General features: G+C 67.8%; 56 protein-coding genes, 1 tRNA gene and 2 pseudogenes (2 of these 59 running past the window's edge). 32 read left to right on the top strand and 27 right to left on the bottom strand.

Features of this window, described 5'->3' with window-relative positions; translation table 11 throughout:
• Positions 1-283: the 3' portion of a GntR family transcriptional regulator gene (locus tag AC37TH_RS04345; protein WP_490763115.1), read on the top strand. It extends 455 nt beyond the left edge of the window; the window shows 283 of its 738 coding nt (coding positions 456-738); the start codon falls outside the window, past its left edge; its stop codon occupies positions 281-283.
• 178 nt (positions 284-461) lie between these two features.
• Here the strand turns inward: AC37TH_RS04345 and AC37TH_RS04340 are convergent, their stop codons facing one another.
• The 5 genes from AC37TH_RS04340 to AC37TH_RS04320 all read right to left on the bottom strand — a co-directional run bounded on the left by AC37TH_RS04340 (position 462) and on the right by AC37TH_RS04320 (position 6297).
• Positions 462-1553: a substrate-binding domain-containing protein gene (locus AC37TH_RS04340; RefSeq protein WP_490763114.1), complete on the bottom strand. Its 1092-nt coding sequence runs from the start codon at positions 1551-1553 to the stop codon at positions 462-464.
• A gap of 68 nt (positions 1554-1621) precedes the next feature.
• Complete coding sequence (gene mmsB / locus AC37TH_RS04335; protein ID WP_490763113.1) at positions 1622-2965, bottom strand: multiple monosaccharide ABC transporter permease; 1344 nt, start codon at positions 2963-2965, stop codon at positions 1622-1624.
• A 2-nt stretch (positions 2966-2967) separates the two neighbouring features.
• Positions 2968-4512: a multiple monosaccharide ABC transporter ATP-binding protein gene (gene mmsA, locus AC37TH_RS04330; RefSeq protein WP_490763112.1), complete on the bottom strand. Its 1545-nt coding sequence runs from the start codon at positions 4510-4512 to the stop codon at positions 2968-2970.
• A gap of 166 nt (positions 4513-4678) precedes the next feature.
• Positions 4679-5866, bottom strand: a complete 1188-nt coding sequence (locus tag AC37TH_RS04325) for an ROK family transcriptional regulator (RefSeq protein ID WP_490763111.1) — start codon at positions 5864-5866, stop codon at positions 4679-4681.
• Positions 5867-5949: 83 nt separating this feature from the next.
• Complete coding sequence (locus AC37TH_RS04320; RefSeq protein ID WP_490763110.1) at positions 5950-6297, bottom strand: L-rhamnose mutarotase; 348 nt, start codon at positions 6295-6297, stop codon at positions 5950-5952.
• Between the two features lie 72 nt (positions 6298-6369).
• Here AC37TH_RS04320 and AC37TH_RS04315 point away from each other — a divergent pair, with 72 nt between their 5' ends.
• Both AC37TH_RS04315 and AC37TH_RS04310 read left to right on the top strand, forming a co-directional pair.
• Positions 6370-7236 (top strand): fumarylacetoacetate hydrolase family protein, encoded by an 867-nt coding sequence (locus tag AC37TH_RS04315; RefSeq protein ID WP_490763109.1) that lies wholly within the window; start codon positions 6370-6372, stop codon positions 7234-7236.
• A 17-nt stretch (positions 7237-7253) separates the two neighbouring features.
• Positions 7254-8003, top strand: coding sequence for an SDR family NAD(P)-dependent oxidoreductase (locus tag AC37TH_RS04310; protein ID WP_490763108.1), 750 nt, complete (start codon positions 7254-7256; stop codon positions 8001-8003).
• Positions 8004-8040: 37 nt separating this feature from the next.
• Here the strand turns inward: AC37TH_RS04310 and AC37TH_RS04305 are convergent, their stop codons facing one another.
• Positions 8041-9333, bottom strand: a complete 1293-nt coding sequence (locus tag AC37TH_RS04305; protein ID WP_490763107.1) for an enolase C-terminal domain-like protein — start codon at positions 9331-9333, stop codon at positions 8041-8043.
• A gap of 174 nt (positions 9334-9507) precedes the next feature.
• Between AC37TH_RS04305 and AC37TH_RS04300 the strand changes: the two genes are divergently transcribed.
• Positions 9508-9792: a hypothetical protein gene (locus AC37TH_RS04300; RefSeq protein WP_490763106.1), complete on the top strand. Its 285-nt coding sequence runs from the start codon at positions 9508-9510 to the stop codon at positions 9790-9792.
• A 5-nt stretch (positions 9793-9797) separates the two neighbouring features.
• Complete coding sequence (locus tag AC37TH_RS04295) at positions 9798-10178, top strand: type II toxin-antitoxin system VapC family toxin (RefSeq protein WP_490763105.1); 381 nt, start codon at positions 9798-9800, stop codon at positions 10176-10178.
• Here the strand turns inward: AC37TH_RS04295 and AC37TH_RS04290 are convergent.
• The 7 genes from AC37TH_RS04290 to AC37TH_RS04260 form a co-directional block, all read right to left on the bottom strand.
• Entirely contained in the window at positions 10175-10888 is a 714-nt protein-coding gene (locus AC37TH_RS04290; RefSeq protein ID WP_490763104.1) for a GntR family transcriptional regulator, read from the bottom strand. The genes AC37TH_RS04295 and AC37TH_RS04290 overlap by 4 nt on opposite strands.
• Positions 10889-10943: 55 nt before the next feature.
• Positions 10944-11930 (bottom strand): aldo/keto reductase, encoded by a 987-nt coding sequence (locus tag AC37TH_RS04285; protein WP_490763103.1) that lies wholly within the window; start codon positions 11928-11930, stop codon positions 10944-10946.
• 14 nt (positions 11931-11944) lie between these two features.
• Positions 11945-13069, bottom strand: a complete 1125-nt coding sequence (locus AC37TH_RS04280; RefSeq protein ID WP_490763102.1) for a mandelate racemase/muconate lactonizing enzyme family protein — start codon at positions 13067-13069, stop codon at positions 11945-11947.
• A gap of 37 nt (positions 13070-13106) precedes the next feature.
• A complete protein-coding gene (locus AC37TH_RS04275; RefSeq protein WP_490763101.1) occupies positions 13107-13994 on the bottom strand; it encodes a carbohydrate ABC transporter permease in 888 nt (295 codons plus the stop codon).
• A complete protein-coding gene (locus AC37TH_RS04270) occupies positions 13984-14976 on the bottom strand; it encodes a carbohydrate ABC transporter permease (protein WP_490763100.1) in 993 nt (330 codons plus the stop codon). Before AC37TH_RS04270 ends, AC37TH_RS04275 begins: the two co-directional genes overlap by 11 nt.
• 4 nt (positions 14977-14980) lie before the next feature.
• Positions 14981-16228, bottom strand: a complete 1248-nt coding sequence (locus tag AC37TH_RS04265; protein WP_490763099.1) for an ABC transporter substrate-binding protein — start codon at positions 16226-16228, stop codon at positions 14981-14983.
• Positions 16229-16416: 188 nt separating this feature from the next.
• Complete coding sequence (locus AC37TH_RS04260) at positions 16417-17781, bottom strand: alpha-L-fucosidase (protein WP_490763098.1); 1365 nt, start codon at positions 17779-17781, stop codon at positions 16417-16419.
• Between the two features lie 103 nt (positions 17782-17884).
• Between AC37TH_RS04260 and AC37TH_RS04255 the strand changes: the two genes are divergently transcribed.
• The 6 genes from AC37TH_RS04255 (at position 17885) to AC37TH_RS04230 (ending at position 23783) form a co-directional block, all read left to right on the top strand.
• A complete protein-coding gene (locus AC37TH_RS04255; RefSeq protein ID WP_490763852.1) occupies positions 17885-19237 on the top strand; it encodes an alpha-L-fucosidase in 1353 nt (450 codons plus the stop codon).
• A gap of 2 nt (positions 19238-19239) precedes the next feature.
• Positions 19240-20061: an amidohydrolase family protein gene (locus AC37TH_RS04250; protein WP_490763097.1), complete on the top strand. Its 822-nt coding sequence runs from the start codon at positions 19240-19242 to the stop codon at positions 20059-20061.
• Between the two features lie 25 nt (positions 20062-20086).
• Positions 20087-20902, top strand: a complete 816-nt coding sequence (locus AC37TH_RS04245) for a shikimate 5-dehydrogenase (RefSeq protein ID WP_490763096.1) — start codon at positions 20087-20089, stop codon at positions 20900-20902.
• 119 nt (positions 20903-21021) lie between these two features.
• Complete coding sequence (locus AC37TH_RS04240; protein WP_490763095.1) at positions 21022-21273, top strand: DUF6458 family protein; 252 nt, start codon at positions 21022-21024, stop codon at positions 21271-21273.
• Between the two features lie 45 nt (positions 21274-21318).
• The gene (locus tag AC37TH_RS04235; RefSeq protein ID WP_490763094.1) at positions 21319-23295 is read left to right on the top strand and encodes an MSCRAMM family protein; all 1977 of its coding nucleotides are present in this window, start codon (positions 21319-21321) and stop codon (positions 23293-23295) included.
• A gap of 50 nt (positions 23296-23345) precedes the next feature.
• Positions 23346-23783 carry a MarR family winged helix-turn-helix transcriptional regulator gene (locus AC37TH_RS04230; RefSeq protein WP_490763093.1) on the top strand — a complete coding sequence of 146 codons (438 nt, stop codon included), beginning with the start codon at positions 23346-23348 and terminating at the stop codon, positions 23781-23783.
• A gap of 33 nt (positions 23784-23816) precedes the next feature.
• Here the strand turns inward: AC37TH_RS04230 and AC37TH_RS04225 are convergent, their stop codons facing one another.
• Positions 23817-24026: a hypothetical protein gene (locus AC37TH_RS04225; RefSeq protein WP_490763092.1), complete on the bottom strand. Its 210-nt coding sequence runs from the start codon at positions 24024-24026 to the stop codon at positions 23817-23819.
• 91 nt (positions 24027-24117) lie between these two features.
• Between AC37TH_RS04225 and AC37TH_RS04220 the strand changes: the two genes are divergently transcribed.
• A complete protein-coding gene (locus AC37TH_RS04220; RefSeq protein WP_490763091.1) occupies positions 24118-24489 on the top strand; it encodes a MerR family transcriptional regulator in 372 nt (123 codons plus the stop codon).
• A 41-nt stretch (positions 24490-24530) separates the two neighbouring features.
• On the opposite strand, the gene AC37TH_RS04215 is transcribed toward AC37TH_RS04220, so the two are convergent.
• On the bottom strand, positions 24531-25178 hold the full coding sequence (locus AC37TH_RS04215; protein ID WP_490763090.1) for a TetR/AcrR family transcriptional regulator: 648 nt from the start codon (positions 25176-25178) through the stop codon (positions 24531-24533).
• Positions 25179-25256: 78 nt separating this feature from the next.
• Between AC37TH_RS04215 and AC37TH_RS04210 the strand changes: the two genes are divergently transcribed.
• Positions 25257-26150 carry an SDR family oxidoreductase gene (locus AC37TH_RS04210; protein ID WP_490763089.1) on the top strand — a complete coding sequence of 298 codons (894 nt, stop codon included), beginning with the start codon at positions 25257-25259 and terminating at the stop codon, positions 26148-26150.
• Between the two features lie 52 nt (positions 26151-26202).
• On the opposite strand, the gene AC37TH_RS04205 is transcribed toward AC37TH_RS04210, so the two are convergent.
• Both AC37TH_RS04205 and AC37TH_RS04200 read right to left on the bottom strand, forming a co-directional pair.
• Entirely contained in the window at positions 26203-28029 is a 1827-nt protein-coding gene (locus tag AC37TH_RS04205) for a glycoside hydrolase family 2 protein (RefSeq protein WP_490763088.1), read from the bottom strand.
• Between the two features lie 76 nt (positions 28030-28105).
• Positions 28106-29134 (bottom strand): LacI family DNA-binding transcriptional regulator, encoded by a 1029-nt coding sequence (locus AC37TH_RS04200; RefSeq protein WP_490763087.1) that lies wholly within the window; start codon positions 29132-29134, stop codon positions 28106-28108.
• A 137-nt stretch (positions 29135-29271) separates the two neighbouring features.
• Between AC37TH_RS04200 and AC37TH_RS04195 the strand changes: the two genes are divergently transcribed.
• The 5 genes and pseudogenes from AC37TH_RS04195 (at position 29272) to AC37TH_RS04175 (ending at position 33421) form a co-directional block, all read left to right on the top strand.
• The gene (locus tag AC37TH_RS04195; protein WP_490763086.1) at positions 29272-30582 is read left to right on the top strand and encodes an ABC transporter substrate-binding protein; all 1311 of its coding nucleotides are present in this window, start codon (positions 29272-29274) and stop codon (positions 30580-30582) included.
• Positions 30572-31552, top strand: coding sequence for a carbohydrate ABC transporter permease (locus tag AC37TH_RS04190; RefSeq protein ID WP_490763085.1), 981 nt, complete (start codon positions 30572-30574; stop codon positions 31550-31552). The genes AC37TH_RS04195 and AC37TH_RS04190 overlap by 11 nt, the downstream gene beginning before the upstream one ends.
• The gene (locus AC37TH_RS04185) at positions 31549-32451 is read left to right on the top strand and encodes a carbohydrate ABC transporter permease (RefSeq protein ID WP_490763084.1); all 903 of its coding nucleotides are present in this window, start codon (positions 31549-31551) and stop codon (positions 32449-32451) included. The genes AC37TH_RS04190 and AC37TH_RS04185 overlap by 4 nt, the downstream gene beginning before the upstream one ends.
• A pseudogene (locus AC37TH_RS04180) lies at positions 32448-33086 on the top strand (glycoside hydrolase family 43 protein); the annotation flags it as partial. The gene AC37TH_RS04185 and the pseudogene AC37TH_RS04180, both read left to right, overlap by 4 nt.
• A gap of 59 nt (positions 33087-33145) precedes the next feature.
• The gene (locus AC37TH_RS04175) at positions 33146-33421 is read left to right on the top strand and encodes a hypothetical protein (RefSeq protein ID WP_490763876.1); all 276 of its coding nucleotides are present in this window, start codon (positions 33146-33148) and stop codon (positions 33419-33421) included.
• Between the two features lie 30 nt (positions 33422-33451).
• Here the strand turns inward: AC37TH_RS04175 and AC37TH_RS04170 are convergent, their stop codons facing one another.
• Entirely contained in the window at positions 33452-34537 is a 1086-nt protein-coding gene (locus AC37TH_RS04170; RefSeq protein ID WP_490763083.1) for a hypothetical protein, read from the bottom strand.
• A 148-nt stretch (positions 34538-34685) separates the two neighbouring features.
• Here AC37TH_RS04170 and AC37TH_RS04165 point away from each other — a divergent pair, with 148 nt between their 5' ends.
• Both AC37TH_RS04165 and AC37TH_RS04160 read left to right on the top strand, forming a co-directional pair.
• On the top strand, positions 34686-34928 hold the full coding sequence (locus tag AC37TH_RS04165) for a hypothetical protein (RefSeq protein ID WP_490763082.1): 243 nt from the start codon (positions 34686-34688) through the stop codon (positions 34926-34928).
• Between the two features lie 53 nt (positions 34929-34981).
• Entirely contained in the window at positions 34982-35548 is a 567-nt protein-coding gene (locus AC37TH_RS04160) for a dihydrofolate reductase family protein (RefSeq protein ID WP_490763081.1), read from the top strand.
• On the opposite strand, the gene AC37TH_RS04155 is transcribed toward AC37TH_RS04160, so the two are convergent.
• Both AC37TH_RS04155 and AC37TH_RS04150 read right to left on the bottom strand, forming a co-directional pair.
• Positions 35532-36098 (bottom strand): hypothetical protein, encoded by a 567-nt coding sequence (locus AC37TH_RS04155; protein WP_490763080.1) that lies wholly within the window; start codon positions 36096-36098, stop codon positions 35532-35534. The genes AC37TH_RS04160 and AC37TH_RS04155 overlap by 17 nt on opposite strands.
• Positions 36099-36174: 76 nt before the next feature.
• A complete protein-coding gene (locus AC37TH_RS04150; RefSeq protein ID WP_490763079.1) occupies positions 36175-36423 on the bottom strand; it encodes an SCO4226 family nickel-binding protein in 249 nt (82 codons plus the stop codon).
• Positions 36424-36557: 134 nt separating this feature from the next.
• Between AC37TH_RS04150 and AC37TH_RS04145 the strand changes: the two genes are divergently transcribed.
• The 4 genes from AC37TH_RS04145 to AC37TH_RS04130 all read left to right on the top strand — a co-directional run bounded on the left by AC37TH_RS04145 (position 36558) and on the right by AC37TH_RS04130 (position 42804).
• Positions 36558-38867, top strand: a complete 2310-nt coding sequence (locus AC37TH_RS04145) for an AAA family ATPase (protein ID WP_490763078.1) — start codon at positions 36558-36560, stop codon at positions 38865-38867.
• The gene (locus AC37TH_RS04140) at positions 38837-39427 is read left to right on the top strand and encodes a helix-turn-helix transcriptional regulator (protein ID WP_490763077.1); all 591 of its coding nucleotides are present in this window, start codon (positions 38837-38839) and stop codon (positions 39425-39427) included. Before AC37TH_RS04145 ends, AC37TH_RS04140 begins: the two co-directional genes overlap by 31 nt.
• Complete coding sequence (locus tag AC37TH_RS04135; protein ID WP_490763076.1) at positions 39424-41778, top strand: FUSC family protein; 2355 nt, start codon at positions 39424-39426, stop codon at positions 41776-41778. Before AC37TH_RS04140 ends, AC37TH_RS04135 begins: the two co-directional genes overlap by 4 nt.
• A gap of 255 nt (positions 41779-42033) precedes the next feature.
• Positions 42034-42804 (top strand): hypothetical protein, encoded by a 771-nt coding sequence (locus AC37TH_RS04130; RefSeq protein ID WP_490763075.1) that lies wholly within the window; start codon positions 42034-42036, stop codon positions 42802-42804.
• A gap of 58 nt (positions 42805-42862) precedes the next feature.
• On the opposite strand, the gene AC37TH_RS04125 is transcribed toward AC37TH_RS04130, so the two are convergent.
• Positions 42863-43123 carry a hypothetical protein gene (locus AC37TH_RS04125; protein ID WP_490763074.1) on the bottom strand — a complete coding sequence of 87 codons (261 nt, stop codon included), beginning with the start codon at positions 43121-43123 and terminating at the stop codon, positions 42863-42865.
• A gap of 156 nt (positions 43124-43279) precedes the next feature.
• Positions 43280-43363: transfer RNA gene (locus AC37TH_RS04120), tRNA-Leu, on the bottom strand.
• A 116-nt stretch (positions 43364-43479) separates the two neighbouring features.
• Between AC37TH_RS04120 and AC37TH_RS04115 the strand changes: the two genes are divergently transcribed.
• From AC37TH_RS04115 to pknB, 7 genes and pseudogenes are all read left to right on the top strand, one after another.
• Positions 43480-44226, top strand: a complete 747-nt coding sequence (locus tag AC37TH_RS04115) for an FHA domain-containing protein (RefSeq protein WP_490763073.1) — start codon at positions 43480-43482, stop codon at positions 44224-44226.
• A pseudogene (locus tag AC37TH_RS04110) lies at positions 44223-44790 on the top strand (FHA domain-containing protein FhaB/FipA). The gene AC37TH_RS04115 and the pseudogene AC37TH_RS04110 overlap by 4 nt, the downstream one beginning before the upstream one ends.
• 2 nt (positions 44791-44792) lie before the next feature.
• The gene (locus AC37TH_RS04105; RefSeq protein ID WP_490763072.1) at positions 44793-46043 is read left to right on the top strand and encodes a PP2C family protein-serine/threonine phosphatase; all 1251 of its coding nucleotides are present in this window, start codon (positions 44793-44795) and stop codon (positions 46041-46043) included.
• Complete coding sequence (locus AC37TH_RS04100) at positions 46027-47424, top strand: FtsW/RodA/SpoVE family cell cycle protein (protein ID WP_490763071.1); 1398 nt, start codon at positions 46027-46029, stop codon at positions 47422-47424. The genes AC37TH_RS04105 and AC37TH_RS04100 overlap by 17 nt, the downstream gene beginning before the upstream one ends.
• Positions 47425-48879: a peptidoglycan D,D-transpeptidase FtsI family protein gene (locus tag AC37TH_RS04095; RefSeq protein ID WP_490763070.1), complete on the top strand. Its 1455-nt coding sequence runs from the start codon at positions 47425-47427 to the stop codon at positions 48877-48879.
• Complete coding sequence (locus AC37TH_RS04090; RefSeq protein ID WP_490763069.1) at positions 48876-50627, top strand: serine/threonine protein kinase; 1752 nt, start codon at positions 48876-48878, stop codon at positions 50625-50627. Before AC37TH_RS04095 ends, AC37TH_RS04090 begins: the two co-directional genes overlap by 4 nt.
• 79 nt (positions 50628-50706) lie before the next feature.
• Positions 50707-52398: a Stk1 family PASTA domain-containing Ser/Thr kinase gene (pknB, locus tag AC37TH_RS04085; RefSeq protein ID WP_490763068.1), complete on the top strand. Its 1692-nt coding sequence runs from the start codon at positions 50707-50709 to the stop codon at positions 52396-52398.
• 25 nt (positions 52399-52423) lie between these two features.
• On the opposite strand, the gene AC37TH_RS04080 is transcribed toward pknB, so the two are convergent.
• The 3 genes from AC37TH_RS04080 to AC37TH_RS04070 are packed head-to-tail and all read right to left on the bottom strand — an operon-like array spanning position 52424 to position 54032.
• Positions 52424-53062 carry an anthranilate synthase component II gene (locus AC37TH_RS04080; protein WP_490763067.1) on the bottom strand — a complete coding sequence of 213 codons (639 nt, stop codon included), beginning with the start codon at positions 53060-53062 and terminating at the stop codon, positions 52424-52426.
• Positions 53059-53217, bottom strand: a complete 159-nt coding sequence (locus tag AC37TH_RS04075) for a hypothetical protein (RefSeq protein ID WP_490763066.1) — start codon at positions 53215-53217, stop codon at positions 53059-53061. The genes AC37TH_RS04080 and AC37TH_RS04075 overlap by 4 nt, the downstream gene beginning before the upstream one ends.
• Before the next feature lie 2 nt (positions 53218-53219).
• Entirely contained in the window at positions 53220-54032 is an 813-nt protein-coding gene (locus tag AC37TH_RS04070) for a class E sortase (RefSeq protein ID WP_490763065.1), read from the bottom strand.
• 120 nt (positions 54033-54152) lie between these two features.
• Here AC37TH_RS04070 and AC37TH_RS04065 point away from each other — a divergent pair, with 120 nt between their 5' ends.
• Complete coding sequence (locus AC37TH_RS04065; protein ID WP_490763064.1) at positions 54153-54395, top strand: cell division protein CrgA; 243 nt, start codon at positions 54153-54155, stop codon at positions 54393-54395.
• Between the two features lie 226 nt (positions 54396-54621).
• On the opposite strand, the gene AC37TH_RS04060 is transcribed toward AC37TH_RS04065, so the two are convergent.
• Positions 54622-55272 carry a rhomboid family intramembrane serine protease gene (locus AC37TH_RS04060; protein ID WP_490763063.1) on the bottom strand — a complete coding sequence of 217 codons (651 nt, stop codon included), beginning with the start codon at positions 55270-55272 and terminating at the stop codon, positions 54622-54624.
• Between the two features lie 209 nt (positions 55273-55481).
• Positions 55482-55546 carry the 3' portion of a peptidylprolyl isomerase gene (locus AC37TH_RS04055; RefSeq protein ID WP_490763062.1) on the bottom strand. Its footprint extends 475 nt past the window's final position, so the window shows 65 of its 540 coding nt (coding positions 476-540); its start codon lies off the right edge, out of view; it ends in the stop codon at positions 55482-55484.

Genomic DNA, 55546 nt, shown 5'->3' with positions numbered 1-55546 from the left:
CGCTCTCCAACGTCCTCCCCCAGGTCCGCAGGGTCGCACGCAAGCTCAACAACCAGATAGAGGTGGGCTCTGTGCGCGACTTCGTCGCCAGCCTCTCTGCGGCGACCAGGAGCGGGGACGGCACCGCCGCCGCCGCCCAGGTCAACGCATACCTCGCGCACATCGGCGTCGTTCTCGACAAGCTGCCCGGGTGATGCACCCAGGTCGCCCCGGGCATCCCGTGTCGGCACGGACCGCAAGATCCGTGCCAGCCCGGATGCCGCACGGCCATCACCCCACCTAACCTGATCTCAGACGTTCGACCGGGGGACGAACATCCGGGGGGAACACAGATCGAGGCTGGAGCGGAGAACCGCACCGGCCTCGATCTCTTTCTGCCGGCGGATCGCAACCTCCGCCCGCACAGCACGAAGGCCGGACCCCGAGCGGGGTCCGGCCTCGTGTGCTGCTGGTGCTGATGACTACTTGGTCAGCGGCTCCAGGGTCGGGTCGTTGGCGTACGCCTTCGCCGCGTTCTCCTTGGTGACGACGACCGGGGTGAGCAGGTAGGCCGGGACGACCTTGACGCCGTTGTTGTACGACTTGTCGTCGTTCGTCTCCGGCTTCTTGCCCTGCTGCAGGTCGGAGACCATCGCGATGGCCTGCTTGACCAGCGCGCGGGTGTCCTTGTTGATGGTCGAGTACTGGATGCCGGCCATGATCGACTTGACCGACTCAGCCTCGGAGTCCTGACCGGTGACGATCGGGACCGGCTTGCCTGCGCCCTGCACCGAGGTGATGATGGCGCGGGCCAGGGTGTCGTTCGGCGACAGGACGCCGTCGAGCTCCGCCGAACCGTAGTTGGACGCGAGCAGGGTGTCCATGCGGGTCTGCGCGTTCGCCGGCAGCCAGCCCTGGGTGGACGTCTGCTTGATCTCGGTCTGCTTGGAGACGACCGTGAGCGTTCCGTCATCGATCTTCGGCTGCAGGATCTTCATGGCGCCGTCGAAGAACACCTTCGAGTTGGCGTCGTCCGGCGAACCGGAGAACAGCTCGATGTTGTACTTCGTCTTGCCCGGGTACTTGGCCTTCATGCCGTCGAGCAGGGCCTGGCCCTGGAGCTCGCCGACCTTCTCGTTGTCGTACGCGACGTAGTAGTCGACGTTCGGCGTGTTGAGGATGAGGCGGTCGTACGCGATGACGGTCGCGCCGGCGTCGTGCGCGGCCTTGGCCTGCGCGGCGAGCTGGCCACCGTCGACGGCGCCGATGATGATGACCTTGGCGCCGTTGGTGATCATCGACTGGATCTGCGACTGCTGGTCGGAGACGCCAGAGCCACCGGCGTACTGGACGTCGCCCTTGAAGCCGGCGTCCTTGAGTCCGTTGGTGAACAGGTCACCGGCGAGCACCCAGTTCTCCGACGTCTTAGTCGGGAGGGCGACGCCGATCGTGGCGCCCTTGTCGAAGCCGGCGGCTCCGGTCGAGTCGCCTGACGAGCCGCGGCTCGAGCAGCCCGAGAGGGCCAGCGCGGCAACAGCAGCGACGGCCACTGTCGCGATTGCGATCTTGCGCATGTGTGGTTTCACTTTCTCTTGTTGAAGGTGGTGCAGGGATGGAACAGACGGGTAAGTCTTGGGGTGGGCTACTTGGTCAGGGAGCGCGAGCTGGCTTCGGCCGAGCCGCCATCCGGCATGATCACGGGCTGGTCGGCGCCGATGGCGTCCGCCGCCTGCTTCTTGCCGCCGCCGAACATCCTGCCGATCAACGACGGACCTCCTCGGCGCTTGGAGTAGACGTCGATGCCGACGGCGATCAGGAGGACGAGGCCCTTGATGATCTGGACCTTGTCGGAGGTGACGCCGAGCAGCTGCAGGCCGTTGTTGAGGACGGCGATCACGAGACCACCGACGATGGAGCCTGCGACGGTTCCGATACCACCGGAGACCGCTGCACCACCGATGAAGACGGCGGCGATGGCGTCGAGCTCCCAGCCGAGGCCGTCCTGCGGCCCGGAGGAGACGGAGCGGGCGACCGCGATCATGCCGGCCAGTGCTGCGAGCACCGACATGTTCATCATCACGTAGAAGTTGATCCGCTTGATCTTGACGCCGGACAGTTCCGCCGCGTGCCAGTTGCCGCCGACCGCGTAGATGTGGCGACCGAAGATCGTGCTGCGCGTGACGAACGAGTACACGATCACCAGGACGCCGAGGATGATGCCGGACACCGGGAAGCTGGTACCGATGCGGCCGCCGGCGAACACGAACGCGAAGTAGATCACGACGGCGTCGATCACGACCACCTTGAAGACGCTGACCCAGAGCGGCGCCTTCTCGGAGCCCATCTTCGTCTGGCTGCGGCGGGTGCGGATCTCCATCACGGCGACGACGATCGCGATGATGAGGCCGAGCAGCAGGGTGGAGTTGTTGTAGCCGAAGTCCGGGCCCCAGTCGGGCAGGAAGCCGCCGCCGATGAAGGTGAAGCCGTCCGGCACCGGAATGGTGTTCGCGTTTCCGATGAACTGGTTCAAACCGCGGAAGATGAGCATGCCCGCCAGGGTGACGATGAACGCCGGGACGCCGACGTATGCGACCCACCAGCCCTGCCAGGCGCCGATGACCACACCGATCAGCAGACCCAGGATGATCGCGACCGGCCACGGGAGGTGCCACTCGGTCATCGATTTGGCGACCACGATACCGACCACGGCGGCGACAGAGCCGACCGACAGGTCGATGTGACCGGCGATGATCACCATCACCATGCCGATCGCCAGGATCAGCACATAGGCGTTCTGGTTGACCAGGTTGATCAGGTTGACGGACTCGAGCGTCTTGCCGCCGGTCGCGATCTCGAAGAACACGACGATGACGACCAGGGCGCCGAGGATGCCGAACTGGCGGCCGGCGGACTGACCGTTGCCGAACATCTTGGCGAGGTCGCGGATACCCCCGGACTTCTTCTTTTCGGGAATCTGTGTGGTCATTATCAAGCAACCCTCTTCTTGGCGGATGTCATGCTTTTCAGGAGCGTTTCTGGGGTGGCTTCCGCGATCGGAAGCTCGTTGGTGATCTGGCCCTCGAAGATCGTGTAGATGCGGTCCGAGATGCCGAGAAGTTCTGGCAGCTCGGAGGAGATGACGACGACGCCCTTCCCCTGAGCGGCGAGCTGCTGGATGATGCCGTAGATCTCGAACTTGGCGCCGACGTCGATACCGCGGGTGGGCTCGTCGAGGATGAGCAGGTCAGGGTCGGTGAACATCCACTTGGCCAGGACGACCTTCTGCTGGTTGCCGCCGGAGAGCGTGCTGACGCCGCGCTCCACATCCGGGGTCTTGATGCGCAGGCTCTTGCGGTACTCCTCCGCGATCGCGAACTCCTTCTGGTCGTCGACCACGTTGAGACGCGAGATCTTCTTCAGCTTCGCGGAGACGATCGACTCCTTGATGTCGTCGAGGAGGTTGAGCCCGAGCACCTTTCGGTCCTCGCTGACGTAAGCCATGCCGTTGTCGATGGCCTCGCTGACGTTGCGGACCTCGATCTGCTCGCCGTCCTTGTAGATCTCGCCGGAGATGAAGTTGCCGTACGAGCGGCCGAACACGCTCATCGCGAGCTCGGTGCGCCCGGCGCCCATCAGCCCGGCGAAGCCGACGATCTCGCCGCGGCGGACATGGAACGACGAGTTCTTGACGACGAGGCGGTCGGTGACCTGCGGGTGCTGAACGACCCAGTTCTTCACCTCGAAGAACGTCTCGCCGATGTTCGGCGTGCGCTCGGGGAAGCGGCTTTCGAGCGTGCGGCCGACCATCCCGCGGATGATGCGGTCCTCGTCGACGCCGTCGGCCTTCACGCTGAGGGTCTCGATGGTGCGGCCGTCGCGGATGATCGTGATCTCGTCGGCGACGCGCTCGATCTCGTTGAGCTTGTGCGAGATCATGATCGAGCTGATGCCCTTGCTCTTCAGCCCCAGGATGAGGTCGAGCAGGTGCTGCGACTCCGCCTCGTTGAGCGCGGCGGTCGGCTCGTCGAGGATGAGCAGCTTGACCGATTTATTCAGAGCTTTGGCGATCTCGACCAGTTGCTGCTTGCCGACGCCGATGTTCTTGATCGGGGTGTCCGGATCGTCGCTGAGGCCGACGCGGGCGAGCAGCTCGGTGGCGCGGGTCTTGGCTTCCTGCCAGTTGATGACTCCGCCGCGGCTGGGCTCGTTGCCGAGGAAGATGTTCTCGGTGATCGACAGCTCCGGGATGAGCGCGAGCTCCTGGTGGATGATGACGATGCCCTCGTGCTCACTGGACCTGATGTCCTTGAAGCGCATCTCCTGGCCGTTGTAGACGATGTCTCCGGTGTACGTCCCATACGGGTACACGCCGGAGAGCACCTTCATCAGCGTGGACTTTCCTGCACCGTTCTCGCCGCAGATCGCGTGGATCTCATCGGCCTTGACGGTGAGGGAGACATCCTCGAGCGCCTTCACACCAGGGAACTCCTTGGTGATCGCGCGCATCTCCAGGATGACTGCGTTCGACGGCATCGTCGCTCCTTCGGGTTTGTTGCTCATTCGGGGTGGTGCCGGTTCGGGGTTACTGCTCAACTGCGAACCATCTGCCTAAGTAGTAAACGCTAAACCCAGCCTTGGCGTCAAACAGTGAACACAACAAGTAAATAACGGTCTGGGTGCGCGCGGTGCGTCGCGCGGGTCAGTCCCGCCCTGCGAGAGACGCCTGGATGACCAGCGCCGCGGCCCCGAGAGACTCCGCCCTGTCGCCGAGGGACGACATCCTGACGGTGGTTGTCTCGCCGATCACGGGGATCGCGTTCTGCAGGATCCCGTGCCTGATCGGGTCGAGCAGCGCCTCACCGAGCCCGGCGAGCGGGCCGCCGATCAGCACCAGCTCCGGATTGATGACGTTCGCGATATTGGCGATGGCCTGGCCGATCGCATGGCCGGCGTCGCCGACGACCCGCAGCGTGGCCGGGTCGCGCTCGATGCCCTTGCGGAGGATGTCCTTGGTCGTCACCTGCGTCTCCGAACCACGGCCGAGGGATTCGATCATCACCGTGGTCGAAGCGACCGTCTCCAGACAGCCGCGGTTGCCGCAGCGGCAGATCACGCCGTGCTCGGTGACGGGCGTGTGCCCCAGCTCCCCCGTGATCCCGAGGTAGCCGTAGTACGGCTGGCCGTTCAGAATGAGACCGGCGCCGATGCCGGAGCCGATCTTCACGAAGATGAGGTTGCGCACCCCGCGGTTGGCTCCCCAGGTCACTTCGGCCAGGGCGCCAAGGTTGGCGTCGTTGTCCACGACGACGGGGAACCGGAAGGCGTTCTCGAGGTCGCGCAGGTTGACGCCGACCCACTCGGGGAGATCACCCTGCAGAACGGTGCCCGTCCTGCGGTCGATCGGGCCTGGAATGCCGACCCCGACCGACAGCACGGACTCGCGCTCCCAGCCGTTCTGCGCGAGCATCCGGTCGATGAGATCCGAGGCCGCCTTCAGGCTCTCGTCCACGTCGTAGCCGAGGGGAAGCGCGATGCCCTCCTCCGCCAGCACCTCGTAGCCGAGCGTCGTGAGCACGATGCGGACGTGCCGTCGACCGAAGTCGACCCCGACGGCGATGTCTCCGGTGTCGGTCAGTTGCACGAGCAGGGCTCTTCGCCCTCCGCTGTTGACCGGGGAGGTCGCGACCACACCCTTGGCCGCCATGTCCCGGACGATGTTCGAGACGGTGGCGGTCGACAGTCCCGTTCCGCGCGCAAGCTCCGCCTGGGTCGCGGGGCCGTTGGCGAGGAGGAACTCGAAGAGCCGCTCCTGGTTCAAGTGCCTCAGTGCGCCTTGCGACCCGGGGTTGCGTGCGCCACGTACGAGAGAGCCCGATGTGGCGGTCATGCGATAAGGGTGCAGGAGCGACGTGTTGTAGTCAAGTTGTGAACATAAGCACACGGCTGAGTGACAACCTGACTTCAGGTTTCTCACACGGCAGACGAGCCCCGCGCATCCTGTTGCCGCGACAGGCTCCAGACCTGGCCGACGATCATGCCTTCCGGGCCGTCTCCGGTGGTCTCGAAGTGGTCGACGTACGGGCCGATGAACGCCTGCCAGCGGGCGTTCGCCTCGTCGGTGTCCAGTGCATCCATGGCCGCGGCGAAGTCGTCGCAGTCGACCAGATGGAACAGATTGCGGCCGCTTCGCCAGATGGTCCAGTCGTGGATGCCGACGCGCACGAACGACTCGACGAGGTCGGCCGGGATGGTGGCGTGGGCCTCCTCATAGCCGGCCTCGTGGCCTTCGCGGACGATGGAGTGCAGTGCGACGCGCATCGGTTCTCTCCCTGGGTTGGAATACTATAGGAAATAGTAATAGGGTTTGCGGGACGAGCGAAAGGACCCTCGATGCCCAATCTGCCGACGCGCTTTCAGAGACTCGGCGAGCCAGGTGCGGAAATCCCCGTCGTGAGCGACGGGACGACCACCTGGGATCTGCGCCCCATCACCACGGACATCGACGGCGCCTTCCTCGCCGCCGACGGGCTCGCCAGGGCAGAGGCTGCCGCCGCAGCCGGCGATCTGCCGGCCGTCGACCCGGCCGGGATGCGCGTCGGCGCACCGATCGCCCGGCCGACCGCCGTCATCTGCATCGGGATGAACTACGCTGCCCACGCCCGCGAATCCGGTTCAGAGCCGCCCACCGACATCGTGGTGTTCTACAAGCACCCCAACACCGTGGTCGGGCCGGACGACGCGGTGCTCCTGCCGCCGGGGTCGACCACGACCGACTGGGAGGTCGAGCTGGCCGCCGTGATCGGGAAGCGCGCCCGCTACCTGTCGTCGCCGGAGGAGGCGCTCGCGCACATCGCCGGGTTCACCGTGGCGAACGACGTCTCGGAGCGCGAGTACCAACTGCAGCGGTCGCTCGGCCAGTGGAGCAAAGGCAAGAGCTTCGAGACCTTCAACCCGCTCGGCCCGTGGCTCGTGCCGACCGCGCAGGTCGGAGACGGCTCCGGCCTCGGGATCTGGTCGACGGTCAACGGGGAGCAGCGGCAGCAGTCGAGCACCTCCGACCTGATCTTCGGCGTCGCGGAGATCGTCTACCGGCTCAGCCAGTTCACGGTGCTCGAACCGGGCGACCTGATCAACACCGGAACCCCGGAAGGCGTCGGCCTCTCCGGACGGTTCCCCTACCTCGCCATCGGCGACGTGATCGAGCTGGGAATCGACGGACTCGGACAGCAGCGCACGACCGTGCGCGCGGCCGACTGACAGAGGGAGAGACGACGGTGTCGCAGAACTTCGCAGGACTCGTGGCAGCAGTCACGGGAGGCGCCTCCGGGCTGGGCAAGGCCATCGCGGACGAGCTCGCATCCCAGGGGGCGAGGGTCTTCTGCCTCGACCTCGACGCGTCGGCGGTCAGTGAACCGCATACAGGCATCCGGTGCGACATCGGAGACGACGACAGCGTGCGCGACGCGATCGCCGCGGTGATCGCCGACGCCGGGCGACTCGATGTGGTGGTCGCCAACGCGGGCATCGGCGCGCAGGGCGACGTGCTCGCCAACGACGACGCCGAGTGGATGCGCGTGCTCAACGTCAACGTGATCGGCTCGGCCCGCACCATCCGGCACGCGATGCCGCACCTGCAGGAGTCGCCGGCGGCCGCGGTGGTGCTGACCAGCTCGATCGCCGCCTGGGCCGGGCTCCCCCAGCGTGTGCTGTACTCGGCGTCGAAGGGCGCCGTCTCTGCGATGACGCTCGCCATCGCCGCCGACTGCCTGCCGCTCGGGATCCGCGTGAACGCGGTCGCGCCCGGCACGGCGGACACCCCGTGGGTCGGGCGCCTGCTCGACACCGCCACTGATCCGGATGCGGAGCGCGCCGCGCTGGCAGCGCGCCAGCCGAGCGGTCGCCTCGTGCAGCCGCAGGAGGTGGCAGAGGCGGTCGCCTACCTCGCGTCGCCGAGCTCCGCCTCCACCAACGGCGTCGTCCTCGCCGTCGACGGCGGCATGTACTCCCTCCGCCCGCGCCGCTAGCGCCCCTCCCGCACGCGCCCGTCCGCGCCTGCCGAAGCTAGAAGGCGGCGGGGACGGCGAACGTGTGCGCGGCGAGGGAGGCGTCGTGCATCTGCATGCCGGTGCCGGGGGTGAGGGGGGCGCGGTAGCGGCCTCCGGCGATCTCGACTGGGGCGACGAAGTGCTCGTGCAGGTGCTTCGTGTACTCGATCATGCGGCCGTCCTGGCTGGCCGAGACGGCGACGTAGTCGAACATCGAGAAGTGCTGGACGGCCTCGCAGAGACCGACACCGCCGGCGTGCGGGCAGACCGGGACGCCGAACTTGGCGGCGAGGAGGAGGATCGCGATGTTCTCGTTCACTCCGGCCACGCGGGTGGAGTCGATCTGCACGATCGAGGCCGCGCGCGCCTGGAGCAGCTGCTTGAACAGCACCCTGCTCATCGCGTGCTCCCCCGTCGCGATCGGCACGGGAGCGACCGCTGCGGCGATGGCGGCGTGGGCGAGGATGTCGTCCGGGCTGGTCGGCTCCTCCACCCAGGCGAGGTCGAACGGTTCGAGGGCGTGGATCCACTGGATGGCCTGGTCGCGATCCCAGCGCTGGTTGGCGTCGATGGCGATCCGGATGCCCGGACCGACCGTCTCGCGGGCGATGGCGAGACGCCGGATATCGTCGTCGAGGTTGTCGCCGACCTTGAGCTTGATCTGCTGGAAGCCGTCGTCGACGGCCTCTCGGGCCAGACGGCGCAGCTTGTCGTCCGAGTACCCGAGCCAGCCGGGAGTGGTGGTGTATCCGGGGTAGCCGAGGGCGAGCAGGTCGGCCTCCCGCTCCGCGCGGCCCGGCTGCGCATCCCGGAGGATCGCGAGCGCGTCGTCGCGGGTGAGGGCGTCGCTGAGGTAGCGGAAGTCGACCAGGTCGACCAGCTGCTCCGGGGTCATCCGGGAGAGCAGCTGCCAGAGCGGCAGCCCTGCGCGCTTGGCCTTCAGGTCCCAGAACGCGTTCACGACGGCACCGATCGCCATGTGCATGACGCCCTTCTCCGGGCCGAGCCAGCGCAGCTGCGAGTCGTAGACGAACTCGCGCCAGAAGCCCCCGAGGTCGTCGAGGATCTCGTCGACATCTCTGCCGATCACGCGGTGCGCGACCGCGTCGATGGCCGCGACCTGGACGTCGTTGCCGCGCCCGATGGTGAACACGAATGCGTGGCCCTCGTGGTCGTCCGGAGCGTCGGTGCTGACGCGCAGGTAGGCGGCCGAGTAGTCGGGGTCCGGGTTCATCGCGTCGGAGCCGTCGAGCATGGCCGACGTCTCGAACCGGACGTCCAGCGTTTCAAATCCCGTGACGATGCTCACGCGCACCCCTCTCCTCCGTCGCCGAGCGCACCATCGCGTCGGACCGACTCCAACATCCTATTGGATATAGGTGGGTCGCGCCAGTCGGTTGGCAACGGATGGCTAATTGAATCGAACCTCGAAAACAGCATCGAATGGTGGTAATCTGTACCGATTCGGCGATAAGGAGTCAGAATGCCCGCCCTGCACCAGGTGCCTGATCTTCCGCGGGTTCCCGTCACCACCTTCAAGCGGAATCTGACCGCCTACATCCAGTCGGGAGCCGTCGTGACGAACCACGGTCATCCCCGCGCGGCGCTCCTCCCGATCGACACCGACGCGACAGCGGACGGCAGCCTGGAGGCAGTGAAGGCGCAGCTGCTCCTGCTGACCAGGCTGGTCGACCGCGAAGCGGCAGCGGCCGAGCTCGCCGATCTGGCGGCGTCCCGTGACGCAGAAACGGTCGAGGCCGGCCGGTGAAGGCGATGGTGGACACCAGCGTCCTGGTCGCCGGGATGCCGGAGGACATCATCCGCGAGATCGAGTACTACTGCTCGTCGACGATCTGTCGCGGCGAACTGGCGCACGGGCTCTTCACGTTCCAGCGCGATCCCAAACGAGAACGAGAGGCGAACGCTCGCGCGGAACTCCTCAGACTCCTCGACGCCCTCCCCGCGTTCTGGCAGCCGTTCGACCGAGCCGCCTCCGACGCGTACGGCCGTCTCACGGCGGTACCGCACTCGGCGATCAGGCTGAAAGACGCGCTGATCGCCGGCCACGCGTTCTCACTCGATCTTCCGATCATCACGGTGGACGCCGGATTCAGCCGCTTCCCCGACGTGCGCGTGCTCGACAAGGCGTATTAGCCGGCTTGCTCCGCGCCCTCCAGGCTTGCGGAGATGCGCGTGTACGACTTGGTGACGTGGTCGAGCATCGCTCGCTCCGCCGCGGCGGCGTCGCCGGCGCGCAGTGCTTCCAGCACGGCCTCGTGCTCGCCGGAGGTCTCCTCCACCACGCCGTGCTTGAAGTAGATGCGGTATTGGTGCATGTGCGACCGCAGCCGCGCGATGGCGTCGGACAGCAGCGCGTTGCCGGAGTGCTCGGCGATGATGCGGTGGAAGGCCGCATCCTGGTCGGCGAAGTCTTTGTAGTCGCGGAAGCGGTCGTCGCCGCTCTGTGCTGCCTCGCCGCTCGCATGCATGGCCTCGCAGAGCTCTTCGAGCTCGGCGAGCGTCTCCGTGGTGAGCTCGCCGACCGCGTTGCGCGTGGCGTACGGCTCCATCAGGCGCCGCATCTCGAACAGCTGCCGCAGGCCCTCACTGTCGAGCAGGGGCGCCGCCGTGTATCCCTTGAGCGCCTGCTTGACCACCAGACCCTCGGATTCGAGCCGCGCGAGCGCCTCGCGCACGGGGGTCGGGGAGACGTTGAGCTGCCGCGCGATCCCGTCGATGCTGGCTCGGCTGCCCGGCTCGATCACCTGGTCCATCAGCAGTGCAAGGACCGCGTCGTACACGTCGTCGGCGAGCGCCCGCCTCGCGGGGAGGAAGTGCGCGCCCGGTGCCTGTTCGGTACTCATGCAGTCATCGTAGATGTTCGGCGAACGGAACAAGAGGATAGAGGATGCAGGATTCTCATGGCAGCAGTCCCGCCTCCGTCAGTTCCGCCCACAGCTCGTCCGGGACCTGGACGGCCGCCAGCCCGGCATTGCGCGTGATCTGCTCGGCGGAGTCCGCACCGAGCACGACGGTCGCGACGGCCGGGTGACGCAGCGGGAACTGCACGGCCAGCTGCGGCACGGTCACGCCGTACGGGGCCGCGATGTCCGCGATCCGGTCGGCAGTGGCGAGCAGCGCATCCGGTGCGGCGCCGTAGTTGTATGTCGCGCCCGCGATCGGGCGGTCGGTGGCGAGGATGCCGGAGTTGAACACGGCGGCGACGGCGACGGACACCCCACGCTCGGCGGCGGCTGGCAGCAGATCCTGTTCGGCGGCCTGGTCGAGCAGGGTGTACCTGCCGGCGCACATCACGATGTCGAGGTCCGTCTCCCTGACGAACCTGGTGAGCATCGCCGATTGGTTCATCCCTGCGCCGTAGGAGCGGATCACGCCCTGCGAGCGCAGTTCGTCCAGTGCGGGGAACGCACCGTCGAGCGCCTCCCGCTCGTGGTCGTCCGGGTCGTGCACGAAGACCACGTCGATGCGGTCGAGGCCGAGCCTGGTGAGCGAGTCGTCGATGGAGCGGAGCACGCCGTCGCGCGAGTAGTCGAAGCGGCGGCGGACGGTCGACGGCACGGCGAACAGGTTGTCGATGTCCGTGTCGCCGTCCCGGTAGTCCGGGTTGGGGTCGAGGACGCGGCCGACCTTGGTCGACAGCACGAAGTCGTCGCGGGGGTACTCGCGCAACCCGGCGCCGAGCCGCTGCTCCGCCAGCCCGAGGCCGTAGTGCGGGGCCGTGTCGAAGTACCGGATCCCGGCGTCCCACGCGGCGGGCACGATGCCGGGCCATGCGTCGTCGGCGAGCGGCCGGTAGAGGTTGCCGAGTGCCGCGACGCCGTAGCCGATCGGCCCGACGGTCAGGCCGCCCCTGCCATACGCCCTGGATGCGGTCAGTGTGTTCACGAGGTCCATTCTGCTCAGTTCACCCTCAGGTCGTCGATGGCGTCGAAGTCCCATTCGATGCCGAGGCCGGGCGCGGTCGGAGCGACGCCTGCACCGTCGCTGACCGTCATCTCGCTCCTGGTCACCGCCCGCAACTGCGGGATGTGCTCCAGATAGAGCGCGTTCGGGATCGCGCAGCACAGCGACACGTGCAGCTCCATCAGGAAGTGCGGCGCCACCGACACGTTGAACGCCTCCGCCAGATGCGCGACCTTCAGCCACGGCGTGATCCCGCCGACCCGTGCCACATCCACCTGCACGATCGACGCGGCGCCCGCCTGCAGATACTCGCGGAAGTGCCCGACCGAGTAGATCGACTCCCCCACCGCCACCGGCAGACTGGTCGCCTCCGCCAGCCGGCGGTGCCCGGCGACGTCTTCGGCGGGAAGCGGCTCCTCGAACCAGAAGATGTCCAGCTTCTCGAACAGCGCAGCACGGCGGATCGCCTCCGCGGCCGTCATCGACTGGTTCGCGTCGACCATGATGTCCATGCCTGGACCCACCGCGTCCCTGACAGCGGCGAGACGCTCGAAGTCCTCGTGTCCGCGCGGTTTGCCGACCTTGATCTTCACCCCGTTCATCCCGGCCGCCTTCGACTCCACCGCCTGCGCGACCAGCTCCTCCGTACTGAAGTGCAGCCAGCCGCCCTCGGTGTCGTACAACGGGATGCTCGGCCGCGACCCACCCGCCGCCACCCACAGCGGCAGCCCGGCCGCCTTGCAGCGCGCATCCCAGACGGCGGTGTCCACGGCGGCGAGCGCCAGCGAGGTGATGAGGCCGACCGTCGTCGCCCGCGTGGACGAGAACAATGCCCGCCACACCGCCTCCGGACGATTCGCGTCCATCCCGAGCAGCACCTCCAGCAGTCCGCTGCGCAACAGACTCAGCACCGCACCGCCACCGGTGCCGATCGTGTAGCTGTAGCCGACACCCTCCACACCCCCGGCGGTCCGGATGCGCACGAAGATCGTCTCCTGCTTCACGAACGACTGCACGGCGTCCGTGCGCACGGTCTCCACCTCGAGGTCGCTCAGCCACGCCTCCGCGAAGACGATGGTGCCGTCCACGGCGATCCGGTCGATGGGCGGTGCGAGGGTCATTGGTCCTGCTTTCGTTGAATCGGTGGGCATCGCTCTGTCACCGGCCGCCGAAGCCGCCGAGCGCGACTCCCTTGATGAGCTGCCGTTGCAGCACGGCGACGATGATGAGCGACGGGATGATCGCGAGGGTCGACGCGGCCATCATGAGACTCCACTGGGTGCCGTGCTCCCCGGTGAACATCGAGAGGCCGAGCGGCACGGTCGCGAGCTCCTGGCTGTTGATGATGATCAGCGGCCACAGGTAGGAGTTGTAGTAGCCGACGAACGAGAACACGCCGAGCACCGACAGCGGCGCCGTGAGCTGCGGGAGCAGCACCGACCACAGCGTCCTGAACCGGGAGGCGCCGTCGATCAGCGCCGCCTCCTCGAACTCGATCGGGATGGTCAGGAAGAACTGCCGAAGCAGGAACGTGCCGAACGCGGTGAAGGCGAACGGGATGATCAGCGCCGCATACGTGTCGACCAGTCCGAGCTGGTTCATCATGATGAACAGTGGGACGACCAGCACCTCCTGCGGGAGCACCAGCGTGAACACGTAAAGCAGGAACAGCTTGTCCCGGTACTTGAAGCGCAGCCGGGAGAACGCGTACGCCGACAGCACGGCCACGATCACCGACAGCAGCGCACCCATGATGGCGACGAAGAAGCCGTTGAAGATGAAGCGCCCGAACGGCACCAGAGTCCACGCATCCACGAAGTTGGACCATTTGACCTCGGAGCCGATGAACGACGGCTTCGCCGAGAACACCTCGGACTCCGGCTTGAGGGCCGAGAAGAACATCCAGATGAACGGGAAGGTGAACACCAGCGCCACGATCGCCATGACCAGGGTGTTGAGCCAGGTCTTGGCCGCGGTGACCTTCTGGGCGCGGCGCAGGCGGGGCCTGCGGCGGACAGCGGTCTTGGTCAGAGTCTCACTTGTCATAGTTCACCCACTTCTTCTGCCCGGCGAACTGCAGGGCGGTGATGAGCATCACGACGATGAACAGGACCCAGGCGAGCGCCGACGCGTAGCCGAGGCGGTCGAACACGAAGCCGTTGCGGTAGAGGTAGAGCACGAAGGTGTTCGTCGACTCGCCCGGACCGCCCTGGGTCAGGATCTGCGGCTGCACGAACACCTGGAACGCGCCGATCATCGTCATCGTCATGGTGAAGAACAGCGACGGCGAGATCATCGGCAGGATGATCGACTTCATCCGCTGCCAGGCGCTCGTTCCGTCCATTCTGGACGCCTCCAGAATCTCCTTCGGGATGCTGCCGAGGCCGGCGGAGAGCACGATCACGTTGTAGCCGAACGACTGCCACACCGACATCGCGATCACCGAGAACAGGGCGAACGACGCATCCGACAGCCAGCTCGGACCCTGGATGCCGACAGACGCGAGCGCGGAGTTGACCAGGCCGTTGTCGCTGAGCAGCAACCGCCAGACCAGTGCGTTGGCCACCATCGGCGTGATGGCGGGGAGGAAGAAGATGACCCGCCAGAAGCCGGAGAACTTGATCCTCGTGTTCAGCCACATCGAGACCGCCAGTGCGAGCACCAGGTTGAGCGCGGTGTAGACGAACGCGAAGATCACCGTGTTGATCAGGACCGTGTAGAACGTCGGGTCGGAGAACAGCTTCTGGTAGTTGGCGAACCCGACGAACGTCGGCGTGCCGAACAGTGGCCACTCGAACAGGCTGATCACCAGCGAGCCGAGGAGCGGGATCAGGATGAAGAAGGTGAACCCTACGAGTCCGGGCGACAGGTAGGCGAGCGCGACGAGTCCGTCGCCCTTGCGCTTCTTGTTCGCGCGCGGCGGGGTGGGGTGGGGCACGCCGAAGGGGCGGGTCTGCGTGGTCAGTGGCGCGGCGGGTGCCGTCGTCTCCTTCGAGACGGCGGCACCCGTGATCAGCGGGGAGGCCATGCGACTACTGCCCCACCGAGTTCTGGATCGTGTTCATCACGTCCTTGGCCGACTTGTCACCGCGGTACCCTTCGACTCCGTACTGGGTGAACAGGGTCTCCACCTGGTTCCAGGTGGGGGTGGTGAGCTGCGCGGTGGCGTTTCCGAGGAGCGCCTGGACTGCTGCGGCAGCCTCCGGGGTCTTTCCGTCCGCCCACGCCGACTGCGCGTCCGCCCTGGAGGGGACGATGCCGCGCTTCTCCGCCTGGATCTTCAGCACGCTGGTGTCTGTCATCGCCTGGATGGCCTTGAACGCGCCATCCGGGTCCTTGCAGTTCTTCGCGATGCCGAAGCCGGAGCCTGCGGTCATACCGTGCGCCTTGCCCGAGGTGGATGGGACGATGGTCACGCCCATCTGGAACTTGGCGGCGCTGGCGAAGGTTCCGTACATCCACGGGCCCTCGATCAGCATGTCGGACGTGCCGCCGGTGAACGCCGCCTGCGCGACATCCGAGCCGTCAGCCGCGTTCGGCGCTGCCGCGATGCCCTCCTTGCTGACCAGGTCGAAGTACGACTGCACCTGGTCGACCAGCTTGGAGTTGGTCAGGTCAAGCTTGCCGCCCTTGACCGCCTCTGCGCCGTCGGCGATGGCCCACGCGTTCGGGATGAAGAAGCCGGGCTCGATGGCGAGCGCCTTGTGGTCGCCGGTGGTGAGCTTCTTCGCGTCCGAGAGGAACTGCTCACGCGTGTACGTCGTGCTCGGGAGGGCCAGGCCGGCTTTCTTGAACGCATCCACGTTGTAGTAGAGGACGATCGGTTCTGCGTCGTACGGGATGGCGCGGATGGTGCCGTCGACCGTCATGCCCTTGAGCATCGAGGAGTCGAAGGCCGAGGTGTCGAGCTTGTACTTCTTGATCAGGTCGTCGAGCGGCATGAGCAGTCCGCCGAGTTCCTGGGCGCGCGCGGCCTGCGTGGTGAGCAGGCAGGGCGGGTTGGAGCCGCTGAGCCGGGTCTTGACCTTGGTCCAGTAGTCGTTGAAGCTCGGTCCGTCGATGGTGACGTCGAGCTTGGGGTCGACCTTCTTGCCCGCGTCGATGAAGCCCTGCCACTGATCGCGGTCGCTCTGACTGCTGACCCAGGTGTACATCGAAATGGGTCCACCGGATGCGTTCCCGCTTCCGCCTCCCGCACATCCGGCGAGCGCCGTGAGCGCTCCTGCGAGTACGATTGCGGTTCCGATGCGGCCCGCTGCGCGCTTGCTTCGTGGTGTCACTTGCTGTGCCTCCTCCATTGGATTCATCAAATGTGATCGCCTACTGAGCCTGCTGTTTCGTGGTCCTCATCTGAGGGGGAAGATCCACGATCCTATAGGGTCTTTGATATAGGTTATGGGGAGCATAAGCTGATTCTCCCCGGCTGGTCAAGTAGTCGACCGGGTCTGCGCCTCGCGGCGCGAGCGGGTCAGGCGAAGTCGATCGCGATCACGTCGACGACCGCACCGGATGCGGTGGGCGCCGGGATCAGCAGTTCGCCGAGCGGCTCCTCGTCCTTGACCGCCTGCTCGTGCACCTCGTAGTTGACCTCGTACGGCAGCTGCTCGCCCGTCGCCAGCAACCGGATGCCCGTGACGCGGCCCACAGGGATGCCCCGCACGATCACCTGCTCGATCGGCCGCATCACCAGGTGCAGGTAGATCGTGCCCGGACGTGCCGTAGACGGGCCGTAGTAGTCGACGCCGACCGTCGGGGAGACGCCGACGACGCTCTCGGCATGGGCGTCCATCCACTCGCCGATCTCGTCGAGGGTCTGCACCTGCGACTCGTTGAGGCTGCCGTCGCCCTTCGCGCCGATGTTGAGCAGCAGGTTGCCTCCACGGCTCGCGACCTCGATCAGGGTCGTCACCAAGGAGGTCGTGCTCTTGCTTTTGGTGTCGCCCGGACGCCACGCCCACATCTGGCCGATGGTGAGGCAGAGCTCCCAGGGGCCGGTCGGCGCGGTGACGGGGAAGCCCTGCTCCGGCGTCTGGTAATCGCCCTGGCCGAGCAGGCGGTCGTTGATGACCACATCCGGTTGCAGCGACTTGATCAGCGCGCGCAGTCCCGCGCTGTCCCACTCCTCCTCCGAGCGCTCCCACTCGCCGTCGAACCAGAGCAGGTCGATGGTGCCGTAGTCGGTGAGGAGCTCGGTGAGCTGGCCGCGCAGGTAGTCCTGGTAGCGCGCCCACGCCTCCGGGGACGACCGGCGGTGCTTGTCGTCGGCGACCGGGGTTGCGGCGTTCGCGGGATCTGCGGCGGACGGCCAGTGCTCCAGCGGATATGGCCGGTCGCTGTTCTGGAAGGCCGGGTAGTCCGGGTGGTTCCAGTCGGGGAGGCTGTAGTAGATGCCGACCCGGATTCCTTCCGCGCGGATCGCCTCGACGAACTCGCGGGTGATATCCCTGCCGAACGTCGAGTGCTCGATGCCGAAGTCGGAGTGCTCGGTGTGGAACATGGAGTATCCGGCGTGGTGGCGGGCGGTGAACACGACGTAGCGTGCGCCGGCGCGCTTGGCCAGCGTGGCGAGGGCGACCGCATCCCATTCGATCGGGTCGAAGGTGGCGGCGGTGGACTGGTACTGCTCGACGCTGACGGTGTCTTCGACGGCGTCGGAGCCGGGGATGATGGATCGGCCGACGAGCGGCCAGGAGATCTCGATACCTTGCTGGCTGGCGTGATCCCAGTGCACGAACAGGCCGAATCCGGCGCCGATGAACCATTCCCCGCCTGGCAGCTGGAAGTCGTTCGGACGAACGAACGAATCGGGTAGAGCGGTAAGGGTCGATTCCACGGGACGAACTCTCCTTTGAGTAGGGATGCTATTGCCTATAGGATATGGAATCGGGACGCGTCCCACAATCCGTTCAGCGAAGAAGGAGAATCTCAGCGTGGCCATGTTCAAAGACGACCCCGTCCGCCCCGAGAACTACCAGCGGTTCGAGCGCGAGCTCCCTTCCTGGTACAGCGACGCGAAGCTCGGCATCTTCGTGCACTGGGGCCCATACTCCGTACCCGCCTGGGCCGAGCCGATCGGCGAGCTCGGCACCATCGAGAAGCAGTACTGGTTCACGCACAATCCTTATGCAGAGTGGTACTTCAACACCATCCGCATCGAGGACAGCCCGGCCGCGCAGCACCAGCGGGACGCGTTCGGCGGCGCCCCGTACGACGACTTCATCGACGCCTGGAACCCCGACGAGTTCGACCCGGACGAGTTCATCGCCCTCGTGAAGCGCACGGGCGCCGGATACTTCGTCCCGACCACCAAGCACCACGACGGCGTCACCCTCTGGGACGCACCGGGCACCGACGGCCGCAACACGGTCGCCCGCGGTCCGAAGCGCGACCTGATCGGCGCGTTCGAGAAGGCGACACGGGATGCGGGCCTGAAGTTCGGCGTCTACTACTCCGGTGGCCTCGACTGGCACTTCTCCCAGCTGCCCCCGATCACCGACGACGGCCAGGAGTTCGGCCGTCCGGTCGACGCCGCATACGCCGAGTACGCGTACAAGCACGTCGAAGACCTGATCGCGCGCTACTCCCCCGACGTGCTCTGGGGCGACATCGAGTGGCCGGACGCCGGCAAGCCCTCCGGCCCGTTCTCGATGGAGAAGCTGTTCGAGCAGTTCTACGCCGCGGCTCCGGATGGGGTCGCCAACGACCGCTGGGGCGAGACGCACTGGGACTTCCGCACCAGCGAATACCAGAACGGCCTGAGCGTGGAAGGCGACGGCGGCTGGGAGAACTGCCGCGGCATCGGTTACTCCTTCGGCCACAACACGCTCGAAGACGAGACCCACCTGCTGAGCGGCCCGGATGCGGTGAAGACGTTCGTCGACATCGTCTCGCGCGGCGGCAACCTGCTGCTCAACGTCGGCCTCACCGCACGCGGCACCGTGCCCGACCTGCAGCGCCGCACGCTGGAGCATCTGGCGGCGTGGAACGCGGTCAACGGGGAGGCGGTGTTCGGCTCGTCGACACTGGATGCGTCGATCGCTGCGCCATCCGGAGCGGACGACCAGCCGTGGGTGCGCTGGACCCGCACCGGCGACGTCGCGAACGCGTTCGTGGACGCCTCCGGCGCGGTCTCGCTCGGCGGCGTCTCCCCCGCGGTCGACGCCGCGTCCGCGCGCCTCGCCGACGGCACACCCGTCTCGGCGACGCGCGACGGCGACACCGTCACGGTGACCCTGCCGGAGCCGGCCATCGCGGGCCCCACCCTGATCCGCTTCGACCTGGCGGCCTGAGCATGACCGTCGACGCCCACCTGCACCTCTGGGATCTCGACCGGGTCGCGTACCCGTGGCTGACCGAGGCGCTCGCCCCGATCAACCGCACGTTCGCGTTCGCCGAGATCGAACCGCAACTGGTGCAGGAGGGCGTCGACGGCGCCGTGCTCGTGCAGGCGGCGAACTCGCTGGAGGACTCGGAGGCGATGTTCGCCGTCGCAGCCTCCTCCCCTCTTATCGCCGGGGTCGTCGCCTGGGTCGACCTGCTCGACCCGGCGGCGGCCGAGGCCCAGGTGGATGCGTGGGCCGAGCATCCATCGTTCGCCGGTGTCCGTCACCTCATCCACGACGAGCCCGACGCCGACTGGCTGGGCCGGGATGCCGTGCGCCGGTCCCTCGCACTGCTCGCCGGGCGGGGTCTCGCGTTCGACGTGATCGGCGTGCTCCCCCGGCACCTGGAGCACGCGCTCGCCATCGCGGAGTCGCTGCCGGACCTCCGGCTGGTCATCGACCACCTCGGAACGCCGCCGGTCGGTTCGACCGACCCGTCCGCCGAGCCGTGGTGGTCACTCATGTCTGCGCTGTCCGCGCACCAGAACGTCTTCGCGAAGCTCTCCGGGCTCACGACCATCGGGGTCGACCTCCAGCCATACGTCGATCACGCGCTCGACGCGTTCGGCGCCTCCCGGGTGCTGTTCGGCGGCGACTGGCCGGTGTCCACCCTCGCCGGCAGCTACGCGGAGACGACGAGCGTCGCACGCTCGCTCACAGCGGGGCTCAGCGAGCAGGAGCGCGCGGACGTGTTCGCGGGCACCGCTGCCAGGGCATACGGGCTGAACTGAGCCGCCCAACTGAGACAATGGGCCCATGCCCATCCTGAACAAGGACATGCAGGTCTGCATGTCGCTCGCCGCCCGGCCGAGCAACATCGGCACCCGGTTCCACAACTTCCTCTACGACGAGCTCGGACTGAACTTCATCTACAAGGCGTTCACGACCACCGACCTGGAGGGCGCCGTGCGCGGCATCCGGGCGCTCGGTATCCGCGGCTGCTCGGTGTCGATGCCGTTCAAGGAGGCGATCATCCCCCTGGTCGACGTGATGGAGCCGTCCGCCCTCGCGATCGAGTCGGTGAATACGGTGGTCAACGACGACGGCGTGCTGACCGCGTCCAACACCGACTACGAAGCCGTCGCCGCACTGCTCGCCGAGCACGAGGTCGACCCTGCACAGCGCGTGCTGCTGCGCGGCTCCGGCGGCATGGCCAAGGCGGTCGTCGCGGCGTTCCGCGGTGCGGGCTTCGACGAGCTCACCATCGTCGCCCGCAACGAGGCAGCAGGCTCCGCCCTCGCCGACAAGTACGACTACGCCTGGGTCGCCTCCGACCCGCAGCCCGGCTTCGACGTGATCGTCAACGTCACCCCGCTCGGGATGCGCGGGGAGAGCGAGCAAGTGATGGCATTCGGCGACGAGCACATCGCCGCAGCCTCCACGGTCTTCGACGTCGTCGCGTTCCCCTCCGAGACGCCGCTGATCACGGCGGGCCGCGCATCCGGTGCGAAGGTCATCACGGGCGCCGAGGTGATCGCGTTGCAGGCGGCCCGGCAGTTCGAGAGGTACACCGGAGTGGCGCTGACCGCCGACCAGGTGGCACGGGCGTCGGAGTTCTCCCGGGCGGAGTGAACCGGGCCGGGTGGACCGCACCGGATGATCCGGCGGAATGATCCGCACGGCAGCTGGTGAGGTGCGCCGGACGACCGCCCGGAGTAACGTGTGCCCCAGGTGACCGAAGGGACGTCCAGATGGGCATCGGCAGCGGGATCTTCTTGGTGGTGATCGGCGCCATCCTCGCGTTCGCTCTGAACGTGCAGGTGTCGTGGATCGACGTGCAACTGGTCGGCTACATCCTGATGGGAGCCGGTGTCCTGGTGTTCGTCCTGTCGCTGATCTTCATGCTGCGACGGCGGCGGACGACCACGGTGAGCCGCGGGGGCATCGACCCGGCGACCGGTGAGCGGGTGCAGGAGAAGCGCACGCGCTCCGACGACTTCTGAATTTGACCCTTTATCTCTGACGGCACGCGGGTTTAGCCTTCCACCATGCGCCTCCGGCTCCGCGTCGTCGTCCCGATCGTGATCGCAACGCTCGCAGCACCCCTCCTCTTCGTATCGTCAGCCTCAGCAGCGACCACCACCCAGTGGGCCGGCTGGGCTCCTCTGACCGGTACGAGCAACGACTACACAACCGCGGTCACGGTCGCCAGCAATCCCCCGCTGATCGCCGACGTGACCAGCGACTCGCGTTCCGGCTCGGTGGGCGTCATCTCCGGCGCATCCTCCTGGCTCGGCTCCGCCACCCCGGTCGGCGCGAAGTACGGGTCGAGCCAGGGACGCCCGTACCTGAACCTGCGTCCCCGGGCGGACAACGCGACGTCGCCGTCGACCACCACGTATACGTTCCGCACGCCGACGCCGACGTCCGGATGGACGTTCGTGCTCGGCGACATCGACGCCGACAAGGTGCGGATCAGCGCCGTCGGGCCGGACGGAACACCCCTCACGGCTGCTCAGCTCGGCTACCGCAGCAGCTTCAACTACTGCGTGCCCGGAGTCTGCACGCCGACGATGACACCCCCGGACGTCCCGCTCTGGAACGCAGCGACCACGACGCTCGGCGCTGACCCTGCCACCAACCCCCGCTCGCTCGACACGGCGGGCGCCTCGGCGTGGTTCGAACCCAATGCGCCCATCGCCTCCCTCACCTTCAGCTACACGAGGGTCACCGGTTTCCCCGTCTTCCAGACCTGGTTCGCCTCGATGGCCCGCGACATCACCGGCACCGTCACCGACGCGAACACCGGCCCGCTGGACGGCGTCGAGGTGACGCTCACCGATGCGGAGGGCGCCGTGGTCGGAACGGCGACGACCAGCGGGGGCGGGCACTACGCCTTCCCCGGCTTCGTGGCGACCGACGGTTACACCGTGGCGATCACACCGCCGCTCGGAAAGATCGCGGTGACCGCCACCCGGTTGCCCGCCGACCTGACCACGACGGATGCCGTGGCCGACTTCACCGTCCGGGACATCCTCCCCGTCGCGGTCAGCGGTACGGTCACGGATGCGCTCAACCAGCCCGTCGCCGGAGCGACGGTCACCATCGACGGCGTCTCCACCACCACGGCGCCCGACGGTTCGTACCTGTTCGACACGGTGCCGGTCGGAACGCACCAGGCGGTGCTCACCCTGCCGGACGGCTACACCCTCAGCACCTCGCCGCCGCCGTTCACCATCCCGATCGGTTCGCAGACGCCGATCACCGGCCAGGACTTCGTGATCGCCCCCAACCCGACGATCAGCGGCACGGTGCGCGCCTCCGGGAGCGGCGTCGGCGGGGTGACGGTCACCGCGACAGGTCCCGGGGGCACGATCGGCACGGTGACGGAGGCGGATGGGAGCTACAGCTTCCCGCGCGTCCCCTCCGGCGCATACACGGTGACAGTGGAACCCCCGGCCGGGCTGGTGGTCGACGGGCCGGCAACCCTTCCGGTGACGGTCGCAGCGGCCGACGTCGGCGGCGTGGACTTCGCGCTCGCGAAGACCGGGGACATCGGAGGAACGGTACTCGACACGGGCGGAGCCGGAGTCGCGGGAGCGATTGTCACGATCGACGGCCCCGGCGGCACGAGCACGACCACCACCGATGCGAGCGGGGCTTTCGGCGCCAGCGCCCTTCCGCCGGGCACGTACACGATCACCCTCACCGTTCCGAACGGCTACACGACGACGGACCCGCTCAGCAAGACGGTCACCATCACGGCCGACGGGGAGACGTTCGCGGCGGAAGACTTCACGGTGGCGGCCGTCACACCGCCGACGACACCGCCGACCAGTCCCCCGACGACCCCTCCCGTGTCTACTGAGCCCGGCGGGACCGCCGAGGCGGGATCCGGTTCGGGCGAGCTGGCCGCAACAGGCACGACGATGGATGCGGCACCCTGGCTCCTGGCGGGCGGGCTGCTTGTGGTCGGCGGCGCTGCAATAGCTGCTGGTGGGTTCGTTCGACGGCGACGCGCGTAAGGCGCGGTGCCCTAACCGCCCCTCCTCCCCGCCGGACGTAGAATCGGTGGGTGCCTGATGACCTGCTCGCCCTGGAGAACCAGGTCTGTTTCGGCCTTGCCGTCGCCGCTCGCAGCGTGATCGCCCTGTACCGTCCGGTGCTCGAACCGCTGTCGCTGACGCATCCGCAGTATCTGGTGATGCTCGCGCTGTGGGAGCGCGACCCGCGCTCGGTGAAGGAACTGAGCGAGGCCATCCAGTTGGAGCCGGCGACCCTGTCGCCGTTGCTCAAGCGACTCGAAGCCACCGGGTACGTCGTGCGCAAGCGAAGCACTACCGACGAGCGGACCCTGGAGGTCACCCTCACGGAGTCGGGTCGCACACTGCGGTCAGAGGCGGAGAAGATCCCCGGTCAGATCGTCGCGAAGCTCGGACTGCCGGTCAGCGAGCTGGAGCATCTGCGCGAGGGCTTGCACGCGATCATCGCGGCGGCCCTCAAAACCTCCTGAGCCGGTTACCGACTCTGGAGCAAGCGGGACGGCTCAGGGGCACACCAGACGCGTCGCGTCGCGCTGCCCCTCCGGGCGGAGCACCGTGTGCTCGCTCATCGGCCGGGCGCACATCGGGCACGGCGATGCCGTGCTGCGGTGGTCGGGTCCTTCCGGGTGGCCTGCGCCGAGCTGGGCAGGGCCGGCGACACTGATCAGCTTCTCGTTCATCCGCGTGTACCAGCGCATGAAGCTTCCGGACATGATCTCCTCAATTCGTTAGTGCACTAACTAGTGTACGCCTGATTGACCTTGACCCTTGGGTCAGGGTTTACGCTGTGGGCGGAGGAGCACCATGCAGATCAGCGAACTCGCCGAGCGGGCAGGCGTCACCGTGAAAGCGGTGCGCTACTACGAGAGCCTCGGCCTCGTGCTGCCCGTCCGGCTGCCCAACGGCTACCGGGAGTACAGCGAAGCGCAGGTACGCGCCGTGACCGAGATCCGCGAACTGGCAGACTCCGGCATCTCCCCCGGCAAAGCCACGCCGTTCATCGAGTGCCTCGGCACCGGCCACGAGTTCAGCGACGAGTGCTCGGCATCACTGGTCGCCTACCGCGACAGCATCGCCGAACTCGACCAGACGATCGCCGCCCTCACCCACCGCCGAGAACTGCTCGCGCAGCGGCTCGATGAGAGCGCATCCCGCGGGGCATCCCCGCAGGAGTAGCGGAAGTCCCGCGACCTCCGGCGGGCGTCACACCGGCCGGTTCAGAGACCGCGCGCCCGCACTCCGGCGAGCGTCGTCGCAACCAGCTCACGCACCGCCGTCTCGAACTCGACCCTGAACGGCCGGAATTCGGGATGCGCGGCGTAGGCGGCGCGCATCCCCTCGGTCGGCTGCGAGGTCGACCAGACGCCCCCGATGGACAGCATCGTCGCGCCGACCACGAGCAGCCCGGCGGGCGATTCGAGCCCGTCGAATCCGGCGAGCCTGGCGAGCCGATCACTCGTCTCCAGTGACGCACGCTTGTAGTCCGTCGCCACGTCGGCAGAGACGTTGCGTTCCAGTACGCCGGCCGAGCTCGCGGTGAGGTCGCAGAAGACCGGGCGTGCGGCGGCACTGGATGCGATCGCCGCGGCGATCGCCTCCGGCTCCCGTCCACCGTCCAGTCGCGCCTCCACGTCGTCGAGCCAGGCGCGCGTCTCGCGGTCGAGCAGCTGGAGCAGCACTGCTTCGCGCGAGCTGAAGTAGCGGAGGACGTTCGACTTGGCCAGCCCGACGCGACGAGCGAGCTCGTTGAGCGTGAGGTCGGAGACGCGCATCTCGCGCAGCATGGCGTCCGCCGTCGACAGGATGGCGGCGGCTCGCGTCGCACGCTGCTCGTCGTTGCGTGCCCGGGAGAAGGTCACCGGCATCACACCCCTCGCTTAAAGACCACCAGTCTGTTATGTTTCCAACAGACCATCAGTCTATTATCCGTTCGAGGAGAGTCCATGTACACCGTTCCCGACCAGACCGGACGCCGCATCGTCGTGACCGGCGCCAACAGCGGCACGGGCAAGGAGTCCGCCAAGCGCCTCGCCGCAGCGGGAGCAGAGGTCGTCCTCGCCGTCCGCACCGTCTCGAAGGGCGCCGACGCACGCGCCGAGATCCTCGCCGCCGTCCCGGACGCGCGTCTCGAGGTTCGCGCGCTCGACCTGGCCGACCTGGCCAGCGTGCGGAGGTTCGCCTCCGAACTGGGACGTGTCGACACGCTCGTCAACAATGCCGGCGTGATGATCCCGCCGTCCCGTCTCACGACGACCGACGGCTTCGAGTTGCAGTTCGGCACCAACTTCCTCGGCCCGTTCGCGCTCACGATGCTGCTCCTCCCCACTCTGATGGAGTCGCCGTCGCCGCGGGTCGCCACCATGTCGAGCGGAACGGCCGACTTCGGGCGCATCCACTTCGACGACCCGCAGTGGACGCACCGCTACTCCGCGAGCCGTGCGTACGCGCAGTCCAAGCTGGCCGACCTCCTCTTCGCGACCGAACTCGCCTCGATCGCGACGACCCGTGGATGGGCGTTGCTGAGCACCTCCGCCCATCCCGGGTACACGCGCACCAACCTGCAGACCGCCGGCCGCAACCTCGACGGCGGGAACCGCCCGCCGGTGAAGCGCACGATCCTCCCGTCGCAGGGCGTCGAGCAGGGGGCGGAACCGCTCCTGTTCGCCGCGGCCGACCCATCGGCCGTGCAGGGCGCATACTACGGACCGTCGCGTCTCGGCCTCGTCGGGCCCACCAAACGCGTCTCGCGGCTTCCGCGCAGCGCGCGTCGCGATGGCGTCCCACAGCGGCTGTGGTCGCTCGCCGGCGAGCTGACCGGCACCTCGCTGCCGGCCTGACCGCCCGCCCGACTGACCGAGACGGAACGGCGCCAGACGCGGGGACCCGCCGTCAGGCGCGCTTCCCGCGCACCATCTCCCTGATGCGCTCGATCGCGATCTTGGGGCGGCGGTCGTCGGTCACCAGGCCGTTGGTCTCCTGGCCGGTGTCGGCGAGTTGCGTGTAGCAGAAGCCGGCCAGCACCGGGCTGGCCAGCGTCGCCTCGAGCAGAGCGCCGACCCGGTCGGCGAAGTCCTCCGGGCCGGATGCGGCCGAGTAGCCCCACGCGCCGTCCACCTCGTGTGCGCGGTCCACGAACGAGACCCCGCCGAACTCCGTCAGCATCACTGGAGCCCGCCGGTCGCGTTCGCCGCGGACGAGCATCCGGCGGCCGGCCGGGCCGAGGCTGTCGAACAGGCGGTCGACCGCTTCCGGAGTGCCATACCGTGCCTGGACGACCTCGCCGGATGCCTCGTAGTCGTGTACGGAGAGAATGTCGGAGTCGACGTGCTCCCAGCCGTCGTTCGAGATCACCGGGCGGGTGGGGTCGAGCGCCTTGGTGAGCGAGACGAGCGCTGCGGCGTAGTCGCGCATCCTGCCATCGTGCGCGAGGTGCTGCACACCCCAGCTCTCGTTCGTCGGCACCCAGGTGACGATGGAGGGATGGGAATAGTCGCGGTCGACGATGTCGGCCCACTCCCGGGTGGTGCGCGTGATCGCCGTCGGCGTGAACTCATAGGCGGCAGGCGACTCGCCCCAGATCAGCAGGCCGAGCGTGTCGGCGTAGAACAGGAAGCGCGGGTCCTCATACTTCTGGTGCAGCCGCGCCGCATTGAAGCCGAGATCTTTGATGAGCTGCGCTTCCGCGCGCAATCCATCGACCGACGGAGCCGCGAGATGCGACTCCGGCCAGTAGCCCTGGTTGAGCACCGAGCGCACATAGTATGGCCGGTCGTTCAGCAGGAAACGCCCGGCCGCGACCGCCGCGGAACGCAGCCCGAGGTAGGAGCGGACGCTATCGGCGCCGAGCGTTACCACCGCATCCACCAGCCGCGGATGCTCCGGAGACCAGAGCAGTTCTTCGTACGCCTGCCCGTTTCGCTGCTGCGGCAGCGGCACTGTCGCCTCGACCGTGCGGCCGACGGCGGGCACCGTCACAGAGCCGAGCGCCCGCCCGTTCGCGGTCAACGCGATGGCGAGCGTCTCGCCGTCACGGGCTGGCCGGTTGAGCCGGACGCGCGCATCCACCGTGCCGGACACCAGATCGGGGGTCCAGTGGATGCGCTCGATCGCCACCTCCGGCACCGCCTCGACCCACACGGGCTGCCAGATGCCGGTGGTGCGGTGGTACCAGATCGAGTGCGGCTCGCGGTGCCAGTCCTGTTTGCCTCGCGGCTGCGAGAGGTCGGCCGGGTCGTCTTCTGCCCGAACCACCACCGAGACCTCTGACGCAGCACCGGATGCGCTGCCCGCGGCGATCAGGTCCGTCACGTCGAAGGAGAACGGCGACCCGCCGCCCTCGTGTTCGCCGGCGTACCGGCCGCCGACCCACACGCGGGCGCGGTAGTCCACGGCCCCGAAGTGGAGGATCACGCGCGGGGCGTCTCCTCCGGCGCCGATCGTCTCGAGCTCGGCTGCGCCGATGCTGCGGCGATACCAGACCACCGGGTGGAATCCGGTGTCCCCAATGCCCGACGCCGGCGACTCCGGCGGGAACGGCACCACGACCTCGCGGTCGAACCGCGCCGCCTCGTCGTCCGCATACCAGCCCTGCGCCTCGCCCGCGTCGGCGTCGTCGTACGCGAACGCCCAGGTGCCACCCAGATCGCACCACTGCTCGCGCACCAACTGGGGGCGCGGGTATGTTCCGTCGAGCGTGCTTGCAGCGGGGAAAGTCATGCTCACTATCGTGCACTAGAAATGCAGCGCTGTAAAACAGCAATTCCGATCGCGTCGCTCGCGTCGGTCAAGCCGCTCAGAGGGCGGGGGCGCTCTCGCGCGCGACAAGCCGATAGCCGACCAACTCATGCCTGCCCATCGAGGCCAGCCCGTCGATCCGTTCGCAGAGCATGGTGATCGCCCGCGTCGCCAGCGCGGTGAGATCCGGCGCGATGGTCGTGATGCTGGGGAACGTGACCGACGTCATCAGCGTGTTGTCCCAGCCGGAGATCGCCACGTCGGCCGGCACACGCAGGCCGCGTTCCTGCAGCGCGCGCAGGGCGCCGATGGCGGCGAGGTCGTCGCGGCACATGATCGCGTCGAACTGCAGGCCGGCATCCAGTGCCGCACCGATCGCCGCGGCGCCGTCCACCGGCGAGATCGCCGTGCTCGCGATGAGCAGCCCGGGGTCGGGGGTGACGCCGGCAGCCTCGAGCGCCGCCTGATACCCGGCGATGCGCAGTTCCGACGTGCGCGAGAGGCGTTCCGGCTCGTGACCGGCGAAGGCGATGCGACGGCGCCCGAGGCCGAGCAGGTGCGTCGTGGCCTCGCGGGCGGCCGCCACGTTGTCGATCATCACACGGTCGATGCTGAGCGGTGCCGCGCCCTCGCCGAGGATGACCATCGGCAGCGAGCTCCTGGTCTGCGCCAGCTCGGCCGAGCTCATCACGCTCGGCTGGAAGATGATGCCGTCGACCATCCCAGCCTCGATGCCGGAGACCGCGGCGCGCTCCCCCTCGATCGTGGAGTCGGTCTGCTCAAGCAGCACGCGGTAACCCTGCTCCTCCGCCACGTCGGAGACGCGGCGGGCCAGCTCGGCGAAGTACGGCAGAGTGACGTCGGCGAACGCCAGCGCGATCAGCCCGGTGCGCCCAGTGGCGAGCCTGCGGCCGAGCAGATTGGGTCGGTAGCCGAGCTCGTCGATCGCCTTCTGCACGCGTTCGCGCATCCGGTCGCTGACGTGGGGGTAGTCGTGGACGACGTTCGAGACGGTCTTCATCGACACCCCGGCCAGTTCCGCCACGTCCTGCAAGCGCGCACCGGCCACGGCGCCTCCTCTCGTCATGAGAACTCTACTTTGCGGGTCGACTACCCGGAATCAGCTATTGTCCACCGCTTGACAGCAAATTTCTAGCGCTGTAATTTCGGAGGAGCGCGGTTCGCCCGCGCACTCGTGCCTGTCACTCAAGGGAGAGAAATCACATGAAGAAGCGATCTGCCGTGCGGATCCTGGCCGCAGCGGTGACCGTCGGCCTCGGGCTCGCACTCACCGCGTGCGGCGGCTCCAGCGGTTCCGGGGGCGAGGTGGCGTCCGGCGACTACTCCGGCCCGAATGTCAGCATCACGTTCTGGAACGGCTGGACAGGCGGGGCAGCACCCGTCCTCGTCCCCAAGCTCGTCGACAAGTTCAACTCCGAGCACAAGAACATCGTCGTGAAGAACGTCCCGATGGAATGGGCCGACCTCGCCAAGAAGATGCCGCTCGCGGTCAAGGCCGGAAAGGGCCCGGACGTCGCAGTCGCGCACGGCGACGACGTCGCCACCTATGCCGCTCAGGGGCTGCTGCTCAAGAGCGACTCGATCGTGAAGTCCCTCGGGTACAGCGCCAGCGACTTCCCCGAAGGCCTCATGAAGGCGGGCGAATACAAGGGAGCGCAGTACGGCATCCCGTGGAGCGTCACCCCGCTCGGTCTCTACGTGAACAAGGCGGTGCTCAAGCAGGCGGGCGTCGACCCGGCGACCATCCCGGCCGACAAGGCCTCATACATGGATGCGCTGGCCAAGCTCAAGACGGCCGGCGTGCAGGGCGAGTGGGTCGACGGCTACGTCTTCACCGGAACGTTCGAGTTCCAGTCGCTGCTCTGGCAATACGGCGGGGACCTCTTCAACAGCGACGTCACGAAGGCCACCTTCAACTCCGACGCCGGTGTTCAGGCGTTGACCCACATGGTCGACCTCATCAAACAGGGTTACAGCCCGGCGAACGTCGCCCAGGACGGCAACATCAACGCCCTGATCGCCGGCAAGACCGCCTTCAACTGGAACGGCGTCTGGCAGACCACGAACACGGCGTTCGACAAGCTCGACTGGACCGCTGTCGCCGTGCCCCAGATCGGCACAGAGAAGGCCGTGTGGTCGTCCTCCACCCACTGGATGTTCCTCAACAACAAGGGCCAGGACAAGAACAAGACGGCTGCGGCCGCCACGTTCGTCAAGTGGATGAACGACAATTCGGCAAGCTGGCCGGACACCGGTGAACTGCCGGCGAGCAACAGCGTCCGCAACTCCCCTGCGCTCGTCCAGAAGTACCCGAACCTCAAGCCGTTCCTCGATGAGCTCCCGTACGCGCACTACGAGACCTCCGCTCCCGGCATCACCTCCGTCACCGCGACGGTCACCACGGCGGTGAACGAGGCCGTCACCGGCAAGAAGTCGCCGAAGCAGGCTCTCGACGACGCCGTCGACAAGGCCAACACCCTGCTGAAACAGAACAAGCAGACCTATGGCGAATGAACTCGCAGTAGAGGCGGCATCGCGGCGTAACGCCGTGGTGCCGCCTCGGCGCGCCCGGCGCAGCTCTAACCTTGCTGCTCCGCGCCGTACGAAGACGGCCTACCTGTTCCTCGCGCCGTTCCTCGTCCTCTTCCTCGTCTTCGTGGCCGGCCCGGCCATCTTCGGGCTCTGGATCAGCCTGACCAACTGGAGCCCGTTCCGCGACAGCCAGCAGTTCATCGGGCTCAAGAACTACATCGACCTGTTCACCCCGGACTCGGCGACCTCGGGCGACTTCTGGCAGTCGATGGGCGCCACCGGCATCTTCACCGTCGCCAGCGTCCCGTTCCTGCTGGTCATCCCGCTGCTGATCGCTCAGCTCCTCAACCGCAAGATCCGTGGCGGCACCGTCTTCCGCGCCGTGTTCTTCGCGCCGTACGTGCTCGGCGTCGCGGTGATCGGCGTCATCTGGAAGTACCTGCTCGACACGCAGTCCGGCATCGTCAACCACGTGCTCGGGATGCTCGGCCTCCCCTCCGACATCCCCTGGACCGTCAACGTGCCGTGGGTCTGGGTCTCCCTCGTCGGCGTGACCGTGTGGTGGACGCTCGGTTTCAACACCGTCATCATCCTGGCCGGGCTCAAAGGCATCAACAACGACCTCTATGAAGCGGCGGCCCTCGATGGAGCCGGTCCCTTCCGGAAGTTCTTCAGCGTCACGCTCCCCGGTCTGCGGCAGGTCATGACCTTCGTCGTCACCGTGACGATCCTCGCCTCGGCCAACATGTTCGGGCAGTCGTACATCCTCACCAAGGGCGGCCCGGGCAACCAGACCCGGACGGCGATCATGTACATCTCCGACCAGGGCCTCTCGCAGAACAACATGGCCGCAGCATCCGCGATGAGCTACGTGCTCTTCGTGTTCCTCGCGATCATCAGCATCGTCAACTTCCGCCTGCAGCGGGAGCGGACGGAAAGGGCGCCACGATGACCGCCGTCACCTCGCAGAAACCGACCACCGACGGGGAGGAGCGCCGGCTCGCCCGTCCCCCGCGACGGACGTCGCCTCGCCGCACCGCCGGGCAGGTCGTCCTCTACGTCGTGCTCTCGCTGGTCACGCTTCTGATCGTCCTCCCGCTGGTGTGGATCGTGCTCACCTCGTTCAAGACGGACAGCGACGCCATCCAGAACCCGTTCTCGGTGTTCCCGACGCCGTGGTCGATCGACGCGTACGTCACGCTGTCGAGCGGTCAGCAGCCGATCTTCCGCTGGTTCCTCAACAGCCTGCTCGCGGCGACCCTGCAAACGGCGATCATTCTGGTCACGGCCTCGGCTGCGGCGTACGCGCTGGCGCGCCTCGAGTTCTGGGGCAAGAAGATCGTCTTCGGTGCGATCATCGCCACACTGCTCGTTCCTCCGGTGATCTTCCTCATCCCGAACTATCTGATCGTGCAGAACCTCGGCTGGCTCGACACCATCTGGGCCATCTCGATCCCCGGCGCCGCGAGCGCGTTCGGCGTGTTCTTCCTCCGGCAGTTCTTCATCGGCCTGCCCGTGGAGATCGAAGAGGCCGCGCGCATCGACGGAGCCGGCGACTTCCGCATCTTCCTGCAGATCGTCGTCCCGCTCGCCCGCCCGGCGCTCGCCACTCTCGCCGTGCTGAGCTTCCTCGCGAACTGGAACGACTTCCTCTGGCCGGTGTACGTGCTGCTCAGCCCGGAGAACCTCACCCTGCAGCCAGGACTCGCTCAGTTGCAGGGAGCGTACTCGACGCACTTCGCCATCGTGATGGCCGGCGCGGTGTTCGCATCGATCCCGGTGCTGATCCTGTTCTCCATCGCACAGCGCCACATCGTCGACAGCGTCGCCAGCTCGGGAGTGAAGGGATGAGGACGGTCGCCGTCGTCGCGGCGGCGACCGTCGTTCTGGCAGGGCTGACCGGGTGCGCGGCCGGCACGGACGCGCCACGGACGACGGCCCCCGGCTCCTCGAGCGCCGGCCCCCGCTTCGCCATCGACCAGGACTTCGCCGACCCAGACGTGCTCGTGCACGACGGCACGGCGTACGCCTTCGCCACGAACACCCCCGGATTCCTGGTGCGCTCCGCGACCTCCACGAACATGACCGATTGGAAGGTCTCGCAGACCGATGCGCTCACGGCACTCCCCGGCTGGGCTCAGCCAGGACGCACCTGGGCTCCCGAGGTCGCCGAGGTGTCTCCCGGCGCGTTCGTGATGTATCTGACCGCCCAGGATGCCGCATCCGGTCGCCAGTGCATCGGCACGGCCACCTCGGCAACGCCAGGAGGCCCGTTCGCCCCGGCCTCCGACACCTCCCTGGTGTGCCCAGTGAATGCAGGTGGCGCGATCGACGCCGCGACGTTCCGCGACGACGACGGCAGGCTCCACCTGCTCTGGAAGACAGACGGGAACTGCTGCAATCTCGACACCTGGATCGAGACGGCTCCGCTGTCGAAGGACGGCCTCAGCCTCACCGGTCCTCCCGTGAAGCTGCTGAAGCAGGACAGGCCGTGGGAGGGTGCGCTGGTCGAGGCGCCGGATCTGGTGAAGCGGGCGGGGTCTACGTGCTGTTCTTCTCCGCCAACGACTACGGAGGGGACGACTATGCGATCGGCACGGCCACCTCGCCGTCGCTCGCACAGCCGTTCACGTCGCAGGAGAAGCCGTTCCTCACCTCGGCATCGTCCGGCGGCACGCTCCACGGCCCTGGAGGCCAGAACGTCGTCACCTTCCACGGTCAGGACTGGCTGGTCCTCCACAGCTGGGACGACTCGTACGCCTACCGCGGAATGATCGTGCGGAAGCTCACCTGGGACGGAGCGACCCCGCGGCTCGGCTGACGCCGCTGCCCCGCGACTCTCGACCGCCGGTCAGCTCCCCGTGCTCGGCGTTCCCGGTCCCCACGTGACCGACTGGAACACCGCTCCCGTATCCCCGAAGGATGAGACGGAACCCGCGATCTTCGCCCCGATCGGCGCCGACGACGTGATCGTGCCCGATTCGCCCGTCGCCGGGACCGACACGTCGGCGCGGAAGGTCACGGAACCCAGTGTCGACGTCTTCACCGGCCAGCAGCCCCCGGCGCTCACAGCGGCCTGGTCGGGCAGGTGGCAGCCGAAGTCCCAGGGGCCGACCGTGAGGTCCGGACGGGTCTCGACCGTCCAGGCGGCGTTGGTCCACACCTCGCCAGGGTCGGCTCCGCTGGTGAGGCCGAACGAGCATCCGGGCGGCTGGGCCTCCGGGGAGGCGGCGCACTGGTCGAGCCAGGCCTGGGCCGACGCACGGGCGGAGTCGAGACCTTTCGGGGTCAGTACGGCCGCATCCTGCAGTTGCACGTCGTCGGCGAACCCGGCGACCGAGGCCTTCGCTCCCGCGATCGTGAACCAGTCGTTGCCGCTGTCGGCGGTCAGCGGGTATGTGCCGGGGAAGGCGTTGAGGTGGAGAACGGCGCCCTTCCAGCCGAGCGGGACTCCCGCGATGGTCGCATCCACCCTGCCGGGCGCGCCGATCGTCAGCGTGATCGTCCCGAGTGTCACGGGCGCCAGCTTCCAGCCCACCACGCCGACCAGCGACGCCGGAGTCCATGCGGCGCGGCCGACCGTGAAGTCGCGCTTGCTGGTCGTGCCGCCACCGGTGATCTCCGCCGTGACCGTGGCGTCCGTCCCCTGCGTCCGCACGCCCAGGATGCGGTACGCCGTCACCCTGTCCTTCGCGCCTCGGTAGGCGGCGTTGGTGAGCAGCACGTCCTCCGCGCGGTGCTTGCGCCCTTCGAGCTTCGTCGCCGCTTCGACGTCACCGCGCTTGACGTCGCCGAGGTAGGCCGACACCAACGCCTCCGGAGTGGAGGCTGCTCTCGCGTTGATCACGAGCACGAGGGCGGTGATCCCCACCCCGAGCGCCAGGGCCGTTCCGACGGCCACCACCACGATCCACAGCGATCTACGCGCCTTCGCCACCGAAATCTCTCCCCCTGGCCGAGCATTCCGGCCGATCATCCCCGCCCGGGAATCATACCGGCGGATGACCCGGCCGCGACCCACGGTTGATGCCGCGCGCCGCGCTCCCCGGTTGACTGGAGTGGTCGGCCGATAAAGGGGGAACACCATGACGACGCTGAACCATCGACTCCCGTACACGGGTGCGGTTCCGCAGGTCAGGCGAGCTCGGGGGATGCTCGCCTCCATCGCTGAGAACGCCTATCTCCGGTTGTTCTCTGCGCTCGTCGTCATCGCGGCCGGCGCGGTGGCGCTCGCCTTCGGGATCACCGTTCTGCTCGACATCGTCGTGCCGGTGTTCTTCGGGGGCGAGCTCCGCCTGCTGGGGTCGCTGTTCCCGCAGGTGGGCTGAGTCTGGCGCATCCACGCCCGACTGCTTAGAGTCGGGTGCGGGAGGTACCACCGATGCCACGTCTCCTCTATTCAGCCATCGCCTCGCTCGACGGATACACCGCTGACACCAGCGGCGGGTTCGACTGGGCCGCACCCGATGAGGAGGTGCACGCGTTCGTCAACGACCAGGAACGCGACACCTCCACCTACCTCTACGGCCGGCGGATGTACGAGACCATGCGGGTCTGGCAGACGTTCGGCGACGACCCTGCTGAGTCCCCTGTCGTCGCCGACTTCGCGTCGATCTGGCGGAAGGCCGACAAGGTCGTCTTCTCGTCGACGCTCCCCGAGGCGACGACCCCGCGCACGAGCATCCAGCGCACCTTCGATCCGGATGCGGTCGGAGCGCTCGTCGCAGCGGCCCCCGGCGACGTGGGCATCGGCGGCCCGACCATCGCGGCGGAGGCGCTGCGCGCCGGTCTCGTCGACGAGGTGCGTCTCGTCCTCGTGCCCGTCGCGGTCGGCGGAGGGACACCTGCGCTGCCACTCGGGCTGGTGCTCGGACTGGAGCTGCTGGACCAGCGCCGGTTCGCCAACGGCGCCGTCTTCCTGCGCTACCGGGTCAGCCGGCCAGCGTGAGGGTGACGCTCGGCCGTCGCAGGGCCTCGGCGAGCACCCCCAGCGTGACGCCGTGCTGCGCGAGGATCGCCATCGGGTAGAAGAACGGATCGAACCCGAGCGGAGACGTCGGGAGGACGAGGCTCTCAGCCTCGAACGGCAACGGATCGCCACTGGTCCTCGTGACCAGATCGCCGTCGTCTCCGAGTTCCACGGAGACCGTGCGCGTCGGCGCTCCCCCTTCGAGATGCGACCAGCTCATCGCCGGAAGGCGTATGTCGATCATCGCCTGGAACACTCCGATGCCGTCACTCAGGATGACGGCTGCCGCACCGACCGTCTCGCTGGCGCCGAGCAGCATGACCCAGCCGTTGACGGGGGCGGTGAGGACGAGCAGTCCGGGTCCGTCTCCGAGGCCGGGGTTCTCGGCCAGGCGAAACCGGTCGTCGACGATGCGCGCATCCAGTGCTGTGGCGAGCGCCTCGGGCGTGGTCGCCGGCAGAAAAGCCCAGCTTCCGCTCCCGAACGTCTCGAACAGAGCCTCGCTCAGAACCGGGATGTCGTCGGGCACAGCACGAGTCTAAGCGTCGGCGAACGGGGTGGGCGCGCGGTCAGACGGTCTCGTCAAAGTTACTGAATTCGCCCCTTCACACCTGCACGCTCACCTCGTACACCTGATCCGTCGGGTGTCCCGCCCGCTCGTGGATGCGCATCAGCGCCTCCTTCGACGGCCCGGTGGAGAGGCAGAACACCTTGCCGCTGACCGGGTCGAGCCAGGCGCGTTCGATGTGCACGCCCTCTTCCGCTTCGATCGCCGCGTCGGCGTCGTGCGCTTCGGCCAGCTGGTCCCGTGTGACGCCGACGAACCCGTCGTGAACGTCGATGAATGTGGCCATGATCCGCTCCCTCGTTCGTGCGCATCCGGTGTGGTTGCGCTGTTGCTCTGAGTCTCGTCGCCCTCCTCAGCGATGGCATCGGTCATTCTGCCGATCCCGGTCCGCAGCGGCGCGTTCGGGGATACACTGCCGCCATGCACGCTGGGTCCCGGACGCCGGGTGGCGCGGCCAGGGTCTGTCCGCTGTTCGTCGGGCGTGAGGACGCGATGGCACTTGCGCTGCGCCGCCGCGACGAAGCTGCAGGCGGGCACGGCGGGCTGCTGTTGTTCGGTGGAGAGGCCGGGATCGGCAAGTCGCGGCTGCTCGACGAGGTGGCCGAAGCTGCTGGGGGCAGGATCGTGCACGCCGAGGTGTTCGCCGACGACAGGGACACTCCTGGGCTGCTTCTGCTGGGGATCGCGACCGGTCTTCGCCGGGCCGGCGACACCGGGTCGGCCGACCGGGTGCGCGAACTCGTTCTTGCCGCGGGAGTCGGCGACGGCTCGGCCGGGCACCGCCGTCTCCTGGTCGCCGAACTCGCGGATGCTCTCTCCGGGGCGCTCGGGACACCGTTGCTGCTGCGGCTGGAAGACCTGCACTGGGCCGACCAGCTCAGCCTCGACGTCCTGCACAGGATCGCGCCGGCGCTGCGCGAGCTGCCGTCGATGATCGTCGGCACGTATCGCTCGGAGGAGCCGGTCGCGCACCGCGGGTTCACTACCTGGCGACTCGAGCTGCTCGCGCACCGGCAGGCGGAGGAGGTGCTGCTCTCCCGGCTGGACATCGACGGAACCCGCCGGATGCTCGCCTCGATCACCGGCGCCGAACCGTCGGCCGACGAGGCGGAGCGGCTGCACGAGGCAGCGGACGGCATTCCGTTGCACATCGAGGAGCTGGTCGCGGTCGGTGTGGGAACCGTGCCGGAGACGGTCGGTGACGCGGTGCTCTCCCGCATCGACACGCTCAGCGAGGCGGCACGGGACGCGGTCGCGGCGGCGGCTGTGCTCGGCCGGAAGTTCGACCGCGCGGCGCTGCTGACGGTCCTCGGCGACGAGCGCGACATCTCCGTGCCGCTGGAGACTGCCATCGACGAACTCCTGACACACCACTTCATCGTCACCACGGCCGACCAGAACCCTGCCGGGCCGAACGCAGCGGGCGCCCCCACGTTCGATTTCCGGCACGCCCTGATCCGCGACGCCGTCTACGGCTCCCTGCACGCCTCCCGTCGCCGGTCGCTGCACGCACGTGTGGTCGCCGGAATGCCCGGTCTGTCGGACGCAGTGCTGTCCGTCCACTGCGAGCGCGCCGGCCTCGCCGACGAAGCGTACCTTCGTGCCCGACGGGCGGCCGACCGCGCCTCCGCCCTCTCCGCACACCGGGAGGCCGTCGGCCTCTACCGTCGCGCCGAGCGCACGGTGCCGTCCGGCACGCCCACCCTCGATCGCGCCGAGCTGCACAGGCGGCTGGGCGCCGAGCTCGCGGCCGCCGACGCGAACGAGGACGCCGAGCGGGAGTACCGGAGGGCGATCGAGCTCCTCCAGGACGCGGGGAATCCGCTCGCGGCCGCCGCTCTTGTCGCGCCGCTGGTCGCCGCCCGCCACCTGCTCGGAGTCGGATACGACGACAGGGCAGCCGCGTTGACCGATGCACTCCACCAGGTGGATGCGTCAGCCGCGCCGCCCGCAGAGGTCGACCGGGTGCGCGGCCGGCTCCTGGCCGCCCTCGCCGCCGCGGCCATGCTGGACCGCCGCCTCGACGCCTCCCTCCGGTTCGCCACCGAAGCGCGCGCCCTGCTCGCGGACGACGTCGAGGAGCGCATCGCCGTCGATGTGACCCGCGGCTCGGTGATGGTGTTCGCCGGCGACGGGGAACCAGGCTGGGAGCTGCTGGAGTCCGCAGCGGAGGAGGCGGCGGCCGGCGGATGGGAGGCGGCAGCGGCGCGCGCATACCGGATGCTCGGCTCGTCGGCTTCCGTGCTGCTCCAGTACCATCGTGGCCGCGACTGGCTCCGGGACGGCATCGCGTACGCGACCAGGATCGAACGCTGGAACGACGTGCACTATCTCGAAGCGCATCTCGCCCATGTCGAGTGGGCGACCGGCAAGTTGGCAGCGGCGCACGACCGCGCCACCCGTGCGCGCGCGGACGGACGGGGCGGCATCACGACCGAGGTGACCGCGCTGCACGTGCTCGGTTACGTCGCCCTGGCCCGCGACGAGCCGGCTCAGGCCCGCGAACTCCTGTCGGCGGCTGCCGCGATCGGCGAGCGGATGCGCGAACTTCAACGCCTCTCCCCGCCCTCTGGGGCCTCGCCGAGATCGCGGTGCGGACAGGGGACTCCGAGTCGGCCGTGGCGCTCTGCGGCCGGGCGCTGGACGAGTCGCGCCGCATCGGGGACGCCGCCTACCTGTTCCCGTTCGTCGTCACAGGGATGCGCGCGCACCTCGCCGCCGGCGACGTGACCTCCGCGCGGCGGTGGCTCGACGAGACACGTGCACTGGTGAACGCTAGACGCATCCCCGGCACGGAGCACGCCGTCGCGCACGCCGAGGGTCTGCTCGCCATCGCCAAACGGCACCCGACCGTCGCCAAGGAGCGTCTGAACGAGGCGACCGCTGGATGGTCGGGGCTCGGTCGCTGGTGGGAGGGAACGTCCGCGCTGCTCGACACCGCCGAGTGCGCGCGACGCACCCGCACCCCCACCGAAGCCGCTGCACTCGGAGCGCGGGCAAAGGAGCTGGCCGTGGCATCGGGAGGTACCGCGCTCGTCGCGGACGCCGACGAGCTCTCCGCGCGCCTCGCGGCCGGTGTCGAACCGACCGTGCTGAGCGCACGCGAACACGAGGTCGCCCGCCTCGTCGCGACGGGGGCGACGAACCGCGCGATCGGCGAAACGCTCCACATCGCGCCGAAGACCGTCGCGACCCACATCGAGCACATCCTGCTCAAACTCGGGGCCTCCCGCCGTGCGGAGATCGCCGCCTGGGTCGTCGGCGACGCCCACGGACGGGTGCACCCGTGACCGCCGTAGCGGGCGTTCCGCACGCGGCGCGCCGACGGGTCCTGTCGTGGTTCGCCAAGCACGATCCCGGCTACGCCGCGTTGCGCCGCGCCACCCGCACCGCGATCGTCATGCCTCTCCTGTTCGCGTTCGGAAGCGTGGTGGTCCGCGACGCACAGGTGGCGACGTTCGCGGCGTTCGGGTCGTTCGCCATGCTGATGCTGGTCGACTTCGCCGGCCCGATACGGGAACGGCTTCAGGCCCAGCTCTGGCTGGCGGTCACCGGCGCCGTGCTCGTCTGTCTCGGAACGCTGACCTCGTCGCCGGTCTGGCTGGCCGTCGCCGCGATGGCGGCGGTCGCCTTCGCCGTGCTGTTCGCCGGGACGGTGAGCTCGGTGCTGGCATCGGCGAGCACATCCCTGCTGTTGGCGTTCATCCTGCCGGTGACGCTGCCTGGCACGGTCGAGTCCATCCTGCCGCGCCTGCTCGGCTGGGGGCTCGCCGCTGTGGTGGGTTTCGCGGCGATCGCGGTGCTGTGGCCGGCTCCGGTGCGCGAACCGCTGCGAGCGCCTGCCGCCTCAGCCGCCCGCGCTCTCGCCGCCCGGCTCCGCGCCGACGTCGCCTACCTCCACGGCAACGGCGACCCGGAACTGAAGAAAGAGAGGAACACGGCCGTCTCCGGCGCGGACACCGCCGTCGCCGCACTGCACACCGTCTTCCTCTCTTCCCCGTACCGCCCGACTGGGCTCAGCACCTCCGCACGCACCATCGTCCGGCTGGTCGACGAGCTCACCTGGCTGAACGTGCAGATCTCCCAGTCCGTGCTCACGCCTCCGCTCGGCTCGACCCCGCCGTCGCCGGTGCGGGAGGCAGCCCTGCAGGCCAAGCTCGCCGCAGCCGCCGCACTGGATGCGGGTGCCGACCTCCTCGCACAGACCGGCGGCGATCCCGAACCCCTGGAGGCGGCACTCCGCCGTCTGTCGGAGGCTCGGACGTCCGTCTACTCGGCGGCGATGGCTGTTCCCGCCTTCCCAGGGAGTGGCGACTCGGCCGAAACGTCCGCGCAGTCCGGCGCGGCGCCGGGAGCCGCCGGCGGCCTCGTCTCCGCGCTCGACCCCGGCTTCCGCGCGCAGGAGCTCAGTCACGCCGTCGAGCAGGCGGCGCGCAACATCGCCCTCACGGCCAGGGCGGAGCGCCGCACCTGGTGGCAGCGGCTTCTCGGCAGGCAGCCAGGGGATGTGCCGAGCCCGCTCGCGGCAGCCGAGGAGAGGGCGACCGGCTACTTCACCTGGCATTCCGTGTGGCTGAGGAACAGCATCAGGGGCGCCGCCGCCCTCGGGATCGCGGTGCTGCTGGCGGACATTACTGGTGTCCAGCACTCGTTCTGGGTCGTGCTCGGCACGCTCTCCGTCCTGCGCTCGAACGCGCTGAGCACCGGTCAGACCGCTCTGCGCGGGGTGCTCGGTACGTCGCTCGGCGTGATCGTCGGAGCGGTGCTGCTGCTCGCGATCGGCACCAACACGGTGGCGTTGTGGGTGCTCCTGCCGTTCGCGATCCTGCTGGCGGGCATCGCCCCGGCCGCGATCGGCTTCGCGGCAGGGCAGGCGGCCTTCACGATCACGCTCGTGCTGCTCTTCAACATCATCGCGCCGACCGGGTGGACGGTCGGGCTGCTCCGCATCGAGGACATCGCGCTCGGCTGCGGGGTCAGCCTCGTGGTCGGCCTGCTGTTCTGGCCGCGGGGAGCGTCCGCCGCGCTGCGCCAGGCGCTGGCCGAAGCATACGGTGACGGGCTCCGCTACCTCGAAGCGGCCGTTGCATACGGGTTGGCGCGCTGTGACACCGCCGCCGGCGACACCCACCGTCCGGCCGCGCACGCCACGCGCGCAGCCGCATCCTCGCGCAGGCTCGACGACACGTTCCGCACCTACCTGGCCGAACGCGGAAGCAAGAGCCGCCCCCTCTCGCAGGTGACGGCCCTAGTCACCGGGGTGGCAGGCGTGCGCCTGGCCGGCGACTCGATCGTCGACATCTGGAGGGAGCAGCACCAGGTGCTCGGCGACCTCGACGGAGCCAAAGACACCCTGGCGCTGCAGGCAGCCCGGCTGAACCGCTGGTACGGCGACCTCGGCCGCGACCTCCTCAGCCGAGCAGCGCCCCCCGCGCCGCTCCCGCCCGACCCGGAACTGGATGCGCGCCTCGCCGCCGCCGTCTCCCGCGACGAGAACGACGCATCCATCGGGGCGCCGACCGTCGTCCGCATCATCTGGACCGCCGACTACCTGGATGTGGTGCGCCGGCTGCAGGCGCTCATCGTGGTCCAGGATGACGCGAGCGCAGCCGCGCAGCTCATGACCGACCATCCGGCCTAGTACGACGCGTCGTTCTCGCTCGTGAACCCTTCCAGTTCTTCAAATTGACGCGCCAACCCAGACAACTTCTTAGTTGACGTTCTGCGTTGCTAACAACAAGTATTAAATTTCTCATTGTTTTATCAGTATGCTCGGACCTATGCACCACATTGAGTCCTTGCCCACAGCGATGGGCGTGCCTGGAATTCACGCCCCTCGGCGGATGGTCGTCGCCACCCCATCGGGACAGGCCGCGCGCAGTCGGTGGGACGGACGATGACGACCACACCGCCGTCTCAGGGGCCTTCGCGGGCGAGGACGATGGCGCTCTGGCTGGCCATCGGAACTCTCGTCGCCGCCGCGTTGCTCGGTGGGTACTTCATCATCGTCGGTGATCAGGCCGCAGCCGCCGGGCGCGCCTGGCTGACGCTGATTCTCATGGCCGCGTTCGCGGGCGCTGTCGTGCTCGATGCGACATACTCCGACGGACCGAACCGGTGGTACCTCCCCGCGTCGGTCATCGCGAACGTTCTAATCGTCTTGGTCGGGCTCTTCAAGATCTGGAACGGCTGGCTTCAGCCGGCGAACACCGCAGATGCTGTCGTGTGGTCCGAACAGTGGCTCCGACTCATCGGCGTCATCCTTCTCGTGCGCTCGGTTCTGCTGGCCACGCAGCTTTACGGTCTTCACTTCGTCACCAGGGCGCGCTCCCCCATCACCAGGGTCTCGGCGAGCGTCTCTCTCGTCTTCGGCTGGCTGTGCGCACTCTTCCTCGCCATTCCGGCGTCCTTTCCGCAGCCGCAGTGGCCGGACTGGTGGTGGCGGTCCTCCGGGGCCATGGCGCTGGTCGCCGTGGTTCTCGCTGTCATCCCACTCATCGTCCGAGCGTTCGAGCCGCGAAAGCCACGCGTGCCGCTGGTGCCCTCTGGATATGCGCCGCCGCACCCTGAACAGCAATTCCCTCAGCCCGGTCAACCGCCTTTCCCCTACGTGTCGAAGTACGCACAGCCTCCCGCACCACCGACGGACCTTCTCCCGCCGAACTGACCGACAGACCCGCGCCGCCTCAGCTCCCTGGCGCGGCCATCCATCTCCGCGACGGCGTTCAGGAGAAGTCTGACGGCGGTTCCGGTTTCTTGTAGTGCCCACGTCCATGCGCCTTATCCCGCACGGCGATGACCAGTGTGATCCCTCCGAGCAGGAGCCAGAGCGCCCCGAACACCCACCGCCACCCGTCGCTCGGGCCGTCGTTGAGCGCGAGCAGGATCCACCCCAGCCCGACGCCGAGATAGGCGACGCCGACCCAGATGCGTGGGGCGCCGACGAATCGGCGACCGAGGGTCGGCGTGGTTCGATTGGCACCCATCCCCGGACGATACCCCCAAGGTCATTTCCCCGGCCGCCGCCTCGTCGGGTGGCGCGCACAACAGAGAAGGCCCCCGGTCACCCGGGGGCCTTCTCTTCGTTCGCTCGGGCTGAGACCTCCGGACATTCCTGTCTGGAGCTGCAACCAACCCGTTCGTGCGCGAGGGGGGACTTGAACCCCCACGCCCTTTCGAGCACTGGCACCTGAAGCCAGCGCGTCTGCCAATTCCGCCACTCGCGCGAACTAGGAGAGACTAACACGACCTGTGCACCCAATTCGAATCAGCGACCCTTCGGTGCCTTCCCACCCGTTCCGACTAACATGCTCATAGTCGGCGAGCCGGGAGCGGGAGACCTGTGGGCATACTGGACAACTTCGAGAGAGGTCTCGAACGTGCTGTCAATGGCGCATTCGCGAAGACCTTTCGGTCGGGGCTGCAACCGGTCGAGCTCACAAGCGCCTTGAGGCGGGAGCTGGACACCAAGGCGGCCGTGGTCACACGGGACCGCATCCTGGCGCCCAACCGGTTCGCTTTGCGCATGTCGCCTGCCGACTACAAGCGGATGCGCGGAATGGGCGCGGCGCTCACCGACGAGCTCGTCTCGTTCGTGCAGAAGCATGCCACCGCCCAGCACTATCAGTTCGCCGGCGGCATCTCCATCGACCTCGTCGAGGACTCCTCGATCACCGAGGGGATGCTGCAGGTGGAGTCGGAGAACGTCAAGGGCGCCGTCGCGTGGACGCCCGTGCTAGACATCGGCGGCAAGCGGTATCCGATCACTCATTCCACCACGGTGATCGGCCGGGGCAGCGACGCCGACATCACGGTCGATGACACCGGGATCTCGCGCAAGCACGTGCAGATCATCTGGGACGGCCAGCGCGCACAAGTGCAGGATCTCGGCTCCACGAACGGCTCGCAGCTCAACGGTCAGCCGGTGCGGAAGGCGATTCTGGAGCCGGAATCCGTCATCACCATCGGTCGCACCCGTATTGTGTTCCGAGTGCTGCCGCAAGCGGCGCCAGCCCCGTCCGCCGGTCAGGGTTACGCAGACGATGTCACGCGCCGCAACGACATCGGCAATTTCTGGAGCGAATCGTGAACCCCAGTGAGCTGACGCTCCTCGTGCTCCGTTTCGGGTTCCTCCTTCTTCTGTGGCTGTTCGTGTTCGGCATCGTCTACGCGCTGCGCACCGACCTGTTCGGACAGCGGGTCCGCAAACTTCCAGAACCTCAGGCCGCTGCCTCCCCGTTCGTCGCCGCTCCGGGCGCCCCGGCCCCCGCGGCAGGCAAGCCGCCGATGCAGACCGCACCGGTCTCCAACCTCCCGTCGGGCGCGAACACCGCCACCGGACGCCCGAAGGCCACGACGCAGTCCGCCGCGCGCCTCGTCATCACCTCCGGTCCCCGCCAGGGCACCGAGCTCCCCCTTCGGCCGCGATCCGATCACGATCGGCCGGTCCAGCGAATCCGGCTTGGTGATCCGCGACGACTACACCTCCACCCACCACGCGCGCCTGCTGCTGTGGAACGACGAGTGGATGATCCAAGACCTCGACTCGACCAACGGCACCTTCCTCGACGGTCGGCGTGTCACCGTCCCCACCCAGATCCCGCTCGACACCCCGATCAAGATCGGTACGACGACGTTCGAGCTGCGACGGTAGACGTGGCGCCGAACCGGGCAGCGGCCGTCTCACACGTCGGGAAGATCCGCGCCAACAACCAGGACTCCGGCTATGCCGGGCGCGACCTGTTCGTCGTCGCCGACGGGATGGGCGGCCACGCGGGCGGCGACGTCGCGTCCGCGATCGCCGTCAACCGCATCCGCGAGGCCGACCGCGAGTATGCGACGGCCGGCGAAGCGGAGTTCGCCCTGCAGTCCGCGCTGATCGCCGCCAACTCGCTGCTCGCAGAGACGGTGTTCGAGCATCCGGAGCTCACCGGCATGGGCACCACCGTGAGCGCCATCGTCCGGGTGGGTGACCAGATCGCTCTCGCCCACATCGGCGACTCGCGCATCTACCTGTTCCGCGACGGGGAGCTCAAGCAGGTCTCCATCGACCACACCTTCGTGCAGCGCCTCGTCGACAGCGGCCGCATCACCGAGGAGGAGGCGATGGTCCATCCTCGCCGCTCCGTGTTGATGCGCGTGCTCGGCGATGTGGACGCCTCGCCCGAGATCGACACGTGGACGCTCGACACGCAGCCGGGCGACCGCTGGCTGATCTGCTCGGACGGCCTGAGCGGCGTGGTCAAGTACGACGACATGCTCGCCGCGCTCTCCTCCCGGGATGCGCCGAGGCAGGTCGCTGAGAAGCTGGTGCGCCAGAGTCTCGACGCCGGTGCCCCGGACAACGTCACCGTGGTCATCCTCGACATCGCGGACACCGCCCGCGGCGAGACTATGAAAGATCCGGTGACGGTCGGATCGGCCGCCGCCCCGCTCTCGTTCGACACCGAGGCCAAACCGACCACGCGCACCACGCGCCTCCCGTCGCTACGTCTGCACCCCATGCGCCCGGCGACAGGCCCGACACACTTCGAGCCGCAGTCAGAGGACTACCTCGACGAGCTCATCGAGGAGGATCAGCGGCGCGTCCGCCGACGACGGATCACCTGGCTCGTCGGCGTCATCGTGCTCGTCCTGGCCATCGCCCTCGCAGCACTGTTCGGCTACCAGTGGACGCAGTCGAGGTATTTCGTGGGTGCCTCCCCGTCCGGCAACGTCGCCATCTTCCAGGGCGTGCAGCAGAACCTCGGGCCGATCTCCCTCTCGCACGTCTACGAGGAGTCCAGTGTGAGCGTCGACACCCTCCCCGAATACGACAAGCAACTCGTGGAGCAGACCATCAACGCCGACAGCCTGTCGTCGGCGCAAGCGATCGTGGATCAGTTGTCCGATGCCGTCAAACAGTAACGCTGCGACGCTCGACCAGACCGCGCCGGCCACCGGCAGGGTCAAACGACTGCGCCTCCCAGCCAAACTCCGCAACCTGGAACTGGCGCTGCTGATCGTCGCCTGCGCCATCAACGCCGCCGCGGTCGTGCTGGTGCAGCTCGGCGCGCTCGGTCATGTCGACCTCACACTGCTGTACCTCGGAGTCGGGCTGTCCGTCCTGGTGTTCGGGATGCACATCGCCCTCCGCTACGTCGCGCCGCAGGCCGACCCGTTCCTGCTGCCCATCGCGACCGTGCTCAACGGCATCGGGATCGCCGAGATCTACCGCATCGACATCCACTTCCAGGACACGGGCTGGGACAGCGCCGGAGTCCGCCAGATCGTGTGGAGCGCCATCGCGATCATCTGCGCCCTGGCAGTGATCATCGTCATCCGCAACCACCGCGTCCTGCAGCGGTACACCTACATCTTCGGGTTCGCTGCGCTGCTGCTTCTCCTCCTGCCGATGCTGCCCGGCATCGGCAAGGAGATCTACGGCGCCCGCGTCTGGATCGGCATCGGACCGTTCAGCTTCCAGCCCGGCGAGATCGCGAAGCTGTGCCTGGCGATCTTCTTCGCCGGCTACCTGGTGCAGCACCGCGACTCCCTGTCGATGGTCGGCAAGAAGTTCCTCGGGATGCGGTTCCCGCGCGCCCGAGATCTCGGCCCCATCCTGATCGTCTGGCTGATGTCGATGGCCGTCATCGTGTTCCAGCGCGACCTCGGCACCGGTCTCCTGATCTTCGGCCTGTTCCTCGTCATGCTCTATGTCGCGACCGCGCGCATCAGCTGGGTCATCCTCGGTCTGCTGCTGATCGTCGGCGGAGCCGTGGTCGCCAGCCAGGTGCTCGTCTACGTGCACGACCGTTTCGAGAACTGGCTCAACCCGTTCACGCAAAAGGTCTACGACGCGGACGGCGGCAGTTTCCAGCTCGTCCAGGGCCTGTTCGGCCTTGCGCACGGCGGACTGATCGGCACCGGTCTCGGCCAGGGCCAGCCGTGGGTCACGCCCGTTTCGCAGAGCGACTACATCATCGCCAGCATCGGTGAGGAACTCGGTCTGGCCGGGCTGTTCGCCATCTTCGCGCTCTACCTGCTGTTCGTCGCGCGCGGCCTGCGGATCGGCTTCGCCGGGCAGGACGATTTCGGCAAGCTGCTCGCGGTCGGCCTCTCGTTCACGGTCGCCCTGCAGTGCTTCATCGTGATCGGCGGTGTCACCAGGGTCATCCCTCTGACCGGACTGACCACGCCGTTCCTCGCCGCGGGCGGTTCGTCGCTCGTGGCCAACTGGATCATCGTCGCACTGCTGCTGCGATTGTCGGACACCGTCCGCAACCAACCCCGTCTGGTGGTGAGCTGAGTGAATCGCGAGATCAAGAGGATCAGCACGATCGTGCTGCTGATGTTCGTTGCGCTCCTGGTGTCGACCTCGATCCTCACCGTGTTCCAGGCGGATGCGCTGACCGCGGATGCCCGCAACAGCCGGGCCAGGAACGACAGCTACTCGCAGCAGCGGGGTGCGATCCTCGTCGCGGGTCAACCTGTCGCGCAGTCGGTGCCGTCGACGGACGTCTACAAGTTCCAGCGCGTCTACAGCAACGGGCCGCTCTACTCCTCCGTCACCGGCTTCTTCCCGGTGAACGGCGAGCCGACCGGTCTCGAAGGCGCGCTCGACGACAAGCTCAGCGGATCGTCGAACTCGCAGTTCTTCGACCGCGTCAACGCGATCCTCACCGGCAAGAACCCGCAGGGAGCCTCCGTCGAGACCACGATCGACCCGGTCGCGCAGCAGGCGGCCTACGACGCCCTGGGCAGCTACCAGGGCGCTGTCGTGCTGCTGGAGCCGAAGACCGGCCGCATCCTGGCGATGGTCTCCAAGCCGGACTTCGATCCGAACACGCTGGCCGGTCATGACGGCAAGACCGTCGACACCAACTACCAGGCCCTCCTGGATGCGGCCGGCAGCCCTCTGACGAATCGCACCATCGGCGGCAACCTCAACCCGCCCGGCTCCACCTTCAAGCCGGTGATGAGCTCGGCCGCGTTCGGCTCCGGCAAGTACACGAAGGACAGCCAGCTCCCCAACCTCTCGTCGCTGCCTCTCCCCGGGTCTCCCACGGTCGTCAAGAACGACAACTTCTCCACTTGCGGCCCCGGCGCCACCGTGTCGATCGCGACCGCGCAGATCCTGAGCTGCAACATCCCGTTCGCCGAGCTCGGGATGCAGATGGACCCGCAGACCATCCACGCACAGGCCGAGAAGTTCGGCTTCAACCAGTCGTTCAAGATCCCGATCCCGGTCGAGAAGAGCGTCTACCCGCTCTACACGGACGACGCGCAGCGCGCCCTCGGTTCGTTCGGCCAGTACAACGACAAGGCCACCCCACTGCAGATGGCGATGGTGTCTGCCGCGATCGCGAACGGCGGCAAGCTGATGACCCCGAACCTCGTCGACTCGATCCGTTCTGCGGATCTTCAGACCTTGGAGAGCTTTCAGCCCAAGGAGTTCAGCCAGGCTCTCACCCAGGGCAACGCCGACACGATCAAACAGATGATGGTCGACGGCGTCGATCACGGTGTGGCGAGCAATGCAAGAATAGACGGGGTTGAGGTCGGCGGTAAGACCGGAACGGCGCAGAACGGGGACAACGACCCCTACACGCTCTGGTTCACAGGTTTCGCTCCCGCGAATGATCCTCAGTTCGCTGTGGCGGTTGTTGTTGAAAATGGCGGTGGACAAGGTCAGAACGGCACGGGTAACTCCATCGCCGCTCCGATCGCGAAGAAAGTTCTAGAGGCGGTGCTGAATAAATGAGACCCACAGCAGGGCTCACCTTCGGAGGACGTTACGAGCTCCAGTCGCGGATCGCGATCGGCGGCATGGGCGAGGTCTGGCAAGCCACAGACCTCGTGATCGGACGTACCGTCGCCATCAAGATCCTCAAGGACGAATACCTCGGCGACCCCGGGTTCCTCGAGCGCTTCCGCGCTGAGGCCCGTCACGCCGCGCTCGTCAACCACGAGGGCATCGCCAACGTGTTCGACTACGGCGAGGAGGAGGGCAGCGCCTTCCTGGTGATGGAGCTCGTCCCCGGCGAGGCCCTGTCGACCATCCTCGAGCGCGAGCACGTCCTCAGCACTGACAAGACGCTCGACATCGTCGCCCAGACGGCCGCCGCACTGCACGCCGCCCACGCGGCCGGCCTGGTGCACCGCGACATCAAGCCGGGCAACCTGCTGATCACTCCGGACGGCCGCGTCAAGATCACCGACTTCGGTATCGCCCGCATCGCCGACCAGGTGCCGCTGACCGCCACCGGTCAGGTCATGGGCACCGTCCAGTACCTCTCGCCGGAACAGGCGTCCGGTCACCCGGCGTCGCCGACGACCGACATCTACTCGCTCGGCATCGTCGCGTACGAGTGCCTCGCAGGTCGGCGCCCGTTCACCGGCGAGTCGCAGGTCGCCATCGCGATGGCCCAGATCAACGAGGCTCCGCCCGAGCTTCCCGCCACGGTCGCCGAGCCGGTGCGCAACCTGGTCTTCGCGTGCATCGCCAAGAACCCGGCCGATCGCCCGGCATCCGCCGCGCACCTCGCGCGCGCGGCGCAGGCTCTCCGCCGCGGCGACGTGCAGGCTGCGGCGGCGTCCGTGCCCGCCGTCCTCGGCGGCGCGGCCCTTGGCGCTGCGACCACCATGCTGATGCCGTCGTCCGGTGCCGGAGCCACCGAGGCGACGACCATCCTGCCCTCCGCATCGTCGCAGACGACGCAGACCGAGGTGCAGGAGGGCGAGCCGTCGACCACGACCAAGAAGCGCAGCCCGTGGACCTGGCCGCTGATCGCGCTGATCGCGCTGCTGGCCCTCGTGCTCATCGGCACGATCATCGCCCTGGTGGCGCAGCCGAAACCGGCTCCGACCACCGCGCCACCGAGCACGACGAGCCAGCCGCCGAGCCCCAAGCCCTCGACGCCGAGCCCCACGCCGACCAGCAACACCGTGCAGATCTCCGAGGCCGACTTCGACGGTCTGACCGCCGACGCCGCCCGCGCCAAGCTGGATGGGCTCGGGATGGTCGCCGACGTGCAGACGGGCAATGCTGCCACCCAGCAGGCCCAGGTCAACACCGTTTACTCGGTGAACCCGACCGGCCCCGTGCAGAAGGGCGCGACGATCTCACTCAAGGTCTTCGGCCCGGTCGCGCCGATCCCGACGCCGACGGACACGGTCACGGCCAACCCTGGCTCGGTGGACAACTTCGACCCGAACAACATGCCCAAGGTCACGGTCACGTTCGGTTCGGCCACCTGCCCGGCAGGGCAGAATCTGATCGGCCGCGCGCTGTACGTCAACGGACAGCAGCAGACGCCGGTGAACGCCGCCACGACGACCTGGACGCCGAACGCGGTGGGAACGTACCAGCTGACGTACACGATCTTCTGCGGGGAGTCGATCGAGTCCGCACAGTCTCCTGCCGTTTCGTATGTGGTGAAGAGCGGCACGACAACCGGGGGGAACAACAATGGGGGAACGGGAACAGGAACAGGCGGCACCAACGGTTGATGGGGCCTCGCCGCGACGGGGATATACCCAGACTGAGACCGCTACGCTAGCCGGAGCCACCACCCGGAAGGAGTCCGAATTGAGCCCAGATAGCCGCCTGCTCGCAGGCCGATATCAGGTGGGCGAACTCATCGGACGAGGTGGCATGTCGGACGTGCACCGCGGTAAAGACACGCGTCTGGGCCGCACGGTCGCGATCAAGCTCCTCAAGCCGTCGCTGGCGACCGACCCGGCGTTCCGCACCCGTTTCCGTCAGGAAGCGCAGGCGGCCGCCCGCATGGCGCACCCGACGATCGTCCGCGTCTTCGACGCCGGCGAGGAGACCGTGCGGGAGCCGAGCGGCCACGAGGCGCAGCTGCCGTTCATCGTCATGGAGTACGTCGACGGCGTTCTTCTGAAAGATCTCATCAAGAGCGGTCCGCTCGAGGTCACCGAGGCTGTGCGCATCACCGAGGGCATCCTCACGGCGCTCGAATACTCCCACCGCGCAGGCGTCGTCCACCGCGACATCAAGCCGGGCAACGTGATGATCACCAAGTCCGGCCAGGTCAAGGTCATGGACTTCGGCATCGCCAGGGCGATCAGCGACTCCTCGGCTACGGTCGCGCAGACCACAGCCATCCTGGGCACCGCCAGCTACTTCTCGCCCGAGCAGGCCAAGGGCGAGTCCGTGGATGCGCGCACCGACCTGTACTCCACCGGCGTCGTGCTGTTCGAGATGCTCACCGGACGTCCCCCGTTCCGCGGAGACACACCGGTGGCCGTCGCGTACCAGCACGTCAGCGAAGCGCCGGTCAAGCCGAGCTCCATCAACCCCAAGATCTCTCCCGCGATGGACGTCGTCGTCGCGCGGGCACTCACCAAGGATCGCTTCGAGCGTTACCAGACGGTCACCGAGTTCCGCGACGACCTGCAGCTGGCCGCCTCGGGCAAGGTTCCCGTCCACAAAGAACCGGATGCGATCGGCGAAACCCTCTTCGGAGCCCCGCCGAGCGTCGTTTCCGGTCCGGAGGCCGCCTTCCGCCAGCTCGCGGAGGATCAGACAATGGTCCGCACGCAGCGACGCCCACCCGTCATCTGGATCTGGGCCGGCGTCGCGATCATGGCCATCGTCATCGTCGCCGTCCTCGCGTGGGTGCTCAGGCTCGCGCCGAGCACCACCCTTCCCGAGACGTCGCGCGAGGTGCCGAACCTGTCCGGCCAGACGCTCGACAAGGCCACGGCGCAACTGCAAGACATGAAGCTCAAGTGGACTCAGGCGTCCGAGGCGAGCTCCACCTACGCAGAGGGCCAGGTCGTCCGCACCGATCCGGGCGCCGGCATCGTCGTCGCGACCGGCGACACGATCACGGTCTACGTCTCCACGGGCAAGAAGATGGTCACCGTGCCCGATGTGCACAACATGACAGCGGATGCGGCCAAAGCCGCCCTTGCTGCGGCCGGTCTCTCTGTCGGTCCCGTGACGACGACCAACTCCCCGACGGTCCCCGCCAACGTCGTGATCACCACCGACCCGGCCCCGAATGCCAACGCTCACGAGGGCGACGCGATCTCCCTCACCGTCTCCAGCGGCAAGGTCACGGTCACCGACCTCACCGGCCAGTCGCTGCAGGCCGCCACGGGCATCCTCTCCGACCTGGGACTCGTCGTGAACCCCAAACCGGACGCCACCTGCCCACAGGACAAGGGCGCCCCGCTGGTGCACACGCAGTCACAGGTGGGCGACGTCCCACAGGGGTCGACGGTCGATCTGACCTACTGCTCCGGCTAGAACGCGGCAGCGGCGGTCAGCGCCGTCAGACCAGCTTCACGAGCGGGTTCAACCCGCGGGATGCGGCCGCTGCGCCGTGCAGTCCGGCCACCTCGAGCCAGTTCCCGAGCATCCGGTAGCCGCCCTCGGTGAGCACGGACTCCGGGTGGAACTGCACGCCGTAGATCGGCGCATCCCGGTGCTGCAGCGCCATGATCACGCCACCGGCCGTGCGGGCCGTGATGACCAGGTCGTCCGGCACGGTGCCGTCGACGACGGCGAGGGAGTGGTATCTCGTGGCCGTGAACGGCTGGCCAACGCCGTCGAAGAACGCGTTGTCGTCGTGGCTGACCTCGGAGGTCTTGCCGTGCATGAGTTCTTCGGCGTTGGTGACGACGCCGCCGAACGCCTCCGCGATGGCCTGATGACCGAGGCAGACGCCCAGGAGCGGCATCCCGGTCTGCAGGGCCTGCTTGACGACGGGGATGGAGACACCCGCGTCGACCGGCTTGCCGGGGCCGGGCGAGACCAGCACCGCGTCGTACTCCGCGAGACGCGCGGGCAGGTCGGCCTCGGCGATGTCGTCGTTGCGCACCACCTCCGTCTCGGCACCCAGCTCCTGAAGGTAGCCGTTGAGGGTGTAGACGAAGCTGTCGTAGTTGTCGATGACGAGTACGCGGGTCACGGCCCCACGGTACCTTCCTGCGGGCCCAAGAGCGAATCCACCCAGGGGAACACCCAGGTCACCAGAGCGGCCAGCACGGCCACGACCAGCACGATCAGAATCAGGATGCGCACCCACACCGGTCCGGGCAGGATGCGCCACAGTGCTCCGTACATCGTCACCCTCCGTTGGCCGCGACGGCGGCCGCGATCTCGCTCGGCACCTGCTGCATCGGCGTGTAGTCCTGGAACACCGTGTACGCGATCAGTCGCTCTCCTGCGTGGAACGGCGGATTGCAGGTGGTGATGGTCATCAGACGGTCGATCGGCGTCGCATCCGGCTGCCGTGGCACGGGCAGGATCACCCCGACGGCGGTCGGCTGGACGTATTCGAAGTTGCGGAACGTGTACGTGTACCAGCCGTCTTTGGTCTGCACGTAGATGCGGTCGCCGATGTGCAGCTTGGACAGGTCGATGAAGGTGTTGCCCCATCCACTGTCGTGCCCGGCGACGGCGAAGTTGCCGACCGCTCCCGGCATCGCCGTGCCCTTGTAGTGACCGACCCCCGCGTCGTAGCTGTTGAGCACGCGCTCGGTGTCGACCGTCTCGCGGATCGTGCGCTTCCAGTCCGCGCCGAGACGCGGGATGTAGATGACGGCGAACGGTTGATAGTCGGCCGGTTCCGCGGACACCGGCGGTGGCGCAGGCTTCGTGGGGTCGGCATCCGGGGTGGGGGTGGGGCTGGGCGTCGGCGACTTGGCTGCGTCATCGAGCCACTTCTGGCTCTGCTGCTGCGCGGCGCTGGTCTGCTGACCGGCGAGCACCAGACTGTTCCACCAGATCTGCCAGCCGAGGAAGAGCAGCACGAGCACGCCGGCCGTGATCAGGAGCTCGCCGAGCACCCCGAAGAACGTGACCTTATGGCGCGGGCGGCGCCGACGGACCCGAGTGGAGGGCGCGGCAGAGGCCTGCGGCGCGTTCGGGTCGGTCATATGCATGATTCTAGGGAGTTTGGCTGTGTAATGCCCCCGCAGATCCTTCGGAGTCTCCCCAGGGTCCGCGCAGCGAACGACTGCGGATCCGCACAGCCTCTCCCGCTACACTATGGAGCTATGGCACGCACCAAGTCGAAAACCAAGCCCGAGCGCACTGTCGCCCAGTCGGGCGAGGACGCCCCCAACCCTGTCTGGTTCAAGCCGGTGATGTTCGGCTTCATGCTTCTCGGGCTGGTGTGGATCATCGTCTTCTACGTGAGCCAGAACCAGTACCCGATCCCCGCACTCGGCGCCTGGAACATCCTCGTCGGCTTCGGCATCGCCTTCATCGGCTTCCTCATGACCACCCGCTGGCGCTGAGCCGGCTTCATATACTCCACCCGGGATCGGCAGCAGCCGGTCCCGGGTTTTTTCATGCCGTTCCCGCCATGCTCCTGAGGGTTATCCACAGGTGTCCTCCACAGTGAGGACAATCACACGGGTGTGGTTCTCCCCAGTGTTAATAAGCCTGTGGAGAGTTACACGCGTGTAATTATCCCCATTGTTAATAAGCCTGTGGATAACTTATCCACGAACTGGGGAGGAACTACAGGAAGTGGATCAGGCTCAGCCCGACCAGGAGCACGCAGAGCACGATCAGCAGCGGAAGCTGCCAGCGGCGACGAACCACGGTGCGCGTCTCTGTGTAGATCAGCCCGACCAGCGCGCCGCCGACGAGACCGCCCACGTGAGCCTGCCAGGCGATCCCGAACTGCGGGATGAACCCGATCACCAGGTTGATGCCCACCAGCACGAGGAGCTGCGTGGCGTTTCCGCCGAGCCGCCGCTGGATGACGAAGAAGGCGCCGAGCATCCCGAAGATGGCACCGGAGGCGCCGACCACCGGCTGCAAGGGATTCGCGATGAGCAGGACGCCCACCGAACCCGCGAACCCGCTGATGAGGAACAGCGCGGCGAACCGCGCCCTGCCGAGCAACGGCTCCAGCATCATGCCGAAGATCCACAGCGTGTACATGTTCAACGCGATGTGCAGGATGCTGGCGTGCGCGAACACGGTGGTGAGCATCCGCCACGGCTCGAAGGCGATCGGCGTCGAGTAGACGCCCGCGTACTGGATCGCCTGCGTGACGGTCGAGCCGATCAACGGAAGCTGCTGCAGGATGAAGACGAGGACACACAGCGCGATGATCGCGTAGGTGATCGCGGGCGCGCCTCTGCCCGTCAGCCTCGTCACCATGGGCGACTTGGTACGCGGAGCCGTGGCGCGCTGCTGCGCCATGCATTCCGGGCAGATCACTCCGACAGCAGCCGGCGTCTGGCATTCAGGGCAGATCGTGCGCCCGCACCGCTGGCAGAGCACATAGCTCTGCCTGTCCGGGTGCCGGTAACAATAGGTCGCCCTCGCGTCGACGGGCTGAGACATCGTTCGACCCGCCCTCGCCGCTGCTAGACCTGCTCGACGGTGACCGACTCGATGACGACGTCGTCGAGCGGCCGGTCGCGTGCATCCG

The sequence above is a fragment of the Leifsonia sp. McL0627 genome (genome assembly GCF_058244615.1).
This window is presented reverse-complemented; position numbering and strand designations above follow the sequence as displayed.

Coding starts and splice junctions, on each gene's coding strand:
- AC37TH_RS04195 (WP_490763086.1), top strand. CDS start 29,272: ATGAAGAAGCGATCTGCCGTGCGGATCCTGGCCGCAGCGGTGACCGTC.
- AC37TH_RS04160 (WP_490763081.1), top strand. CDS start 34,982: ATGCCACGTCTCCTCTATTCAGCCATCGCCTCGCTCGACGGATACACC.
- AC37TH_RS04060 (WP_490763063.1), bottom strand. CDS start 55,272: ATGGTGACGAGGCTGACGGGCAGAGGCGCGCCCGCGATCACCTACGCG.
- AC37TH_RS04240 (WP_490763095.1), top strand. CDS start 21,022: ATGGGCATCGGCAGCGGGATCTTCTTGGTGGTGATCGGCGCCATCCTC.
- AC37TH_RS04315 (WP_490763109.1), top strand. CDS start 6,370: ATGCCCAATCTGCCGACGCGCTTTCAGAGACTCGGCGAGCCAGGTGCG.
- mmsB (WP_490763113.1), bottom strand. CDS start 2,965: ATGACCACACAGATTCCCGAAAAGAAGAAGTCCGGGGGTATCCGCGAC.
- AC37TH_RS04220 (WP_490763091.1), top strand. CDS start 24,118: ATGCAGATCAGCGAACTCGCCGAGCGGGCAGGCGTCACCGTGAAAGCG.
- AC37TH_RS04190 (WP_490763085.1), top strand. CDS start 30,572: ATGGCGAATGAACTCGCAGTAGAGGCGGCATCGCGGCGTAACGCCGTG.
- AC37TH_RS04075 (WP_490763066.1), bottom strand. CDS start 53,217: ATGTACGGAGCACTGTGGCGCATCCTGCCCGGACCGGTGTGGGTGCGC.
- AC37TH_RS04270 (WP_490763100.1), bottom strand. CDS start 14,976: ATGGCCTCCCCGCTGATCACGGGTGCCGCCGTCTCGAAGGAGACGACG.
- AC37TH_RS04205 (WP_490763088.1), bottom strand. CDS start 28,029: ATGACTTTCCCCGCTGCAAGCACGCTCGACGGAACATACCCGCGCCCC.
- AC37TH_RS04200 (WP_490763087.1), bottom strand. CDS start 29,134: ATGACGAGAGGAGGCGCCGTGGCCGGTGCGCGCTTGCAGGACGTGGCG.
- AC37TH_RS04235 (WP_490763094.1), top strand. CDS start 21,319: ATGCGCCTCCGGCTCCGCGTCGTCGTCCCGATCGTGATCGCAACGCTC.
- AC37TH_RS04325 (WP_490763111.1), bottom strand. CDS start 5,866: ATGACCGCCACATCGGGCTCTCTCGTACGTGGCGCACGCAACCCCGGG.
- AC37TH_RS04130 (WP_490763075.1), top strand. CDS start 42,034: ATGACGACCACACCGCCGTCTCAGGGGCCTTCGCGGGCGAGGACGATG.
- AC37TH_RS04140 (WP_490763077.1), top strand. CDS start 38,837: ATGCGCGCGCACCTCGCCGCCGGCGACGTGACCTCCGCGCGGCGGTGG.
- AC37TH_RS04145 (WP_490763078.1), top strand. CDS start 36,558: ATGCACGCTGGGTCCCGGACGCCGGGTGGCGCGGCCAGGGTCTGTCCG.
- AC37TH_RS04300 (WP_490763106.1), top strand. CDS start 9,508: ATGCCCGCCCTGCACCAGGTGCCTGATCTTCCGCGGGTTCCCGTCACC.
- AC37TH_RS04090 (WP_490763069.1), top strand. CDS start 48,876: ATGAGACCCACAGCAGGGCTCACCTTCGGAGGACGTTACGAGCTCCAG.
- AC37TH_RS04250 (WP_490763097.1), top strand. CDS start 19,240: ATGACCGTCGACGCCCACCTGCACCTCTGGGATCTCGACCGGGTCGCG.
- AC37TH_RS04225 (WP_490763092.1), bottom strand. CDS start 24,026: ATGTCCGGAAGCTTCATGCGCTGGTACACGCGGATGAACGAGAAGCTG.
- AC37TH_RS04125 (WP_490763074.1), bottom strand. CDS start 43,123: ATGGGTGCCAATCGAACCACGCCGACCCTCGGTCGCCGATTCGTCGGC.
- AC37TH_RS04185 (WP_490763084.1), top strand. CDS start 31,549: ATGACCGCCGTCACCTCGCAGAAACCGACCACCGACGGGGAGGAGCGC.
- AC37TH_RS04245 (WP_490763096.1), top strand. CDS start 20,087: ATGCCCATCCTGAACAAGGACATGCAGGTCTGCATGTCGCTCGCCGCC.
- AC37TH_RS04070 (WP_490763065.1), bottom strand. CDS start 54,032: ATGACCGACCCGAACGCGCCGCAGGCCTCTGCCGCGCCCTCCACTCGG.
- AC37TH_RS04320 (WP_490763110.1), bottom strand. CDS start 6,297: ATGCGCGTCGCACTGCACTCCATCGTCCGCGAAGGCCACGAGGCCGGC.
- AC37TH_RS04210 (WP_490763089.1), top strand. CDS start 25,257: ATGTACACCGTTCCCGACCAGACCGGACGCCGCATCGTCGTGACCGGC.
- AC37TH_RS04100 (WP_490763071.1), top strand. CDS start 46,027: ATGCCGTCAAACAGTAACGCTGCGACGCTCGACCAGACCGCGCCGGCC.
- AC37TH_RS04290 (WP_490763104.1), bottom strand. CDS start 10,888: ATGAGTACCGAACAGGCACCGGGCGCGCACTTCCTCCCCGCGAGGCGG.
- AC37TH_RS04215 (WP_490763090.1), bottom strand. CDS start 25,178: ATGCCGGTGACCTTCTCCCGGGCACGCAACGACGAGCAGCGTGCGACG.
- AC37TH_RS04295 (WP_490763105.1), top strand. CDS start 9,798: ATGGTGGACACCAGCGTCCTGGTCGCCGGGATGCCGGAGGACATCATC.
- mmsA (WP_490763112.1), bottom strand. CDS start 4,512: ATGCCGTCGAACGCAGTCATCCTGGAGATGCGCGCGATCACCAAGGAG.
- AC37TH_RS04275 (WP_490763101.1), bottom strand. CDS start 13,994: ATGACAAGTGAGACTCTGACCAAGACCGCTGTCCGCCGCAGGCCCCGC.
- AC37TH_RS04280 (WP_490763102.1), bottom strand. CDS start 13,069: ATGACCCTCGCACCGCCCATCGACCGGATCGCCGTGGACGGCACCATC.
- AC37TH_RS04340 (WP_490763114.1), bottom strand. CDS start 1,553: ATGCGCAAGATCGCAATCGCGACAGTGGCCGTCGCTGCTGTTGCCGCG.
- AC37TH_RS04255 (WP_490763852.1), top strand. CDS start 17,885: ATGTTCAAAGACGACCCCGTCCGCCCCGAGAACTACCAGCGGTTCGAG.
- AC37TH_RS04150 (WP_490763079.1), bottom strand. CDS start 36,423: ATGGCCACATTCATCGACGTTCACGACGGGTTCGTCGGCGTCACACGG.
- AC37TH_RS04065 (WP_490763064.1), top strand. CDS start 54,153: ATGGCACGCACCAAGTCGAAAACCAAGCCCGAGCGCACTGTCGCCCAG.
- AC37TH_RS04165 (WP_490763082.1), top strand. CDS start 34,686: ATGACGACGCTGAACCATCGACTCCCGTACACGGGTGCGGTTCCGCAG.